Annotated in this window: 49 protein-coding genes and 1 tRNA gene (1 of these 50 only partly in view); 24 read left to right on the top strand and 26 right to left on the bottom strand. The window is 32.4% G+C overall.

What is annotated here, in order from left to right; all coding sequences use genetic code 11:
• Positions 1-71 precede the first annotated feature (71 nt).
• On the top strand, positions 72-1076 hold the full coding sequence (fbp, locus tag IM744_RS12835) for a class 1 fructose-bisphosphatase (protein WP_194508550.1): 1005 nt from the start codon (positions 72-74) through the stop codon (positions 1074-1076).
• Between the two features lie 100 nt (positions 1077-1176).
• On the opposite strand, the gene IM744_RS12830 is transcribed toward fbp, so the two are convergent.
• On the bottom strand, positions 1177-1608 hold the full coding sequence (locus IM744_RS12830) for a TerB family tellurite resistance protein (RefSeq protein WP_194508549.1): 432 nt from the start codon (positions 1606-1608) through the stop codon (positions 1177-1179).
• A gap of 97 nt (positions 1609-1705) precedes the next feature.
• Between IM744_RS12830 and mfd the strand changes: the two genes are divergently transcribed.
• The 5 genes from mfd (at position 1706) to IM744_RS12805 (ending at position 12104) form a co-directional block, all read left to right on the top strand.
• A complete protein-coding gene (mfd, locus tag IM744_RS12825) occupies positions 1706-5035 on the top strand; it encodes a transcription-repair coupling factor (protein ID WP_194508548.1) in 3330 nt (1109 codons plus the stop codon).
• On the top strand, positions 5032-5898 hold the full coding sequence (locus IM744_RS12820; protein WP_194508547.1) for a DMT family transporter: 867 nt from the start codon (positions 5032-5034) through the stop codon (positions 5896-5898). The genes mfd and IM744_RS12820 overlap by 4 nt, the downstream gene beginning before the upstream one ends.
• Before the next feature lie 118 nt (positions 5899-6016).
• Positions 6017-7327 carry a TlpA family protein disulfide reductase gene (locus tag IM744_RS12815; protein WP_194508546.1) on the top strand — a complete coding sequence of 437 codons (1311 nt, stop codon included), beginning with the start codon at positions 6017-6019 and terminating at the stop codon, positions 7325-7327.
• 432 nt (positions 7328-7759) lie between these two features.
• Positions 7760-10732 (top strand): SusC/RagA family TonB-linked outer membrane protein, encoded by a 2973-nt coding sequence (locus IM744_RS12810; RefSeq protein ID WP_194508545.1) that lies wholly within the window; start codon positions 7760-7762, stop codon positions 10730-10732.
• A gap of 19 nt (positions 10733-10751) precedes the next feature.
• Entirely contained in the window at positions 10752-12104 is a 1353-nt protein-coding gene (locus IM744_RS12805; RefSeq protein ID WP_194508544.1) for a RagB/SusD family nutrient uptake outer membrane protein, read from the top strand.
• 100 nt (positions 12105-12204) lie between these two features.
• Here IM744_RS12805 and IM744_RS12800 read toward each other — a convergent pair whose 3' ends face one another.
• From IM744_RS12800 to IM744_RS12785, 4 genes are read right to left on the bottom strand one after another with little or no spacing between them, the layout of a single operon-like run.
• The gene (locus tag IM744_RS12800; RefSeq protein WP_194508543.1) at positions 12205-15726 is read right to left on the bottom strand and encodes an efflux RND transporter permease subunit; all 3522 of its coding nucleotides are present in this window, start codon (positions 15724-15726) and stop codon (positions 12205-12207) included.
• The gene (locus IM744_RS12795; RefSeq protein ID WP_194508542.1) at positions 15719-16909 is read right to left on the bottom strand and encodes an efflux RND transporter periplasmic adaptor subunit; all 1191 of its coding nucleotides are present in this window, start codon (positions 16907-16909) and stop codon (positions 15719-15721) included. Before IM744_RS12795 ends, IM744_RS12800 begins: the two co-directional genes overlap by 8 nt.
• Before the next feature lie 12 nt (positions 16910-16921).
• Positions 16922-18265, bottom strand: a complete 1344-nt coding sequence (locus tag IM744_RS12790) for a TolC family protein (protein ID WP_194508541.1) — start codon at positions 18263-18265, stop codon at positions 16922-16924.
• Between the two features lie 4 nt (positions 18266-18269).
• The gene (locus IM744_RS12785; RefSeq protein WP_194508540.1) at positions 18270-18872 is read right to left on the bottom strand and encodes a TetR/AcrR family transcriptional regulator; all 603 of its coding nucleotides are present in this window, start codon (positions 18870-18872) and stop codon (positions 18270-18272) included.
• A gap of 124 nt (positions 18873-18996) precedes the next feature.
• Between IM744_RS12785 and IM744_RS12780 the strand changes: the two genes are divergently transcribed.
• A complete protein-coding gene (locus tag IM744_RS12780) occupies positions 18997-19971 on the top strand; it encodes a polyprenyl synthetase family protein (RefSeq protein WP_194508539.1) in 975 nt (324 codons plus the stop codon).
• Positions 19971-20321 carry a hypothetical protein gene (locus tag IM744_RS12775; RefSeq protein ID WP_194508538.1) on the top strand — a complete coding sequence of 117 codons (351 nt, stop codon included), beginning with the start codon at positions 19971-19973 and terminating at the stop codon, positions 20319-20321. Before IM744_RS12780 ends, IM744_RS12775 begins: the two co-directional genes overlap by 1 nt.
• A gap of 10 nt (positions 20322-20331) precedes the next feature.
• Here IM744_RS12775 and IM744_RS12770 read toward each other — a convergent pair whose 3' ends face one another.
• Positions 20332-20985, bottom strand: a complete 654-nt coding sequence (locus IM744_RS12770; protein WP_194508537.1) for a hypothetical protein — start codon at positions 20983-20985, stop codon at positions 20332-20334.
• 23 nt (positions 20986-21008) lie between these two features.
• The gene (locus IM744_RS12765; RefSeq protein WP_194508536.1) at positions 21009-21542 is read right to left on the bottom strand and encodes an alpha-ketoglutarate decarboxylase; all 534 of its coding nucleotides are present in this window, start codon (positions 21540-21542) and stop codon (positions 21009-21011) included.
• 115 nt (positions 21543-21657) lie between these two features.
• Between IM744_RS12765 and IM744_RS12760 the strand changes: the two genes are divergently transcribed.
• Both IM744_RS12760 and odhB read left to right on the top strand, forming a co-directional pair.
• Complete coding sequence (locus IM744_RS12760) at positions 21658-24414, top strand: 2-oxoglutarate dehydrogenase E1 component (RefSeq protein WP_194508535.1); 2757 nt, start codon at positions 21658-21660, stop codon at positions 24412-24414.
• 59 nt (positions 24415-24473) lie between these two features.
• Positions 24474-25691, top strand: a complete 1218-nt coding sequence (gene odhB / locus IM744_RS12755) for a 2-oxoglutarate dehydrogenase complex dihydrolipoyllysine-residue succinyltransferase (protein ID WP_194508534.1) — start codon at positions 24474-24476, stop codon at positions 25689-25691.
• A gap of 948 nt (positions 25692-26639) precedes the next feature.
• Here the strand turns inward: odhB and IM744_RS12750 are convergent.
• Both IM744_RS12750 and IM744_RS12745 read right to left on the bottom strand, forming a co-directional pair.
• Complete coding sequence (locus tag IM744_RS12750; RefSeq protein WP_194508533.1) at positions 26640-27275, bottom strand: response regulator; 636 nt, start codon at positions 27273-27275, stop codon at positions 26640-26642.
• A 64-nt stretch (positions 27276-27339) separates the two neighbouring features.
• Positions 27340-27780, bottom strand: a complete 441-nt coding sequence (locus IM744_RS12745) for a retropepsin-like aspartic protease (RefSeq protein ID WP_194508532.1) — start codon at positions 27778-27780, stop codon at positions 27340-27342.
• Between the two features lie 51 nt (positions 27781-27831).
• Between IM744_RS12745 and IM744_RS12740 the strand changes: the two genes are divergently transcribed.
• From IM744_RS12740 to IM744_RS12705, 8 genes are all read left to right on the top strand, one after another.
• Positions 27832-28599, top strand: a complete 768-nt coding sequence (locus IM744_RS12740) for a TatD family hydrolase (RefSeq protein WP_194508788.1) — start codon at positions 27832-27834, stop codon at positions 28597-28599.
• A 3-nt stretch (positions 28600-28602) separates the two neighbouring features.
• Positions 28603-29634: an asparaginase gene (locus IM744_RS12735; protein WP_194508531.1), complete on the top strand. Its 1032-nt coding sequence runs from the start codon at positions 28603-28605 to the stop codon at positions 29632-29634.
• A 58-nt stretch (positions 29635-29692) separates the two neighbouring features.
• Positions 29693-29777: transfer RNA gene (locus IM744_RS12730), tRNA-Ser, on the top strand.
• Between the two features lie 778 nt (positions 29778-30555).
• A complete protein-coding gene (locus IM744_RS12725) occupies positions 30556-31317 on the top strand; it encodes a MotA/TolQ/ExbB proton channel family protein (RefSeq protein ID WP_194508530.1) in 762 nt (253 codons plus the stop codon).
• A 27-nt stretch (positions 31318-31344) separates the two neighbouring features.
• Positions 31345-31788 (top strand): hypothetical protein, encoded by a 444-nt coding sequence (locus tag IM744_RS12720; RefSeq protein WP_194508529.1) that lies wholly within the window; start codon positions 31345-31347, stop codon positions 31786-31788.
• Between the two features lie 9 nt (positions 31789-31797).
• On the top strand, positions 31798-32421 hold the full coding sequence (locus IM744_RS12715; protein ID WP_194508528.1) for an ExbD/TolR family protein: 624 nt from the start codon (positions 31798-31800) through the stop codon (positions 32419-32421).
• A gap of 16 nt (positions 32422-32437) precedes the next feature.
• The gene (locus IM744_RS12710) at positions 32438-32914 is read left to right on the top strand and encodes an ExbD/TolR family protein (protein WP_194508527.1); all 477 of its coding nucleotides are present in this window, start codon (positions 32438-32440) and stop codon (positions 32912-32914) included.
• 100 nt (positions 32915-33014) lie between these two features.
• Positions 33015-33737 (top strand): porin family protein, encoded by a 723-nt coding sequence (locus tag IM744_RS12705; RefSeq protein WP_194508526.1) that lies wholly within the window; start codon positions 33015-33017, stop codon positions 33735-33737.
• A 4-nt stretch (positions 33738-33741) separates the two neighbouring features.
• On the opposite strand, the gene IM744_RS12700 is transcribed toward IM744_RS12705, so the two are convergent.
• From IM744_RS12700 to IM744_RS12645, 12 genes are all read right to left on the bottom strand, one after another.
• Positions 33742-34347: a hypothetical protein gene (locus tag IM744_RS12700; RefSeq protein WP_194508525.1), complete on the bottom strand. Its 606-nt coding sequence runs from the start codon at positions 34345-34347 to the stop codon at positions 33742-33744.
• Positions 34347-35807 carry an RNA polymerase factor sigma-54 gene (gene rpoN, locus IM744_RS12695; RefSeq protein WP_194508524.1) on the bottom strand — a complete coding sequence of 487 codons (1461 nt, stop codon included), beginning with the start codon at positions 35805-35807 and terminating at the stop codon, positions 34347-34349. Before rpoN ends, IM744_RS12700 begins: the two co-directional genes overlap by 1 nt.
• A 281-nt stretch (positions 35808-36088) precedes the next feature.
• A complete protein-coding gene (gene asnS / locus IM744_RS12690; RefSeq protein ID WP_194508523.1) occupies positions 36089-37519 on the bottom strand; it encodes an asparagine--tRNA ligase in 1431 nt (476 codons plus the stop codon).
• Between the two features lie 30 nt (positions 37520-37549).
• Positions 37550-39958 carry an efflux RND transporter permease subunit gene (locus tag IM744_RS12685; protein WP_194508522.1) on the bottom strand — a complete coding sequence of 803 codons (2409 nt, stop codon included), beginning with the start codon at positions 39956-39958 and terminating at the stop codon, positions 37550-37552.
• Between the two features lie 73 nt (positions 39959-40031).
• Positions 40032-41309 (bottom strand): hypothetical protein, encoded by a 1278-nt coding sequence (locus IM744_RS12680; protein WP_194508521.1) that lies wholly within the window; start codon positions 41307-41309, stop codon positions 40032-40034.
• 62 nt (positions 41310-41371) lie between these two features.
• Entirely contained in the window at positions 41372-41929 is a 558-nt protein-coding gene (frr, locus tag IM744_RS12675) for a ribosome recycling factor (RefSeq protein WP_194508520.1), read from the bottom strand.
• Positions 41930-41979: 50 nt separating this feature from the next.
• Positions 41980-42687 carry a UMP kinase gene (gene pyrH, locus IM744_RS12670; protein ID WP_194508519.1) on the bottom strand — a complete coding sequence of 236 codons (708 nt, stop codon included), beginning with the start codon at positions 42685-42687 and terminating at the stop codon, positions 41980-41982.
• Between the two features lie 180 nt (positions 42688-42867).
• The gene (tsf, locus tag IM744_RS12665) at positions 42868-43836 is read right to left on the bottom strand and encodes a translation elongation factor Ts (RefSeq protein ID WP_194508518.1); all 969 of its coding nucleotides are present in this window, start codon (positions 43834-43836) and stop codon (positions 42868-42870) included.
• A gap of 95 nt (positions 43837-43931) precedes the next feature.
• Entirely contained in the window at positions 43932-44780 is an 849-nt protein-coding gene (gene rpsB, locus IM744_RS12660) for a 30S ribosomal protein S2 (RefSeq protein ID WP_194508517.1), read from the bottom strand.
• 237 nt (positions 44781-45017) lie between these two features.
• Positions 45018-45404 carry a 30S ribosomal protein S9 gene (gene rpsI / locus IM744_RS12655; protein ID WP_028871676.1) on the bottom strand — a complete coding sequence of 129 codons (387 nt, stop codon included), beginning with the start codon at positions 45402-45404 and terminating at the stop codon, positions 45018-45020.
• Complete coding sequence (rplM, locus tag IM744_RS12650; RefSeq protein WP_194508516.1) at positions 45404-45859, bottom strand: 50S ribosomal protein L13; 456 nt, start codon at positions 45857-45859, stop codon at positions 45404-45406. Before rplM ends, rpsI begins: the two co-directional genes overlap by 1 nt.
• A 203-nt stretch (positions 45860-46062) precedes the next feature.
• On the bottom strand, positions 46063-46215 hold the full coding sequence (locus IM744_RS12645) for a hypothetical protein (RefSeq protein WP_194508515.1): 153 nt from the start codon (positions 46213-46215) through the stop codon (positions 46063-46065).
• A gap of 154 nt (positions 46216-46369) precedes the next feature.
• On the opposite strand from IM744_RS12645, the gene IM744_RS12640 reads away from it, so the two are divergent.
• Together IM744_RS12640 and IM744_RS12635 are read left to right on the top strand one after the other, a co-directional pair.
• Positions 46370-48001 carry an ABC-F family ATP-binding cassette domain-containing protein gene (locus IM744_RS12640; protein ID WP_194508514.1) on the top strand — a complete coding sequence of 544 codons (1632 nt, stop codon included), beginning with the start codon at positions 46370-46372 and terminating at the stop codon, positions 47999-48001.
• A 595-nt stretch (positions 48002-48596) separates the two neighbouring features.
• Positions 48597-50549 carry a YgiQ family radical SAM protein gene (locus IM744_RS12635; RefSeq protein WP_194508513.1) on the top strand — a complete coding sequence of 651 codons (1953 nt, stop codon included), beginning with the start codon at positions 48597-48599 and terminating at the stop codon, positions 50547-50549.
• Between the two features lie 2 nt (positions 50550-50551).
• Here IM744_RS12635 and IM744_RS12630 read toward each other — a convergent pair whose 3' ends face one another.
• A complete protein-coding gene (locus tag IM744_RS12630) occupies positions 50552-51514 on the bottom strand; it encodes a Fic family protein (protein WP_194508512.1) in 963 nt (320 codons plus the stop codon).
• Here IM744_RS12630 and IM744_RS20795 point away from each other — a divergent pair.
• Complete coding sequence (locus IM744_RS20795; RefSeq protein ID WP_262892963.1) at positions 51513-51644, top strand: hypothetical protein; 132 nt, start codon at positions 51513-51515, stop codon at positions 51642-51644. The two genes, IM744_RS12630 and IM744_RS20795, sit on opposite strands and share 2 nt — an antisense overlap.
• Before the next feature lie 47 nt (positions 51645-51691).
• Here the strand turns inward: IM744_RS20795 and IM744_RS12625 are convergent, their stop codons facing one another.
• The 4 genes from IM744_RS12625 to IM744_RS12610 all read right to left on the bottom strand — a co-directional run bounded on the left by IM744_RS12625 (position 51692) and on the right by IM744_RS12610 (position 55812).
• Positions 51692-53608, bottom strand: coding sequence for an adenylate/guanylate cyclase domain-containing protein (locus tag IM744_RS12625; RefSeq protein ID WP_194508511.1), 1917 nt, complete (start codon positions 53606-53608; stop codon positions 51692-51694).
• A gap of 27 nt (positions 53609-53635) precedes the next feature.
• Complete coding sequence (locus tag IM744_RS12620) at positions 53636-54130, bottom strand: hypothetical protein (RefSeq protein ID WP_194508510.1); 495 nt, start codon at positions 54128-54130, stop codon at positions 53636-53638.
• 210 nt (positions 54131-54340) lie between these two features.
• Positions 54341-54922 (bottom strand): HD domain-containing protein, encoded by a 582-nt coding sequence (locus IM744_RS12615; protein WP_194508509.1) that lies wholly within the window; start codon positions 54920-54922, stop codon positions 54341-54343.
• Positions 54922-55812, bottom strand: a complete 891-nt coding sequence (locus IM744_RS12610; RefSeq protein WP_194508508.1) for a YitT family protein — start codon at positions 55810-55812, stop codon at positions 54922-54924. Before IM744_RS12610 ends, IM744_RS12615 begins: the two co-directional genes overlap by 1 nt.
• Positions 55813-56020: 208 nt before the next feature.
• Between IM744_RS12610 and IM744_RS12605 the strand changes: the two genes are divergently transcribed.
• The 3 genes from IM744_RS12605 to IM744_RS12595 form a co-directional block, all read left to right on the top strand.
• Positions 56021-56272, top strand: a complete 252-nt coding sequence (locus tag IM744_RS12605; protein ID WP_194508507.1) for a hypothetical protein — start codon at positions 56021-56023, stop codon at positions 56270-56272.
• Between the two features lie 113 nt (positions 56273-56385).
• Positions 56386-57624 (top strand): DNA (cytosine-5-)-methyltransferase, encoded by a 1239-nt coding sequence (gene dcm / locus IM744_RS12600; RefSeq protein ID WP_194508506.1) that lies wholly within the window; start codon positions 56386-56388, stop codon positions 57622-57624.
• Positions 57625-57647: 23 nt separating this feature from the next.
• On the top strand, positions 57648-57671 hold the 5' portion of the coding sequence (locus IM744_RS12595) for a TdeIII family type II restriction endonuclease (protein WP_194508505.1). It continues 789 nt past the right edge of the window; 24 of the gene's 813 nt are visible here — the first part of the coding sequence; the start codon lies at positions 57648-57650; its stop codon lies off the right edge, out of view.

Genomic DNA, 57671 nt, shown 5'->3' with positions numbered 1-57671 from the left:
GATACAATAATCACTCGAAAACGTTGTAGTTGAACAAAAAAATAAGATATTTGCAAAAACAACAACACTACATGTCTCGAAAAAATCAAACATTAGGAGAATTTATAATTGAAAATCAATCGTCTTTTAAATATACTTCTGGAGAATTATCCCGACTTATAAATTCAATTCGTTTGGCTGCAAAAGTAGTTAATCATGAAGTCAATAAAGCAGGTCTTGTTGATATTATTGGTGCTGCAGGTGATACAAATATTCAAGGTGAAGATCAGCAAAAACTAGATGTTTACGCTAACGATAAGTTTATCCAAACGATGACCAAGCGTAATATTGTCTGCGGAATTGCGAGTGAAGAAGAAGATGACTTTATTGCTATTAATAGCCAAGATGAGAATAATCAAAATAAATATGTGGTGTTGATTGATCCTTTAGATGGTTCGTCAAATATTGATGTGAATGTTTCTGTTGGGACCATTTTTTCTATTTACAGACGCGTTACTCCAGTAGGTACTCCTGTAACTATTGATGATTTTCTTCAAAAAGGAAATCAGCAAGTTGCAGCAGGTTATGTCGTTTATGGTACATCAACTATGATTGTTTACACTACAGGAGATGGTGTCAATGGTTTTACCTTAAATCCAGCAATTGGAACCTTTTATTTATCACATCCAGATATGCGTTTTCCTGAAGACGGTAAGATCTATTCAGTCAATGAAGGTAATTATATCCACTTTCCGCAAGGGATAAAAAACTATATCAAATATTGCCAGCAAGAAGAAGGTGATCGTCCATACACGAGTCGTTATATTGGGTCTTTAGTTTCAGATGTTCATAGAAACATGATTAAAGGAGGTATTTATTTATATCCAAAAAGTTCTACGAATTCTAACGGAAAATTACGTCTCCTTTACGAATGTAATCCAATGGCATTTATAGCAGAGCAAGCTCATGGTAAGGCAAGTGATGGTTTTACAAGAATTATGGATATCAAACCAACTGAACTTCATCAACGTGTTCCTTTTATCTGCGGAAGTAAAAATATGGTAGAAAAAGCTGAGGAGTTTATGCGTAATGCTTAAAACATAAAATTAAAATTCATTTCATAAAAAAAAGCCACTTCAAAAGTGGCTTTTTTATTATGTTCTTATTCTGAAAACTTTCAGAATGTAAAATGAATTATTACCTATTCATCGTTTTAATCTCTTCAGTAAATGTGTCTAAATCCACACCATTACTTACCAAAGTTAAGGCTTTATCAACAACGTATTTTACGTTTTCTGAAGAAAACCCTAAACCTACAGCGATTTTACGCAATACGATCTCTTCATGATCTCCTTTAATATGATCTACATAAACCATACGTGATAAATCATACAAACGCTCCAAACGGTTATCATAAGATGTTGGTGGATTGATAGGGTGTGATTTGTAATCTTTTAAAATAGTAGTATAATCATTTTCACCTATATCTAAACGTCTAGCCAAACGGTCTAAAAACGCTTTTTCTTCTTCTGTAATGATACCATCATCCATAGCAACTCTAACAATTGCTGCAAAGTGGTCTTCATTTCTTTTTTTAAATCCGCTATCAAATAAATCTGAAAATGACATATATTTTTTTTTAAAGTGGCACAAAGATAGTTTTATTAATACATTTTAACAATAGTAACTAAAACAAAAAATTTATCTTTGTGTAAAATAAAATGTCTTGAGTAAATCCACTCTCTCGCTAACGTATGCACAGTCTTTGCAAATGCAAAATCTGCGCACTGCCATTGCCAATTCTCAAAATAAAGTACACCTTAAAGGTCTTGTTGGGTCATCATTATCGCTTGTTTTAAGTGAATGTTTTAAATCTGCAGAGCTTCCATTTCTACTCATTTTTAATGATAAAGAAGAAGCAGCTTTTTACCTCAATGATTTAGAAGCATTACTTAGTGATAAAGATGTGCTTTTTTATCCAGGAAGTTATCGTAGACCTTATCAAATTGAACAAACCGATAATGCAAATGTACTCCTAAGAGCTGAGGTTTTAAACCGAATCAATTCACGCAAAAAACCTGCGGTAATTGTTACTTATCCAGATGCGCTTTTTGAAAAAGTAGTCACGCGTAGAGAGTTGGAAAAGAACACCTTGAAGATTGCAGTTGGAGATGAATTATCTTTAGATTTTGTGAACGAAGTTTTGTTTGAATACAAATTTAAACGTGTAGATTTTGTGACCGAACCTGGAGAGTTTTCGGTTCGTGGAGGAATCGTAGATGTGTTTTCATTCTCACACGACGAGCCTTATCGTATCGAGTTTTTTGGTGATGATGTAGATAGTATTAGAACTTTTGATGTCGAAACGCAACTCTCAACAGAACAGATTAAAAAGATAGGCATCATTCCAAATGTTGCCAATAAATTTTTAGATGAAAACAGACAGAGTTTTCTAAAATACATTGCCCAAAAGACAGTAGTTTTTTCAAAAAACACTGATCTTCTATTTTCTAGAATTGATGATTTCTTCGGAAAAGCAGAAGACGCATTTAAAAATCTGTCTTCGGAAATTAAACACGCTTCACCAGAAGAACTCTTTTGTAATTCTGAAGAATTGAAACGTCAATTACTGGAGTTTAGTTTAGTTGAGTTTGGTACAATGAGTCTATTTTCCGAAGAAAAAATAGAATTTAATACGACACCTCAACCGTCTTTCAATAAACAGTTCAATTTATTAATTGAAGACCTAAACTTGCATCACGATAGAGGATATACCAATTATATTGCTTGTGTAAGTGAGCAGCAAGCCAAACGTTTTCATGATATTTTTGATGATGTAGAACAAAATGTGCATTACAAAACTATTGTGCTCTCATTATACCAAGGATTTGTAGATCACGATCAAAAAATAACATGTTATACAGATCATCAAATTTTTGAACGTTACCATAAATTCCAACTTAAAAATGGCTATGCTAAAAAACAAGCGATTACTTTAAAGGAATTAACAAAACTTGATATAGGTGATTACGTTACACATATAGATCATGGAATTGGAAAGTTTGGCGGACTCCAAAAAATTGATGTAGAAGGTAAAAAACAAGAGGCTATAAAATTAGTTTATGGAGAGCGTGATGTGCTGTATTTAAGTATTCACTCACTTCATAAAATCACCAAATTTAATGGTAAGGATGGGAAACCTCCTAAAATATATAAATTAGGAAGTAAAGCTTGGAAAACCCTTAAACAGAAAACAAAATCGAGAGTAAAGGAGATTGCTTTCAATTTGATACAAGTATATGCAAAACGTAAATTAGAAAAAGGTTATCAGTATAAGCCAGATAGTTATCTACAGCATGAGCTAGAAGCATCTTTTATTTATGAAGATACTCCAGATCAAATCACTTCTACTGCAGATATCAAAGCAGATATGGAAAGTGAAAGACCAATGGATCGTCTCGTTTGTGGTGATGTAGGTTTTGGTAAAACAGAAGTTGCGGTTAGAGCTGCGTTTAAAGCTGTTGATAATGGGAAACAGGTTGCTATTTTAGTGCCAACCACTATTTTAGCATATCAACATCATAAAACATTTACTGAACGTCTTAAAGATTTCCCTGTAACCGTTGATTATTTAAACCGTTTTAGAACTGCAAAAGAAAAACGAGAAACTCTTGAAAAATTAGAGAAAGGTCACGTTGATATTATTATTGGAACGCATCAATTGGTCAATAAAAATGTAAAGTTTAATGATCTTGGGTTGCTCATTGTTGATGAAGAACAAAAATTTGGAGTTGCGGTAAAAGAGAAATTGAAAACATTAAAAGATAATGTAGATGTATTGACTTTGACTGCTACGCCAATTCCTAGAACCTTGCAGTTTAGCTTGATGGCAGCACGAGATTTATCTGTTATTAATACAGCACCTCCAAATCGTTATCCTATTGAAAGTCATGTGATTCGTTTTGGAGAAGAAACTATTAGAGATGCGGTGACTTATGAGATTCAACGTGGTGGACAAGTGTTTTTTATCCATAACCGTATTGAGAATATCAAAGAAGTTGCTGGTATGATTCAGCGTTTAGTGCCTGATGCTAAAATTGGGATTGGTCACGGACAATTAGATGGTAAAAAATTAGAATCACTAATGCTCGCTTTTATGAATGGTGAGTTTGATGTTTTGGTAAGTACAACCATTGTAGAAAGTGGATTAGATGTACCAAATGCAAATACAATTTTCATTAATAATGCCAATAACTTTGGATTAAGTGATTTACATCAAATGCGAGGAAGAGTAGGTCGAAGTAATAAAAAAGCATTCTGTTATTTTATTACGCCAGAGTATTCTGCGATGACCAATGATGCTAGAAAACGTATCACAGCATTAGAGCAATTTACTGAGTTGGGTAGTGGTTTTAATATTGCCATGAAAGATCTTGAAATTCGAGGTGCTGGAGATTTATTAGGTGGTGAACAAAGCGGATTTATAAATGATATTGGGTTTGATACCTATCAAAAAATTCTCAATGAAGCTATAGAAGAGCTCAAAGACAACGAGTTTAAGGATCTTTATCCAGACGACGGAAAAGAAAAAGAATACGTTAAAGATATCACGATTGATACTGATTTTGAATTACTCTTTCCAGATGATTATGTTAATAATATTACCGAACGTTTAAATTTATACACCAAACTAAACACATTTAAAAACGAAGAAGAACTTCAAAAATTTGAATCTGAAATTATAGATCGCTTTGGCGAATTACCAATTCAAGTGGTGGATTTATTGAATAGTGTACGTATAAAATGGATTGCAACTAAAATAGGACTAGAGAAAATCATTATGAAAAAAGGTCGTTTTGTAGGTTATTTTATAAACGATCAAAAGAGTGCATTTTATCAGAGTGCTTATTTTACAAAGGTGCTCCAATATGTGCAAACACATCCTCGTGAATGTAAAATGAAAGAGAAGCAAACCAGAAACGGATTACGTTTACTATTAACTTTTGAACAAATCAAATCGGTAAAACAAGCATTGAGTAAATTAGAAGACATATGAAAGATGCGCATTTAAAGCATGTTTTATGGTTGACAATAGCTACACTGTTTATTAGTACTTCTGGAGCTTTAGGTAAATACATAGATATGCCAATTCCAGTTATTATTTGGTGGAGATCTGCCTTTGCTGCTGTGTTGCTATTTATATATTGTAGGTTTAAAAAAGTATCATTGAAAATCGATACAGGACGTGATAAATTTACATTCTTTTTATCTGCACTTTTTTTTGGAGCGCATTGGATTAGCTATTTCTATGCGTTAAAGTTATCTAATGTGGCAATTGGTATGTTATCTCTTTTTACATATCCAGTAATCACAGCTGTTTTAGAACCGTTATTTTCTAAGATAAAATTTGATCCCGTTCACATCTTTCTTGGAGTTTTAGTATTAATAGGGATTTATTTTTTAGCTCCAGATTTTGATATTGAAAGTACCCAAGTTAAAGGTTTATTGTTTGGATTGCTTTCAGCAGTTTGTTATGCTATTAGAATATTGATGTTAAAACAGCATGTTTCGATATATAATGGTAGTATGCTTATGTTTTATCAAGTTTTAATTTTGACAATCGTGCTTTTGCCAGCACTACCAACTCTGGGTACATCTGAGATTGCAACTCAATTTCCGTATATAATTATTTTAGCGTTGGTAACTACAGCAATTGGTCATACAATGTTTGTTAATAGTCTTAAATATTTTAAAGTAAGCACTGCAGGTATTATAGCAAGTACACAACCTGTTTTTGGAATTATTATCGCATTTTTATTTCTAAATGAAATTCCTACATGGAATACTTTTATTGGAGGTACGCTAATTATTTCTACAGTAGTTATTGAAAGTATAAGATCAAAACGTAAATTGGAATGATAAAATCATGATATTTGGCTTGATTTTTGAAATTAAGTTTATGCAAGGTTTTTTTAAGACATTGTGTAAATAATTAGAACTAACCCTGTTTCCTTCAAGGAAATAAATTAAAATTTTGATGAGAAAATTATTATTACTTATTGCTTTAATACCTTCATGTATTTTTGCTCAACATAGCATAGACGGAGTATTTACACCTTTAGAAGACTACTCTTATGCATTTTTATATCATGCAACTCCAACAGCTACAAATTATATGGATCGAGCACAATTGGGAGAAGATGGTAGTTTTACCATTCCGTTTGATTCTACATCAACGCCTGGAATTTATAAAATTGTGTATGCGCTTCCTGCAGAAGACAACAACTTCGATTTTATTTATAATGGTAAAGAGTCCGTTGCTTTTACATTCAATCTAGAAAATGGTTTAGAATTCACGAGCAGCAATGAGAACAAGCTATGGGCTTCTTATATCAAAAGTATGGACATGGTTAATAGGACCATTAGTAATTTTTATGCTCAAGAAAGTGTGGATAAGAAGGCTTATTCAGATATTATAAAAACGTTAAGTGATACTCAAAAAGCTTATGAAGATTCTTCAAAAGGTACTTTAGCTTCAGTATTTATAAAAGCAAATACACCGTATATCCCAACTGGTTTTGAAGATTTAACAACCTACTCAAATAATTTGAAGCGCACGTATTTAGAGCATGTGGATTTTGGGAATCCGTTGTTGCAAAGTTCAGATTTTTTGGTGGAACGTGTTTTGGCTTATATCTTCGGAATGTCTGCAAACACAAGTAATGATGTCTATAAAAAAGATGTTGATGACTTGATGACAAGAATTGGACAGGGAAATATAGAAATAAAAACTATTTTATTTGAAATGATTTGGAGACGTTTTAAGAATATAGAAAACCCAGAACTTGCTAATTACGTTACAGATAAATACCTTTTAAAATTAACTGAACTTACAAATTATGAGGCGTTAAAAGAGCAATTACTTGTTTACAAAAACAATGCAATAGGAAATAAAGCATCAAACTTTGATTTATCATACACAAAAGATGGAAAAACAGTTGCTACAACCTTAAATGATTTAGATCTAACAAATCAATATTTAGTGATTTTTTGGAGTAGTACTTGCAGACATTGTTTGGATGAATTACCAAAAGTAAAAGAGATGCTCGCAGATAAAAAAGATTTAACTGTCATTGCAATTGGATTAGAAGATGATGCAGAAAATTGGCAAAAAATGATTGCAGACTATCAAGATTTTATTCATGTTTTAGGCCTAGAAAAATGGGATAACCCAATCTCTGATGCTTATGGAGTGGAATCTACACCTTCGTTTTTCTTATTGGATAAAGACAAGAATATCATTTCTAAACCTTATGATGCAGAAGCTTTAAAGGCGATTTTGAAGTAAGATCTGTGCTTTTCTTTGAATTAGCACATTTCCGAAGAAAAGAATATAAAATTGAAAACCCAGACTAATACGTCTGGGTTTTTCTATGATTGGTTATTAGTGAGTTCTTCTTCTTGTTTTTTCTATATATAGTTGAGTAATACTATTTTAATTTTTTTAAACTCATTATTTTTAATTCTTTCCACTTTACCAGATAGTGCGACTTTTGTATTATTAGTGGCTCTAATTTTGTCATAGTAATGTCCTTTATAAATTTTATTGATTTAAGATTTATAACCTGATATGGGTCTTATGGCGAAAATATAAAGTATTTAAAATATTAACATTTTCTTTACGGTAAAGTTAGTTTGGTGTATTTTTCTTATGAATTTAACAGAGATTTATGAAATTTTATCGTTTCTTTAACATGGCTAATTTTAAATATCATAAACTATGAACTACACTTTATCATTAAGAGTGCTGTTGTTCTCAATTATTTTCTTCCCTTTGTTGACTTTTGGTCAACAGGTTAAAGGGACGGTAATTGATGGAGCATCTAATCAACCTTTACCAGGTGCTAATGTTATCATAAAGGGAACATCTACTGGTGCGAATACAGATTTTGATGGAAATTTTACTATTAATGTAGAAAATTTTCCTGCGACACTAGTTATTTCTTCTTTAGGTTTTGAAACCCAAGAAGTTGTTTTAACAGAAGTTAGAGACGTAAATGTAACATTAAAAGAATCTGCTACCAGCTTAGATGAGGTCGTTATTTCTGGTCTTGCATCTACCGTGAAAAGGACAAATGCAGCAAATAGTGTTGCTAGTGTGTCTGCAGCAGATTTGGCTGGTGTAACACCTCCTCAAACACTTGATGGTGCTTTAGCGGGTAAATTTACTGGAGCTTTAATTAGTTCTAATTCTGGTGCGCCAGGTGGAGGAGTATCAGTTAAACTTAGGGGTATTACTTCTATTAATGGTAATTCTCAACCATTGTATATTATTGATGGCGTTTATATTGATAATAGTAGTGTCTCTTCTGGAGGTTTAAATTCTGTATCTGGTGCAGCTAGTGGTGGTAACCCATCTTCACAAGATAATGCTACTAATAGAATTGCAGATATTAACCCAGACGATATTGAGAATATAGAAATTTTGAAAGGCGCTTCTGCTTCTGCAATATACGGATCTCGTGGTGCAGCAGGTGTGATTATTATTACAACTAAAAAAGGTAAATCTGGTAAAACAGTATTAAGTTTCTCTCAATCTTTTGGTTTTAACCAAGCCATTAATTTACAAGGACAACGAAATTGGACTGCTGAATTAGCAGAAAGCCAATATGGTGAAGGCGCATTATATACTGCAGCTTTAAACAATGGTACTTTACGCGATTATGAAAAAGAAGTGTATGGAGAAAAAGGTTTTATTAGTAACACTAATGTAAGCATGTCTGGTGGCTCTGATAAAACAACGTTTTATGTTGGTTTGTCTAGAAACGAAGAAGAAGGGATTGTTAAAAGAACAGGTTATGATAAGACATCTATACGATTAAATGCAGATCATAGATTTACTGATAACATTAAATTAGCAATTACTACAAACTATATTAATTCATCTGCCGATAGAGGGTTTTTTAACAACGATAATACAGGCACAACACTTGGTGTTGCTCTAACCAATACTCGTCCTTGGGATTACTTATTGCCAGATGCTAATGGTAATTATCCAGATCATCCAAATAACTCATCAAATCCATTACAAACTAGAGATTTAATGACAAACAATGAGGCCACAAAAAGATTTATAACTGGTGGGACTTTAGATGTTAACTTATATAGAGGTGAAAATTCTGATTTGAAATTTGTAGCAAAAGCTGGTGCTGATCACTATACCTTAACAGGTACAGTGATTTTTCCAAAAGAACTCCAGTTTATGAGACCAGATCAAGGTGGAGTAAATGGTATAACTGCAGTTTCAAATACAACGAATACAAATGCAAACTACTCTGCGTTTTTAGTACACAACTATCAAACAGCAAATGATTTGAATTTCACAACCCAAGCAGGTGTTACAAACGAGCAGTTTTCACAAAATGTTGTTAGAGTTATTTCATCAGATTTAATTGCTTCAGAAACCAATGTTGATCAATCAGCAAATCAGACTGTAAATCAATATAGATTAAAACAAGAAGATTTTGGTTTCTATGTACAAGAATCGATAAACTATCAAGATAAACTTATTGGTACATTAGGTGTTAGAGGAGATAAGTCTACAAATAATGGAGATATTAATGAGCTGTTTTATTATCCAAAAGCATCTCTAGCAGCCAATTTACACAACTTTGGTTTTTGGGGAGATGATAGTAAAATTAATAGGTTCAAACCACGTATAGCATATGGAGAAGCTGGTACCTTTGCAGCGTTTGGTTCATTATACACTCTTTATGGTAGTTCTTCAAATGATGGTAATGTAGGTATAACTGCTCCGATTATTAGAGGGAATTCTTCGATAACGCCAGAAAGACAAGGTGAATTAGAACTTGGATTTGACGCTGGCTTTTTCGATAACATAGTATCTTTAGAGTTTACATACTATAAAAAAACAGTTGAAGATTTGTTATTACAATCCAATATAGAACCATCTACTGGTTTTAGTACTGAATGGGTTAACGCTGGTACTTTAGAAAATAGAGGTATAGAGATAGGAATTAATGTAGCTGCTTTTGAGTCTGATGATTTTCAATGGAACTCAGGTGTTAGTTGGTATAAGAACACCTCTGAAATGACAGAATTGAATGTGCCAACATTTAATTTAGGAGGTTTCGGAAATAGTTTAGGTCAATTTCAAATTGAAGAAGGTAAAAGTGTTACCCAGATTGTTGGTACAACTGGACCTGATACTCCTGTATCTGTTTTAGGTGATGCAGAACCAGATTTTCAAATGTCTTTTAATAACAGATTTGTTTATAAAGACTTTACATTATCATTCTTATGGCATTGGAAAAAAGGTGGTGATAACATTAACCTAACAAAACTATTATCAGATTTCGGTGGTACTAGTGCAGATTATGATGATTTTACAGTTGATCCAGAAGGATTGATTAATAATGGAACATATCGTATAGAAAATGGAATATTTGCACAGAATGCAAGACCTTTTGTTGAAGATGCATCTTATTTAAGATTAAGAGAAGTAGGATTGTATTATATCGTCCCTAGTAAATCTGTAGAAAAATGGTTTAAAGGAGCTGTTGCTAATATTAAAGTTGGATTTTCCGGAAACAACTTAGTGAATATTTTTGATTATAACAGTTATGATCCTGAGGTATCTAACTTTGGAGGTAATGGTTTATCTACTGGTGTGGAAGTAACACCTTTTCCATCTTCTAAAAGATATATGTTCCATTTATCAGCTCAATTTTAAAAAATAAAAATCTATAAAAATGAAAATATCAAGAAAATTTTATATCATAATTTTGACCATAAGTATTGTGATGTTTACATCATGTGAGCTTGAAGGTGGTGAAAGTTTGAATGGTGCAAGTACTACGTCTATATCAGATGATTTGTCCAGAGGAGAATTACCACAAGCTATATCTGGTGTGCTTTCAGACATGAGAGGAAGGTTAAATACCCAAATTGATGTACAAAGTATATTAGGTAGAGAATATTATTATTTTACAAGCTCAGATCCTAGATTCGAAGGTGATGTAGTTACAGGTAATTTAGATAATAACACATTTTATACAACAGCACCTTGGGGTTCTAGATATGCTGCAATTAAGGATGTTAATTTGGCTCTTACAGGCTTAGAAAATACAACATCAGATTTTTCTGAGGAAGAAATTGCTTCTGCTAGAGGTCTTTTAAACACATTAAAAGCACATGAATTATTGATGGTTGCAAATAACCAATATACTAATGGTATTAGAGTAGACACATCAGACCCAGATAACTTAGGACCATTTGTAGGTTATGATGAAGCGTTAACAACAATAATAGATTTACTATCTAGTGCTTCAATAGACATTGCTTTTGCTGGAGACTTAGAGTTGCCTGATTTATTCCCATTGTCATCTGGGTTTGATGATTTGAGAAAGACTGAACCAGTGACAGACGAGCTTTTGCCTATTACTGCAGCTGATCTCCTAGAGTTTAACAAGGCCTTAGCTGCTCGTGTAGAGTTGTATAGAGGGAATTATTCAAATGTGCTAACATTATTGAATGATTCATTCATGGATTTGACCGGTAATTTAGGAAAAGGAGTGTATCATACTTTTTCTCTTTCAGGATCTGATTTTGCAAATCCATTATTTTTAGCTTTAAATCAAGAATCTAATGTAAGAGTTGCTCATTCAAGTTTTATTGATGATGCCTTACCATTAGACTCGAGAGTTGGTAAGGTTGTGTTAAGAGAGAGTCCTGTAGAGGCTTCTGGGTTAGTAGGAGAATATGATGTTTGGATTTATCAATCTAACGTTGATAATCTACCTATTATAAGAAATGAAGAATTAGTGCTTCTTTATGCCGAAGCAAATATATTAATTAATCCAGCAGAATCAGTAGTTGCTATAAACATAGTTAGAAATGCTGCAAACCTGGATAATTATACTGGCGCTTTAACTCCAGCTGCATTAGAGAATGAGATTCTTTTTCAAAGACGTTATTCTTTATTTGGTGAAGGGCACCGTTGGGTCGATATGAGACGATTTGGTAGATTAAATGAATTGCCAAATGATAGAGCAGGTGATTCTGTTCCAGAAGCAGTCCCAGTTCCAGCAAATGAGAATCAATAGTAGTTAGTCTTACTTTTTTATAAATGAAAAGCCTCAACAATTATTGAGGCTTTTCTGCTATTAATTACACCTTTTATATCAAAAAGGTCTTTATTGTAATTTAAGATTCTACGGTAGGTTCTGTATGTATTTGATCTTCTATTATTTCTTTATCATTACTAAATTTAGAACGCATCCACATTTTAAGTTGCATGGATAGATAGAATAAAATAGGAACTACTATCAAAGTTAAAAAAGTTGCGATTAGCAAACCATAAATAACTGTCCAAGCCAATGGTCCCCAAAACACGACATTGTCTCCACCCATATAAATATTAGGATCAAAATCTGCAAAGAGTGTAAAGAAATTAATGTTAAGACCAATTGCTAATGGGATTAACCCTAAAATAGTAGTAATTGCAGTTAATAAAACAGGTCTTAAACGTGCTTTTCCAGCTGTAACGATACTTTCAAAAAGATCTTCATTGCTTAAATACTCATCTTTATCTAAATCTAATTCATTCTTCTTTCTATCAATTAACAATTGTGCATAATCTAGTAAAACCACACCGTTATTAACAACAATTCCTGCAAGGGAAATGATTCCAACCATCGTCATCATAATAACAAATGCACTACCAGAAATAACGATACCTCCAAAAACACCAATGAAACTCAAGAAAATAGCAATCATGATGATTGTTGGTTTAGATATCGAGTTAAACTGAAATATTAAGATGAAGAAAATCAATCCAAGTCCAGTAAAAAATGCACCCATTAAAAATGCCATTTGCTTATTTTGCTCTTCTATTTGACCTGTATAATCAATTTTTATATCTTCGGAAAGTCCTTTGTAACTCTTCATCTCATTTTGAATTTGAGCTACAATCGCGCCAGCATCTGTAAAACCAGGAGCCATTGCAGAATATACAGTAACGACACGTTTGGTGTCTTTATGTTTTATTGCACTAAACCCAGAATTGTTTTTCTGTTTTGCAACTGTAGATAATGGGATTTCTTTGATTTGGCCTGTATTATCTCTAAACGTAATATTTTGATTAAATAAGGCACTAGTATTGTATCTATTCTCCTCATTAAAACGAATATAAATATCAAAATCATCACCATCTTCTTTGTAAATACCAGCTTTAGCTCCAAAGATTGAATTACGCAGTTGTTGACCTACTTGCGATGCACTCACTCCTAATTCTCCAGCTTTTTCACGATCTACTTGAACTTGCATTGTTGGTTTATCTTTGTTGACATCAATTTTAAGTTCATCAATTCCTGGAACATTTTTAGAATTTATGAATTCACGCATTTGCTCTGCAGTAGCAATGAGTTCGTTGTAGTCACTACCTTCAATTTCAATATTAATTGGAGCACCAGCAGGTGGTCCATTCACATCTTTTTCTACGGAAATTAATACGCCTGGATAAATACCAACTAAAGCTTCTTGAACTTTTTGACGTAATAACTCACTATCTTCTCCACGTCTATATTTGTATTCTCGCATAGATGCGGTGATTTTAGCTTTGTGAGGCATTTCGGCAGCAGATCCAGCGTCTGTTTGTGGATTTCCAGCACCTTCACCAACTTGAGATACAGCACTTTCAACTAAGAAGTTTCTGTCACCATCCATGTATTTTTCTTGATTGATAACCTTATATACACGTTTTTCAATTTGAGCGGTAATCGCATTGGTTTTTTCAATGGCTGTACCTTGAGGATATTCTATATAGACAATGATTTGATTTGGTTTATTATCTGGGAAAAACTCAACTTTAGTACGTTGGGTTCCTAAAGAAATTCCGAAGGCAACAAAAGCAGCAATCAATAATAAAAAAGTACCAACACTCAAAATATATGGACGTTTCTTAGAAAGTGCACCTCTCAATTGACGTTCATACCAGTTTTCTAATGATACCAATGTATTTCTTTGAAAGCTATTTGCCCAATTTCTAATAAAAAAGCGGTAAGCCCAAAGCATGATTGCAGTGAAAATCATAACAGTTCCCAATCCTCGATACTCACCACCAAATAAAAGAATTAATACACCTATACCAGCCACAATAATTGTAGTCCTAATAATTTGGTTTATGGGCATATCTTTATCCTCAATAGTCATAAATCGTGACACCAAAACAGAGTTAAAGAAAATAGCAACGACTAGAGAAGAACCTAAAACAATCGCTAAGGTAATAGGTAAAATTTTCATGAATTCACCCATAATACCTGGCCATAATGCTAAAGGTACAAATGCTGCAACCGTTGTTGCTGTAGATATAATTATAGGAAATGCAATTTCTCCAATTCCCATTTTAGCTGCTTCAATCCTGCTCATGCCTTCATCTTCCATGAGTCTGTAGACGTTTTCAACAACTACAATACCATTATCAACTAACATTCCCAGACCCATGATAAGTCCGAAAAGTACCATGGTATTTAAACTGTAACCAATTAAGCTTAAAATCATGAGTGACATAAACATAGACATTGGGATAGCAAAACCTACAAAGAGCGCATTTTTAAACCCTAAAAAGAACATTAATACGGTAACAACTAATATAACTCCAAAAATAATGTTGTTAACCAAGTCATCTACTTGACCAATAGTTACTGGTGATTGATCATTGGTTATTGAAACTTCTAAATCCTGCGGAAATTCATTTGCAATAGCATCTTCAACAATAACTTGTATTTGTTCTGCAGCAGCCACCATGTTTTTCCCTGCACGTTTTTTAACATCAAGCATAACAACGGGTTTTCCAGATTTTCTAGCAAAGGTCGTTTTGTCTTTTTCAGAAAATGAAACAGTTGCTAAATCCTTGAGGTATATTGGATTTCCATTTTCGGCTTTGACAACAAAATTTTCAAGTTCTGAAGGTTTATCAATTTCACCTAAAATTCTAATAGTACGACGTTGACCACTGGCTTTGAGATTTCCTGCAGACATGGTCATATTTCCTCCATTTATAGCATTTATAATATCTGTAAATGTGACTTTTGCAGCCATCATTTTATAAATATCAACAGCAACTTCTACTTCTTTTTCTTGTGCTCCACGGATATCTGCTTTCTTAATTTCTTGTAAATCTTCAATTTCATCTTGAAGAAACTCAGCATATTCTTTTAATTTCTCAATTGGATAATCTCCAGAAATATTGATGTTAAGGATTGGCATTTCTTCAGAAAGACTCAATTCAAAAACATCTGGTACTACTTTAGCACCATTAAAAGTTGGCCAGTCTTCACCAGAAGTTTCACTGTCTATTTCATCTTTTACCTTTTGCTTGGCTTGATCAACGCTTAAATGTTCATCAAACTCTACAACAAGCATAGAATAATCTTCTTGTGATGTTGATGTGATTTCTACAACATTACTTACTGTTTTAAGTTTGTCTTCTAGTGCATCTGTAACTAGTTTTTCTATGTCTTCTGCTGTGTTTCCTGGGAAAACAGTACTTACATAAATTTTAGTTTCATTAACCTCAGGGAAATTCTCTCTTGGCATACTAAAAAATGCCGAAATACCTAAGTAGAAAAATACAGCAATTAGCACATACATTGTGGTTTTGTTATTAATTGCCCACGATGATAAACCGAATTCCTTATCTACACTCTTTTTGTTTTTATTAGTCATTACCTTCGGTTTCTTTATATTTAATAACCTCTACAGACTGTCCATCTCTTACGCTTCTAGCACCTTCTTTTATGATTTCAGCACCATTTTCAATTCCACTAAGAACTTCTATATTGTCACCTTGAGTTTTACCAGTTTCAATGATAACTCGTTTTGCAACACCAATTCCATTTTCATCTTTATCAGTTACAACATAAATATATTGTGAGCCTTCTGCATTTTCTGAGATCACACTTTGAGGAATTAAAAGTGCATTTTCGTTTGTATAGTCATTAATTTTTAGTCTAGCAGTTAGGTTAGGCTTAATGCTTTTATCTTCATTAGGAATTTCAATTTCTGCTTTGAACGTTCGGTTTGCAGGGTTGATAACATCTCCAGCTTGACGAATTTTTGCCTCCAATGTTTTTCCTAATACTGCTAGTTCTACTGTTACTTTTTTTCCTTTAGTAACGTTGGCAACATAACGCTCAGGAACTTCAGTTTCAATGTACATGTTGTCTAAATTTACAATACGAAATAGTTGTGTTTGTCCAGCTCCAACAACACTTCCTTGTTCTGTAATGACATCATCAATAGTTCCTGTGAAAGGAGCTTTAACCAATGTTTTGCCAATTTGTTGGTTTAATTGATTGACTGCTTCTTGTTGAGATTCATAACTAGATTTTGCTTGTAGAAATTGAATTTCACTACCAATCTTTTGTTCCCAAAGTCTTTTTTGACGTTCAAAAGTGGTTTTAGCTAAATTTGCTTGAATTTTCAATTGAGCAATTTGCTGGCTCAATCCTCCATCATCAATTTTAGCTAATAATTGTCCTTTGCTAACTTTTTGACCTTCTTTAACATAAACGTTGGTTAAAATACCGTTGTATTCTGGAGTAATAGTTAATAGATCTTTTGTAGTTACATTACCTTGCAATTCTAAAACGTGATTAAACACCTCAGATTTTGCATTAAAAGTTGTAATTAATGGGACATGTTTTGTTGTATCTAAAGCTTTGATTTTTTCATCAAGTAACTTAATTTGATCATTTAAGGCTTGTGATTCATTAACGAGTTCGCCTCTTTTTTGTCTAATAGTTTCGAGATTTCCTTTTTCTATAACACTTTCTACGGAATTTTTTTTATCTCCAGAACAAGAGACTACTAGTAAGGTTGTAATTAGAATAGAATATATATGTTTCATTGATTATAGTGTTTAATTGTTGATTGGTGAGTTTAATACAGTTTCTAATTCTGCTTTTGAATTGATTACATCAAGCATGGCTTGAAGCAATTCTTGTTGTGCAGTGTATAATTGAGTTTGTGCTTGTCTAAGTTCAAAACTAGAAGCGATACCTTCAAAATATTTAGTTTGGTTTTTGCTTTCAATTCTTTCTGCCAATGCTAAGTTTTTTCTTTTGTTTTCATAGTCTTCAAGAGTAAATTGATAATCACTTTTTGCAGAGGCTATTTGAAGTTTAATTCTTTGTTCGATTTCTATTAAATCTGTTTTTGATTTTTCTAAATTTATTGCAGCCCTTTGAGTAGCTGCGCTTCTCATCCCAGAGCTGAAAATAGGTATGTTAAGACTTACTCCAACTAATGAAGAGCCAAACCAATCTTGAGTATTGTTTGTAAATGTGAACTCATTGCTATAAGCAGAGTATCCTCCATTTATATAAGCACTTAAATTTGGTAAAGCCTTACTTTTTTCAAGCTTCATCATTAACGCTTTTGCTTCTGTATCATTCTCTGCAATTAAATAATCAATAGTATTTTGAGGATTGCCTTCTGTTTCTAAAAGTTTTAATGACATATTCTTTTCGGCTAATGTTTCTAAATTATCTGTTAGAGTTAATTGATTATAAATATCTAAACCTAACGTCATATTTAGCATTTGATAGGCTAGAGTTTTTAATCTTTCGGTATTATTTAGCATACTTTGAACGCTAGATAATGTAATTTGGAGTTGCTCAACACTTTCTTCTTCACCTAAACCATTTTCATAGATTTTCGTGGTTTCAAAAAGATTTTTTTCAAGTACTGCTATATTTCTTTCAAATATGGTGATGCTTTCTTCTGCCAGTAGCACATTTCCGTAGGCATCAATAACAGCTTTTCTGACTTCAAGATCTGTTTTGATTTTTGCGTTTTTAGATATTTCTAAAAATACTTTAGCAGATTGTAACCCTACTAAGTAAGAGCCATCAAATATTTTTTGATTTAGAGTAGCGAAGGCTGTCACGCTTTGTTTAGTACTAAAAATAACTTCTTGAAATTCTCCAGGATTGCCTCCAAAAAACTCTGCAGGAATTACAGAGACTTGTTGTTTCAAGAAATTTTGATAGTCAACACTAGCGCTAATTTGAGGTAAACCAGAAGCTGTCGTTTCCCACTTTTGTTTTATTGCAGCGTCAATATCACGACCTGCATTTATTGATTGTCTATTATTCTCTAAAGCATAGTCTATAGCTTCTTGTAAGCTTAGACTTGTTGGCTGCTCTTGTGAAAAACCAAAACTATAACATAAGAGTAATAGTATTAATGAAATTTGTCGCATTTTTTTATGATTGATTTTTAATAAAATTGTTGAGTATCGTCATTCCTTTGTCAGATACAATTGCACGTAAATGATATTCTAAATAGCTCTCCATGAGATATTCCATTTGATATTTATCTGGCGGAAAAAACATATTGTCTTTAATTCCAGTCATACCTGTGAAATACATTCGTGAAATAAAATCTACGTCAATTGTATTTCTAAAAACACCTGTTTCTACACCATGATCTAAACTTTCTTGAACAGATTGGTGCATTTTTTCAAACTGTTTGAATTTTAAGGCACTATGTATTTGAGGGTAATACTTTTGTAATTGATGTTGCGGAGAAGATTTTTCATTCTTTAAATGATGCATTACAAACATTTTAATAGAATAGAGTTCTTCAATTGGATTAGGAGCAGTATCACAAATGTTATCAATACCACAACAAATAGTATCAAATAAATTAAATGCAACTGCCTCAACTAATTTTGTTTTATTAGGGAAATGAACGTAGATAGTTTTTTTAGAGATACCCATTTCATGAGCTATATCATCCATTGTAACGCTTTTAAACCCTAAGGTTAAAAACAATTCTGCTGATTTATGTATAATTTTATCTTTCATAATATTTGGCAAAAATACAACAAGGAAACTTTGAAAACAAAAAAAGTTTCTAAAGTTTAATATTTTTTTTAACATAGCGTTAAAGTGTTGAGGTAGGTTTATTCATTTACATTATTTTTGCACAATGCAAGACATTTCATCTTATCAAGATGCATTTATAGACTATTTAAATGCCTACATAGCGCCAAAAGAACCAACAAATCTTTACGAGCCAATTAATTACATTTTGCAACTTGGTGGTAAGCGGTTAAGGCCAGTTTTAACACTTATGACTGCAGAGATTTTTGATTGTGATTATAAAAAAGCACTAGACGCAGCACTTAGTGTTGAGGTGTTTCATAACTTTTCATTGGTTCATGATGATATTATGGATGATGCTCCTTTGAGACGAGGTCAAACTACAGTTCATGAAAAATGGGATCTTAATACAGGTATTTTATCTGGAGATGCTATGCTTATTATGGCATATCAATTATTTGAAAATTATGAGCCTAAGCAGTTTTTGGAATTAGCAAAATTGTTTAGTAAAACAGCTTTGGAGGTTTGTGAAGGTCAACAGTATGATGTTGATTTTGAAACTCGTGATGATGTGACGATTGCTGAGTATTTAAAAATGATAGAATATAAAACAGCGGTTTTAGTTGGTGCAGCTATGAAAATGGGAGCTATAGTAGCTAATGCGTCACAAGATTGTCAAGATTCTATTTATAACTTCGGAAGATATTTAGGCATAGCTTTTCAATTACAGGATGATTTTTTAGATGCTTTTGGAGATCCAAAAACGTTTGGTAAACAAGTTGGAGGTGATATTATTGAAAACAAAAAAACATATTTATATTTAAAAGCATTAGAGTTTTCTAATGAAGAAGATAAATTGCAGTTAGAACATTTATATGGTGTGAGTCCTTCAGATCCTAGTGATAAAATTGAAGCTGTGAAACAGTTATTTGTATCTAGTGGTTCTGCGGAAGCAACAAAAAAAGAAATTGAGAATTATACGAAAAAAGCATTTTCAGTTTTAGAATCGCTTAAAATTTCCGAAGTGAATAAAAACGCACTCAAAGCTTTTGGGAACGATTTAATGAATAGAAATACCTAATGCAATTACCAGCAAATTTTGATGAGTTAATCTCAAAAACGACAGAGTTAGAACTCTATTCTAAGCTAGTCAAGCAAGTTAATAAAGACTTTTTGCTGGCGAATATTGATTTGGATTTTGATGAAGATATCTTGCCTTCAAGTTTAAAATATTTACTTCATGAAGTGGTTTTTAAACTGATACAAGAGAAATTTGCTGAATATTTAAACTTACTTTATATCGTAGATGTTTCCGAAGTAAAAATAAGAAAATTGGATGGAAGCGATACTTTAAAACTCTCTGAGCAAGTCACATTTTTGATTCTTCAACGTGAATGGCAAAAGGTTTGGTATAGGAATGAGTATTCTTAGAAGTCACAAACTATTTTTTTCTAAAAGCTGCGATTTCTTTGTCTTCTGTTGGAGTAAAATAAAATTTAATAAATTCGTTTGTAATTTCTTTTATAGGAAAAGAGATATTTCTATTTCCATAATGAAAGATTGAAACAAAAAGTGTTGAATCAATTTTTTCAATTCTCATTTCTTCTCTAAATTCTTTGTTTTGTTTGTTAGTGTTTTCATAGTTTAGTAACTCTTGGTTAAATTTAAACTCGCCTTTCATTTTTTTATTTTCAGAATAGAGATAGGTGAATTTCTCCATTTCAGATATTTTTAATGATGTATATGTTGGTAGAAGACGATGGAATTTTAATATAAATACTGATTCTTTATCATTAGAGATTCCGTAAGAAGATAATTCTATTTCGTTGCTATTATTAAAATGTATATCTGCATATTTTTTATCATTTAATAAATAAAGTTTGTTGTCAATTAATTTAAGTTCTAACTTTTTCTCCATTGAAAAATCAATGAATAAAATCGCATTTTCACCAGTTATTTCTAATAAGTGAAATCCTGGATAGCTTTTATTGTCTTCAATATTAATATCTTTTAAAAGCCATTTCCCATTTAAATCTTGTGCGTTTAAATAATTTAAACTCATATATGTTAGTATTGCGAATAAGGTATATTTCATTTTAGTAGTTTGTTCTAATTAGATTAAAAATAAACCCTAAAAAAAGGAGCCCAAGGATCTGCATAAATACTCTTATCTCTATCATAAAGAACATCATATCTTATTCCAATAGCAATATTATTTACTCTGTAGCCAGCACCTAAAAACAAAGCAGGATACCAATAGTTGTCATCTTTAAATAGATTATTATCAAATTTTCTATTCACATTGAGCAGCTCAAACTCTCCAGATAATTGAATTTCATCAATAGGATTAAATAAACTAATAATACTACCTCCAAAAATAGTTGAGTTGTATGAGTTTTTTGAACTATTGTAGGTTCCGTTAAGTCCTAACCCTAAAGAGAATTGATCATTAAAGTCATAAATAGCGCTTGGTGCTAAAGTTCCACTAAAAAAGCCATCTCCAAAACTTAAGCCAATACCTCCTCCATATCTTACATGTTTCCAGAAATCACTTTTTTGTTTTTGATCTTGTGAAAATGATTGAAAATAAATTATAAAAAAAATGATAAATAAAAATGTGAAATTAAGATTTGAGAGCTTGGAAATTTTCATAATTCTAAATTTGAGTTAAAAATGGTTTATAAATATACCAAAATCGCATCTATTTTTAGTAAAAGTTGTATTTTTGATTAAACTTTGTTGAAGCGAAAACGACATCAACCATTTTATGGATAAATATTCTTTTTTAAACGCAGCACATACAGCATACTTTGCTGATTTATACGACCAATACTTAAAAAACCCGGATTCTGTTGAGCCAAGTTGGAGAGCCTTTTTTCAAGGTTACGATTTTGGAAACGAAAGCTATGGCATGGAAGGCGACAATGTAGAAAGTGTTTCTACACAAGTCCCTGAGCAAGTTCTAAAGGAATTTCAAGTTGTAAAACTTATTGACGGTTATAGAAATCGCGGTCATTTATTTACCAAAACGAATCCTGTTAGAGATCGTAGACAATATGAACCAACATTAGAATTGGTGAATTTTGGCTTATCTGAGTCAGATTTAGATACGACATTTAATGCTGGTGAAATTTTAGGTACTGGTAAACAATCATTACGAGAAATCATTAGACATTTAGAGAGTATTTATTGTGACTCTATTGGTGTTGAGTACATGTATATTAGAAAACCTGAAGAAATTCAATGGATTCAAAACAAACTCAATATTAATGATAATCAGCCTAAATTTTCTTCCGAAGAAAAAAAGCATATTCTAAAAAAATTAAACGAAGCAGTTTCTTTTGAGAGCTTTCTTCATACTAAATACGTAGGTCAAAAACGTTTCTCATTAGAAGGGAATGAGTCTTTGATTCCTGCTTTAGATTCTTTAATTGAAAATGCTGCACAGCATGGTGTTAAAGAATTTGTCATGGGAATGGCCCATCGTGGTCGTTTGAGTACGCTTACTAATATCTTCGGAAAAAGTGCCGAAGACATATTTAGTGAGTTTGATGGAAAAGATTACGAGCAAGAAGTTTTTGATGGTGATGTTAAATACCATTTAGGGTGGACATGTAATCGCAAAACTGAAGGTGGACACGAAATCAATCTTAACATTGCACCAAATCCGTCACACTTAGAAACGGTTGGAGCAGTTGTAGAAGGAATTGTTAGAGCAAAACAAGATGATAAATATCCAGATAACCCTTCACAGGTTTTACCAATAATTGTTCATGGTGATGCTGCGATTGCAGGCCAAGGACTCGTTTACGAAGTCATACAAATGGCACAATTGGATGGATACAAAACAAATGGTACAATTCATATTGTAGTGAATAATCAAATTGGTTTTACTACTAATTATTTAGATGCTAGATCGAGTACCTATTGTACAGATGTTGGTAAAGTGACTTTGTCGCCAGTACTTCATGTTAATGCAGATGATGCAGAAGCTGTAGTGCATGCAATGTCATTTGCACTTCATTTTAGAATGAAATTTAAACGAGATGTATTCTTAGATTTATTGGGCTATAGAAAATATGGTCATAATGAAGGTGATGAACCTCGTTTTACACAACCAAAATTATATAAAGCAATTGCTAAGCATAAAAACCCTAGAGATCTTTATGCTGAAAAGTTAATAGCTGAAGGTGTTATTAATGATACTTATGTTTCAGAATTAGAAAAGCAATACAAAGATAAATTAGAAGAAAATCTTGAAGATTCTCGTAAAATAGACAAAACTGTAATCACGCCTTTTATGGCAGATGAATGGGAGAACTATAATACGGTAATTGAAGATAAAATGCTTCAATCTATTGACACAACGTTTCCAAAAGATGGTTTAGCTAAGATCACAAAAGTGATTTCAAACTTACCAAAAGATAAGAAGTTTATTCGTAAAATTGAACGTTTAGTGCAGTCGCGTCAAAAAATGTTTGATGAAGATAAACTGGATTGGGCAATGGCAGAGCATTTGGCTTATGGTACATTGTTAGAAGAAGGTTATGATGTTAGAATGTCTGGTCAGGATGTAGAACGTGGTACATTTTCACACAGACATGCAGTTGTCAAGGTTGAAGATAGTGAAGAAGAAATATTATTGCTTAATGAGATTAGTGATAAGCAAGGAAGATTTTTTATCTATAATTCATTGCTTTCAGAATATGGTGTTGTAGGTTTTGACTATGGGTATGCTATGGCAAGCCCTAATACACTAGTTATTTGGGAGGCACAATTTGGAGACTTTAGTAATGGAGCACAAATTATGTTAGATCAGTACATTTCGGCAGCAGAAGATAAATGGAAACTTCAAAACGGATTGGTCATGTTATTACCTCACGGTTATGAAGGTCAAGGTGCAGAGCACTCATCTGCTAGAATGGAACGTTACTTACAGTTGTGTGCAAAAGATAATATGTTTGTGATGGATTGTACAACACCTGCAAACATGTATCACTTACTGCGTAAGCAAATGAAAGCGCAATTTAGAAAACCTTTAATCGTCTTTACACCAAAGAGTTTATTGCGTCACCCATTAGTAGTGTCATCTGTAGATGAATTTGCTAACGGAAGCTTCCAAATGGTCATTGATGACCAAACAGCAAAAGCAGATAAGGTAAAAACTTTAGTATTTGTTACAGGTAAATTTTATTATGATTTACTTGAACAACGTGAAGAACTCAAAAGAGATAATGTAGCATTGGTAAGAGTAGAACAACTATTCCCATTACCAGAAAAACAAATAAAAGACGCCATTGCTAAGTATAAAAATGCAGATGACATTGTTTGGGCACAAGAAGAACCAAGAAACATGGGAGCTTATAGTCACATGTTAATGCATATGGAGGAAGCTAGAACATTTAGAGCAGCAACGCGTAGACCTTATGGTGCACCAGCAGCAGGAAGTAGTGTGCGTTCTAAGAAACGTCACCAAGAAGTGATTGATTTTGTTTTTGATAAATCAAAAAACAATCAACGCTAGATTATATAGATTATAAAAATAGAAACAGATACAAACGCTTAAAATAAAATTACAGAACGATGATTTTAGAAATGAAAGTTCCTTCACCAGGAGAATCAATCACAGAGGTAGAAATTGCAGAATGGTTAGTTGCAGATGGAGATTATGTTGAAAAAGATCAAGCCATTGCAGAAGTTGATAGTGATAAAGCTACATTAGAATTACCTGCTGAAGCAAGCGGAACAATCACACTCAAAGCAGAAGAAGGTGATGCTGTTGCGGTTGGAGCTGTTGTGTGTTTAATTGATACAAGCGCAGCAAAACCAGAAGGTGGAGATTCTGCGCCAGCGAAAGAAGAGAAAAAAGAGGAAGCTCCTAAAAAAGAAGCTCCAAAAACTACAACACCAGAGGCTAAAACTTATGCTACAGGTACAGCAAGTCCTGCAGCTAAGAAAATTTTAAATGAAAAAGGAATGGCTGCCTCATCAATTTCTGGAACAGGAAAAGATGGTCGTGTAACTAAAGATGACGCTGTAAATGCAGTGCCTTCTATGGGAACTCCAACAGGAGGGAATCGTGGAAGCTCTCACAGTAAAATGTCAATGTTACGTCGTAAAGTTGCAGAGCGTTTAGTAGAAGCTAAAAACACAACAGCAATGTTAACGACATTTAACGAAGTTGATATGTCGCCAATTTTTGCATTACGTAAAGAATATAAAGAAGACTTTAAAGCAAAACATGGTGTAAGTCTTGGGTTTATGAGTTTCTTTTCTTTAGCAGTTGTAAGAGCACTAAAAATGTATCCTGCTGTGAACTCAATGATTGACGGTAAAGAAATGTTAACCTATGATTTTGTAGATATTTCTATTGCAGTATCAGGACCAAAAGGATTAATGGTGCCAGTAATTAGAAATGCCGAAAATTTAACTTTTAGAGGTGTTGAGTCTGAAGTAAAACGTTTAGCGCTTAGAGCTAGAGATGGTGATATCACAGTTGATGAAATGACAGGTGGTACGTTTACTATTACAAATGGTGGTGTTTTTGGAAGTATGTTATCAACGCCTATTATCAATCCTCCACAAAGTGGAATCTTAGGAATGCACAATATTGTAGAGCGTCCAGTAGCAATTGATGGTCATGTAGAAATTAGACCAATTATGTACGTCGCTTTATCTTACGATCATAGAATTATTGATGGTAAAGAATCTGTTGGTTTCTTAGTAGCTGTTAAAGAGGCTTTAGAAAATCCAATTGAGTTATTAATGGATAACGATGTGAAGAGAGCATTAGAAATGTAAAATTTTCTTTTCTTCGGAAATATAAAAACTAGCGCAATTCATCTTTTGGATTGCGCTTTTTACATTTGTTAGTATTCCTTTACTTGCGCTCATTTAAGAGATCTTATTATTTAAGCAAACAAAAAAGCGCAACCTATAAATAGTGTTGCGCTTTTTCTCCCTAATAAAAAATAACTAATAACTAACTAAAAAAAGTTTACAAGAATATTAATTGATATTATTAAAATGGCGCTAAAGATTAAACCTACAATAAATAATTTGTTTGTTAGGCTTTGTTTGTTTTTCATCGTTTCCATTTTTGTATGTTTTAAATTATATGTTTCTCTTTTAATAAAACTCTGGGATTATGAAGAGTCCCAGAGCCTTATATTCCCTAATTAATAGAGTTACATTAAAAAAATCCCTCTAATCTTAATAACTCTGATACAAAATTCGCCTATTTAATAACACCAAACAATACGTAGTTCTACGTATATTTTGGTTTTGAAGTGTTAAAGTTTTGTTTTTAAATAACAAAAAAGCTCTAAAACATAAAAGTCTTAGAGCTTTTGTCCTTTAATTAAAAAGGCAATTGATTAATAGCAATGCAAACTTCGGTGTTATTTTAATACGAAACAATACGTAGTACTACGTATATTTTGACTTAAAAGTGTTAAAATTTTGATATTGGTATCAAAAAAAACTCTAAATCAAGATGATTTAGAGTTTTTTATAAATTAAATTCTCCCTAAGAATTAATAACACAACAAATATCTGTATTTAAATAATTGAAGTCAATAGGTATATTTACCTGTTTTTCATAAAAAAAACCTGAATTGATAAACAATTCAAGGTTTAATGACATAATTCCTGCCTACAATAATTAATAGCAGGAACGAATGTCTATCATGATTAATAGAGAATCAATACGTGGTTCTGGATGTGTTTTGAGCTTTAACTATTAAAGACCTATTTGTATTTACGTAAAAAATCTTCATACTCTTTAGCATATAGAATAATGCTATTGGCTTTAGATTCTAATTTGAGTTTTGTTCGTATGTTGCTTTTGTGCTTTTCTACGGTTCTATCAGAGATGGATAAATCACTAGCAATCTCTTTAGCTGTTTTATTATCAGCAATACGTTTAAGAACTTTAATTTCGGTATCTGTCAATTTTTTTAATGCCTCAGGTATTTTCTTTATTTCTATGTACTCTATAAGTTCTGGACTAAAATAGTGGTATTCTCTCAAAACACACGAAATACAATATTCTAATTCTGCTATGGCAAACTCTTTTAGTATGTAACCGTAAATTCCTAATGATTTTGCTTTGTTATAAATCTCTTCACTCTTCTCAAAAGTTATAATAATAATTTTGGTGTCCAGATTAGCTTCTTTACATTTTTCTGCCACTTGTAAACCTGTAAGCATTGGCATTTGTATATCCAGAATAGCTATATCTGGCTGGTGTGCACTGATAAGCGTAAATGCTTCTTTGCCATTTTTTGCACTGGCAATGACATTGAATTCTTTTTCTATTAAGAAGTCTTTAAGACCTTTTAATATAAGAGGATGATCATCTGCTATAACGATTGATGTTGACATTTTGCTATTAAGTATGAAGGATTAATTTTAAAGATAAGAGATTTTATAGTAAAATGACATTTTCCTATAATTTTAAATACAAGTATTTTTTTTCATAATCTATAACAGCTTTAGATTTTTTTAGAATATCTGCACCTATAATGCCATCAACAGGTTGAGCGTTATGTGCAATTAAAGCTGTATTTACATGAGATAAATTAAATAAGACTAAAACTACTTTGTCTTTTTTCCATTTTCCAATTTTGAGTGTATTCTTTTTTGAAACTTGAGTCAGCATATCTGTTGCACCTGCACCTGCTGCTTTAATTTTAGAGTCTTTAGCATTGAGTTTAAACGTTTCAATAGCTTCAAAACCAACACAAGAAGTTGATGCACCAGTATCTAAAATGAAAAGTCCTTTAACACCATTTATAGTGGCTTTAATTTCAAAATGATTGGTCTTAGTGAGTTTCAATTTGATTTTTGTGTAGCCTTTATTTAATAGGTACTCTTGTAAAGTTTCCATTACTCTATGTTTTCTGCAAATATAATCCTATAAATGAATTATTTTTGCATCATGATTATTACAGATACCCATACACATTTATATAGCGACGCTTTTGATGATGACAGAGATGAAATGATAGAACGTGCTATTTCACAAAACGTTTCTAGATTTTTTATTCCTGCAATAGATTCTACTTACACCGAATCTATGCTAAAATTAGAAACAGATTATCCAGAACATGTGTATTTAATGATGGGTTTACACCCTACATCAGTAAAGGAGAATTATAAAGAAGAATTACAGCACGTAGAAGAGATGCTTGCAAAACGATCTTTTTATGCTGTAGGTGAAATAGGTATTGATTTATATTGGGACACTACAACGTTGGAGATTCAAAAGGAAGCTTTTAAACATCAAATTAAATTAGCAAAGCAATACGGGTTGCCTATCGTCATCCATTGTAGAGAAGCTTTTGATGAGATTTTTGAGGTGCTTGATGAGGTTATGGATGATAAACTCTTCGGGATTTTTCACTGCTTCACAGGAACATTAGAACAAGCTCATAAAGCCATTTCTTTCAATATGAAATTAGGCATTGGTGGTGTAGTGACTTTTAAAAACGGAAAAATAGATCAGTTTCTGAATGAGATTGATTTAAAACATATTGTATTAGAAACAGATTCTCCTTATTTAGCACCAAAACCGTACAGAGGAAAACGTAACGAAAGTAGTTATATCATTAAAGTGGTTGAGAAATTAGCTGAAATTTATAATGTTTCCGAAGAAAAAATTGCCGAAATTACCACTCAGAATTCTAAAGATATCTTCGGAATATAACTTATGTCAACAAATCAACCTAACATATTATTAGTTTACACAGGCGGAACAATTGGGATGATTAAACATCCAGAAACAGGTGCGTTAAAGTCTTTTGACTTCAGTAATCTTTTAAAAAAAATCCCTGAGCTTAAATTATTAGATTGTAATATTGAGACCATATCTTTTAAGGAGCCAATTGATAGTAGTAATATGAATCCTAAGTATTGGGTTCAAATTGCAGAAATAATTGAAAGTAATTACGATGATTTTGATGGCTTTGTTGTGTTGCATGGTAGTGATACGATGAGTTATTCGGCTTCGGCACTGAGTTTTATGTTTGAGCATTTGGCAAAACCAATCATATTTACAGGTTCACAATTGCCTATTGGAGATTTGAGAACAGATGCCAAAGAGAATTTAATTACGTCAATTCAAATGGCTTCTTTACAAAAAGGAGGTAAGCCAGTAATTAGAGAGGTAGGATTATATTTTGAATATAAGTTGTACCGCGGAAATAGAACAGTAAAAATAAATGCCGAACATTTTGAAGCCTTTGAGTCCTTGAATTACCCACATTTGGCAGAATCTGGTGTTCATCTTAAAGTTGGTTACAATGAATTGTTTAAGCCTAATACACGAAAAAAATTAGTTGTACACAAGAGTTTTGAAAATAACATCTTACTAATTAAACTGTTTCCCGGAATTAGCGAGTCGGTTTTAAAATCTCTATTTGAGATCGTACATATAAAAGGGATTGTTTTAGAAACCTATGGTGCAGGTAATACAACAACAGAGGCTTGGTTTATTGAAATGCTAAAAGCGACGATAAAACGAGGTGTGCCTATTGTTAATGTTACGCAATGCTATGGAGGAAGTGTGTCAATGGGACAATATGAGACCAGTACTCAATTAAAATCTATAGGAGTTATTTCTGGTAAGGACATTACTACAGAAGCTGCATTAGCTAAGTTGATGTTCATGTTAGGAGAAAAAGTATCTATTAAAACATTCAAAACTATATTTGAAACCTCATTACGTGGAGAAATGTCGTAGAAGTTTGCATTAAAGTTTTTTTAGTTTAATATGAGTTGTATGTTTGCAAACTCAAAATAGAGAGGTGGCCGAGTGGCTTAAGGCGCACGCTTGGAAAGCGTGTATACTTCACGGTATCGAGGGTTCGAATCCCTTCCTCTCTGCAAAAGGAAACCTGCAATGTTAGTTGCAGGTTTTATATTTTAAAATAGAGGCCAAGCCAAAGGCTTGAAGCCTCTATTTTAAAATATAAAACCAAACATCTTTTTAGATGTTTAGGTTTCTATGCTTGCTCAAGATTACAATTTGGGGATGGACGAAGTCAATCCCGTTTAGGCTTGAAGCCTCTATTTTAAAATATAAAACCAAACATCTTTTTAGATGTTTAGGTTTCTATGCTTGCTCAAGATTACTTAATTGGGATGCACGCAGTGAATCCACTAAAAGACTTCAGTTATAAATAAAACAACAAAAACGTTAAATCTATGTTGGATATAATGCTTTGTGAAAATAGTTTTACAAGGCCAGAATAAGTGTATTGGAATTTTAAATATTAATAAAAGTCTACTATCCTTAATAAAAACAACAAATAATAGAAGTCAGTTGATATATTTAACATCATTGTATTATTAACATAGATCTTGAATTTTAATGATAGTTATTAATGACCAAATGATATGAAAATGAATCATTTGAGGTTTTTAAAATTTCCGAAGAAAACGTGGGTCTTTAGCTATATATCATAGAAATGTATAAACAATCCATAAGTTTTTCATTTTATAGTTAAATAATCCAAAACATTTTATTTAAATTCGTCTTATCTAATAATTACTAATTGGCGAAAACGACGTTACGCTGATGACTCAATTAGTATTTTTATTTTTTAATTACATTTTTTTTTTATCTTTAACACTTTAACTAATAAAATTAAGAACAATCACGATGAAAAGACTTTTTTCAATCTTAGCCATAGTAGGTATCATGGCTTTCGGTACTGTCAATGCAAATGCATACACAGTTGAAACTGCAACAACAGCAGTTGCCACAACATTTCAAGAACCAGCAGAAGCTGATAAATCTTTTACAGAGGTAGTAAAAGAGCGTTTTATTGAAGGTGGTCCATTTTTTATGGGAATTGTATTATTATGTTTAATTCTAGGTTTAGCTATTGCTATTGAAAGAATTATTTATTTAAATCTTGCAACGACAAATTCTAAGAAATTAACTAAAGATGTAGAGGATGCTCTTAATTCTGGTGGAATTGAAGCTGCAAAGGAAGTTTGTAGAAATACAAAAGGACCTGTTGCATCAATCTTTTACCAAGGTTTAGATAGAGCAGACGAGGATATTGATGCTGCTGAGAAAGCTGTTGTAGCTTATGGTGGTGTTCAAATGGGACAACTAGAAAAAAATGTGTCTTGGATATCTTTATTCATTGCCTTAGCGCCAATGCTTGGTTTCATGGGTACTGTATTAGGTATGATTGATGCTTTCGATAAAATTGAAGCTGCAGGTGATATGAATCCTTCTTTAGTAGCAGGTGGTATTAAAGTAGCCTTATTAACGACTGTATTTGGTCTTATTGTAGCTATTATATTACAAATATTTTATAATTACATTATCTCTAAAATTGACAGTATTGTTAATGATATGGAAGATTCATCGATTTCACTTATCGATTTATTAGTAAGACATAAAAAGTAATAACCTAATTGTTAAATCAAACATAACATGAATATTCAAAAAATAATCAAAATTGTTGCTTTAGTAATAGGTTTAATTGCAGTAGTCTTCCTAGTAAACATTATGATGTTAGGAGATGAAGCAATTAAAGCTGATGCAGATAATCAAGCTGTGTTATCATGGTTTGCTAATCTTGCTTACGTAGTTTTAGCAATTGCAGCAATAACTGCAGTTGTATTTAGTTTGGTTAATTTATTTAGCCATCCTGAAAAACTTAAAAAAGCATTAATGTCTTTAGGTGTTTTTGCACTTGTATTAGCAGTAGCATGGTTTGCGTCATCTGGAGTAGAAACAGAATTAACTGATGGTAAAATGTTATCTGCAAACGGTTCTCAAATGATTGAAGCAGGGATTAAGGCATTTTATATTTTAATTTTGTTAGCAGCAGGCTTAATGTTGTTCTTCGGAGTTAAAAAGATGTTAAGTAAATAATAATAAATTATGGCAAAACGTGCAGCACCAGAAGTTAATGCAGGATCTATGGCAGATATTGCATTCTTACTTCTCATATTTTTCTTAGTAACTACAACGATCCCTAAAGATTCTGGGATTAATCGTAAGCTACCTCCAATGGAACCGCCTAACGATGATGAAGTAGTTATTAAGCAAAAGAATATTTTTACTGTTTTAATAAATGGTAAAGATCAATTATTAGTTGAAGATGAGTTAATGGAACTCAAAGACTTGCGTAAGGCTGCTATTGAATTTTTAGATAATGGTGGTGGAACGGATGCCCAAGGTAATAGATGTGATTACTGTAAAGGTAAAAGAGATGCAAGTTCATCAGATCATCCTGATAAAGCTATTATTTCTCTAAAGAATGAAAGAGAAACGTCTTATGCTGCATACATATCTGTGCAAAACGAATTAGTTGCTGCTTATAATGATTTACGTAACATAAGAGCTTTAGAAATTGGAGCTAGAAAAGGCTTTAGCGATATGGATTTTGTGTTAATGGAAAAGAATTATAAGGATGCAAAATTCAACGGAAATAAGGAAAAACTTAAGGCGGTTATAGACCAAATTAGGGCAGAATATCCTGAGAAGCTTTCTGAAGTACAATAAATAAAAACACTATAATATGTCTAAATTTAAAAGTAAAAAAGACAATGCTTTACCAGCTGTAAATACAGCATCATTGCCAGATATTGTTTTTATGCTATTGTTTTTCTTTATGGTAGTAACTGTAATGAGAGAAGATACGCTATTAATAGAAAACAGGTTACCATTAGCAGATCAAGTTGAAAAGCTGGAGAAAAAATATCCTATTAGTTATATCTATGCTGGAAAGCCTGCCAAAGGATATGAAAACCTTGGTACTGAAGCTAGATTACAGCTTAATGATAAGTTTGCTGATATAGAAGATATCCAAGCGTTTATTAATTCAGAAAGAGCTGCTATAGCAAGAGAAGAATTAGTAGATTTTTTAACTGTATCTCTAAAAGTTGATAAAGAAGCTAATATGGGTATTGTTGGAGACATCAAAAAAGAGCTCAGAAAAGCTAATGCATTAAAAATTAATTATTCTGTAGGTACTGGTAGTGCTTTAGATAATTAGTAGTTAGCATTTAAAATTATATAAAAAAGCATCCAATTTGGATGCTTTTTTTATGCCATCTATTGAAATATTTTAAACTGTATTAAGTTATATTTGTATTATGAAACAACTTATTTATCTATTTTTTTTATTATCAATAGTTGCTGTCTCTGCTCAAGAAAGTGAAAACCCACTATCTAATGAAATTCAAATAGATAGTATTAAGGTTGTCGATAAGAAATATAGAGAAGATCAATTTTATGTTTCTGTGACTTATAATTTGTTAGGTAATAAACCAGATGGTGTCTCCCAAAGTGGTTTTTCTAGCGGATTTCATTTTGGCTTTATAAGAGATATGCCTCTTAATAAGAAACGTAACGTTGCCTTAGGATTAGGTTTAGGATTTTCGACAAATTCATTTAATCAAACCTTGTTTATTTCTGAAAATAATGGTTCGTACGATTATACAGTTTTAGATGATGTTTCTTTTACAAAGAACAAATTTACCACATATCTTGTAGAATTTCCAATAGAGTTTAGATGGCGAACCTCTACCGAAAAAGAATTTGATTTTTGGAGAATATACTCTGGAATTAAATTGGGTTATGTTTTATATAATTCTTCAAAGTTTAAAGGAAGCCCAAATGATATTTCATTGAGTAATATTAATGATTTCAATAAACTGCAATATGGTTTTACATTGAGTGCAGGTTATTCAAATGTAAATTTTCATTTTTATTATGCACTTAATGATATTTTTGATAGTAATGCAAAAGTCAATAGTACTGGAAATCATGTCGCTATGAACGCGATTAAAATAGGATTGATTTTTTATATATTATAAAGAATTATATCCAGTAGTTCAATAAAATAAGTTGAGGTAATAGACCAATTAAAAATCCAGCTGTCAATTCAATAGAGGTATGAGCTTTCATATGTAATCGAGATGTGGCAATTGCTCCCAAAATAATGCACATTAAAGCAATGGTTCCGTTAATGTTTATCTTAAAATGAATTGCGATAGCTATAGCAAACATAAAAAAACCTGCAGATGCTATCATGTGGATACTTGCTTTAAACTTCGCTAGAGCTAAGGCAAAACAAGTTACAGTAGAAATTAGAATGCCAATAAAAAAGAAATGTAGTTCTGGAATTTCATTTTGAGGCAATACACGTACTAATATGAGAATAATAATGATACTATTAATAAGTAACGGGATTCTTCGCTCTTTAACCGTTTCTAGATGAAACGTCTCCACTTTATTAATTGTTCTTAATAAGTAAAATAATAGAATAGGTAATACAATGGTGAGAACTGTAATAGAAAACACTTTGGCTTTCATTAAAGATTCTGGAACAAAACGTGGTGTTTTAGAAAAATAAAATACAACGCCAAGTAATGGCATTAGTAATGGGTGAAAAATGTATGATATGCTTCTGAGGAGTTGGTTCATTAGATCTTCTTCCTCAATCGAGCTACAGGAATATCCAACTGCTCACGATATTTAGCAACAGTTCTCCTAGCAATAGGATAGCCTTTTTCCTTTAAGATTTTAGCTAGTTTTTCGTCGGTAAGTGGTTTTTTCTTGTTTTCTTCTTCAATAACAGTCTCTAGTATTTTTTTGATTTCACGAGTAGAGACTTCTTCTCCTTGATCATTAGTCATAGACTCACTAAAGAATTCCTTGATGAGTTTTGTACCATAAGGTGTATCAACATATTTACTATTTGCAACACGAGATACTGTAGAGACATCCATTTGAATTTCATCTGCAATATCTTTTAAAATCATTGGTCTAAGATTGCGCTCATCTCCAGTTAGGAAATACTCTTTTTGATAGTGCATGATAGAACTCATCGTCACAAAAAGTGTCTGTTGACGCTGTCTAATCGCTTCTATAAACCATTTTGCGGCATCTAACTTTTGTTTGATGAACATCACAGCATCCTTTTGAGATTTGCTCTTGTCTTTTGCCTCTTTATAGCCTTTCATCATGTTACTATATTCACGAGATACGTGAAGTTCTGGTGCATTTCTTCCGTTTAGAGTAAGATCTAGTTCTCCATCTACAATTTTAATTGCAAAATCAGGAACCACATGTTCCACCATTTTATTATTACCAGCGTAAGAACCTCCTGGTTTAGGATTTAAACGCTCAATCTCCTCTATGGCATCTTTAAGTTGATCTTCAGTAATATCAAACTTTTGAAGTAATTTTTTATAATGCTTCTTCGTAAATTGATCAAATGCTTTGTCAATAATATCACAAGCTAATTCTACATCTGGATACTTCTCTTTTCTATGGAGTTGAATACTCAAACACTCTTGTAAATTCCTAGCACCAACACCAGCTGGATCTAATTGGTGTACTTTATGTAAGACTTTTTCAATTTTTTCTTCCGTAGTAAAAATATTTTGGGTGAACGCTAAGTCATCCATAATATCACTCAAAGCACGACGTATATAACCGCTTTCATCAACACTACCAACTAGAAATTCTGCAATCTCACGTTCTTCGTCATTAAGTCTAAACGTATTTAATTGATTTGTTAAATGTTGTGTAAATGATGTTCCTGCAGCATAAGGCATTACCTTTTCTTCATCATCACTACTATAATTACTCACTTGAGTTCTATAATCTGGTACGTCATCATCACTTAAATACTCATCAATATTGATGTCTTCAGTATTTATTTCTTCATTATCGTTGTAGTCATCTTCAGAATTATCAAACTCATCCATATTATCCTGATCTTTCTCTTCTTTGCCAGTATCTAATGCAGGATTTTCTTCTAATTCTTGTTTAATACGTTGCTCAAATGCTTGTGTAGGCAACTGGATCAACTTCATAAGCTGAATTTGTTGCGGTGACAACTTTTGCGATAATTTAAACTGTAGGTATTGTTTGAGCATGCTTTGTGATTCGTTTAAAGTAAAGTTAAAAAAACTATTGATATATGCTTATAAAAGTAGTTCCTTTTAAGAATAATTTTGAAGGTGATTTTTTCTTCGGAAATGTGATGACTCAAAATACGGTTAACTAAAATAAATTTTTAAGCTCTTGAAACTAATAGCTTTGAACTAAAAAATCCTGCAAAGTTTCTAAAACTTTGCAGGATTTAATATTAATTCATTTTTTATTGATCGCAGTTTCTAGCACAAAGCTATGAGATGCCTGCTTTTACAGTTATATGTTAAAACTCCGCATTTTGAGGAGTTCTAGGATAAGGGATGACGTCTCTAATATTACCCATTCCTGTTGCGAACATTACTAAACGTTCAAAACCAAGTCCAAAACCAGAGTGTACAGCAGTACCATATTTACGTAAATCTAAATACCACCATAATTCTTCTTCTGAGATATCTAAAGCTTTCATTTTTTCTTTTAAGACATCCAAACGTTCTTCACGTTGTGAACCTCCAACCATTTCTCCAATACCTGGAAACAAAATATCCATGGCACGAACGGTTTTTCCATCTTCATTTAAACGCATATAAAATGCCTTAATATTTGCTGGATAATCAAATAAGATCACTGGACATTTAAAGTGCTTTTCTACTAAGAAACGTTCATGTTCACTTTGTAAATCTGCTCCCCATTCTTCAATAATATAATTGAATTTCTTTTTCTTATTAGGTTTAGAATTCTTTAAAATATCAATAGCTTCGGTATAACTAACACGTTTAAAGTTGTTATCTACAACGAATTTTATTTTTTCAATCAAACTCATTTCTGAGCGTTGTGCTTGAGGCTTCGTTTTTTCTTCATCTAATAAACGCTTGTCTAAAAACTCTAGGTCTTCACGGTTATGTTCTAAAATGTAGCTTAATACAGATTTCATGAAATCTTCGGCCAAATCCATGTTACCAGCTAAATCCATAAACGCAACTTCAGGTTCAATCATCCAGAATTCTGATAAGTGACGTGATGTATTAGAATTTTCAGCTCTAAAGGTTGGTCCAAAAGTGTAAACCTTTCCTAATGACATCGCAAACGTTTCTGCTTCTAACTGACCAGAGACCGTTAAATTCGTCTCTTTTCCGAAGAAATCTTTTTTAAAGTCAACATTTCCGTCGTCATCCAAAGGAGGGTTTTTAGCATCTAAAGAGCTTACTCTAAACATTTCACCAGCACCTTCAGCATCACTTCCTGTGATGATTGGTGTGTGCATGTAGTAAAAACCGTTGTCATTAAAATACTTATGAACTGCAAATGATAAAGATGAACGTAAACGCATTACAGCACTAAAAGTATTAGTACGTGTACGTAAATGTGCATTTTCTCTCAAGAATTCAAACGTATGTTTTTTAGGCTGAATTGGGTACTCCTCAGGATCAGAATCTCCAAGAATATCAATAGAAGTAACTTTGATTTCTACCTTTTGACCTTTCCCTTGGCTTTCTACCAATTCTCCTTTAACATGAACTGCAGCACCAGTTGTGATGCGTTTTAAAATCGCTTCATCTGTGTTTTCAAAATCAACAACACATTGTATATTATTTATAGTAGAACCATCATTTAAAGCGATGAAACGATTAGATCTAAATCCTCTTACCCAACCGTTAATTTCTATGGGTTGAAACGTGATGTCTTGTGTCAATAATTGTGAAACTGTATAGCTCATTATTTTGAAATTTTATGCAAATATAAATGTTTATGAATTTATGTTTTCTTCGGAATCATCATCATCCACAGGAATAATATTTATGGAGGGTTCACGCATCACTTCCTTGTTAGCAATGCTACGCTCTAATGATAATAATAACGATGGTAACAATAGTAAATTAGACAACATAGCAAATACTAAGGTTATCGAAACTAAAGCTCCTAAAGCTACTGTGCCTCCAAAACTTGAGGTTGTGAATACTATGAATCCAAAGAATAATACGATAGACGTGTAAAACATACTTACACCTGTTTCTCGCAATGCTGCGAAGACAGATTTACGTATTTTCCAGTGATTGGATTGTAACTCTTGTCGGTATTTTGCCAAAAAGTGTATGGTATCATCTACCGAAATCCCAAAGGCAATACTAAAAACTAATATCGTAGATGGTTTTATTGGTACTCCTAAATAACCCATTAAACCTGCAGTAATAACTAAAGGCAATAGGTTTGGAATGAGCGAAACGATAATCATTTTAAACGATCTAAACATATAAGCCATGAAAAGCGAGATTAAGATAATCGCTAGTGAGAGTGATATTGCAAGGTTTTTGACTAAGTATTTTGTTCCCTTTTGAAACACTAATGCTTTACCAGTCATCGTCACATTATAACGATCTGCAGGTTGAAAGACCTTATTTATTTTATTCTGAAGATCCTCTTCAATACGTTCCATTTTGTCTGTACCAATATCCTTCATGAATGTTGTAATACGAGCGTATTGACCAGTGCTATCTACAAAGTTTTGAAGTAAGTTAACATCAGACGTTGAGTTCTTAGCATATGATAATATGAAACTATTTTCTTGACTTGTTGGTAATTGATAATATTTAGGATTCCCGTTGTAATAGGCTTGCTTACTGTATTTTACAAGACTTACTACAGAAATTGGACGAGACAACTCAGGGATTTCATCAATAAGATCTTCGAGCTCTTCCATTTTTTTGAGTGTACTCAATTTCATCACACCTTTTTTACGTTTGGTGTCTACCATGATTTCCAAAGGCATAATCCCATCAAACTCTTCTTCAAAAAATCGAATATCTTTAAAAAAGGCTTCTTCTTGTGGCATGTCTTCAATAAGACTTCCAGAAATTTTTATTTGATAGATCCCAATAATACTTCCAATAATGAGAATTAATGACGTCGCATAAATCGCTATTTTTTGTTCACGTACCATGCGTTCAATCCAATTAACAAAACCACCAATCCAACGTTTATTTAGATGTTCTAAGTGTCTTTCTTGTGGGTAAGGTAAAAAGGTGTAAATGATAGGAATTACTAATAGACATAAAATGAAAATAGCAAGAATACTTAATGAGGCCACAATACCAAACTCTTTTAAAAGCTGACTTTCGGTTAAAATAAAAGTGGCAAAACCAGAAGCTGTGGTCACATTGGTCATCAATGTCGCATTCCCAACTTTGGTAATAACACGTTGTAATGATTTTACTTTATTGCCATGAAGTTTTACTTCACGTTGATATTTGTTGATTAAGAAAATGCAATTTGGTATTCCAATGACGATGATTAGTGGTGGGATTAATGCTGTAAGAACAGTAATCTCATAATTAAGTAATCCTATAATCCCAAACGTCCACATCACTCCAACGCAAACTACAATGAGCGAGATAAATGTTGCTCTAAATGACCTAAAGAATAAAAAGAATATAAATGAGGTAACAGCAAGTGCTAAACCAATAAATAGACCAATTTCATCAACAATATTTTGGGCGTTTAATGTTCTAATGTATGGCATCCCAGAAACTCTAACATCTAAATTATTAGCAGTTTCAAAATCCTTGATTTTGACATCAAGGACATTCATGATAAAATCTTTTCTAGCAGAAGTGTTTACAATGTCTTTTTTGAGATAGATAGCAGTTCTAATCGTTCTCGTTTCTGTATTAAACAAGAAATTATCATAAAACGGATATTGTTTAAATAACTCGTCTTGTAATTTGTCGATTTGCTCAATAGAAGTTATAGAATCCTTAATAAAAGGAACAAGATCAAATTTTTCGGCTTCCTTATTTTTAACAAGTTTTTGAAGATCATTAAGTGATATTACTGTTTCCACTTCATCAAAAGCTTTGAAATCTTCAGAGAGTTGGTTCCAAGCGTTTAATTTGTCTACCGTAAACAATGTAGAGTCTTTTACACCAAAAACAATGAGATTCCCTTCTTCACCAAAAATATTCAGGAACTCATTATAAGTCAAATTGACCTCATGGTCATCAGGTAATAAATTGGCTTCAGTATATGAAAAACGCATGTTTTTCCACTGTGTACTAAAAAAGATAGTCGTCAAGATAATGACTACTAAAATGCCAATTTTGTTGCGCAATATTAATCGCGCAATAATCTCCCAGAAATTTTTACTAAACAGTTTAAACATGTGTGGTTTAAAAGAAGCGCAAATTTAGAAAAAACCTAGGGATAAGCTATAAAATTAACGAGATATTATTATATCATAAACTCACATTAAAAGTGAACTTTGCAGCAATGTTATCTGCAAACAAAGGTAAATGATAACCACCATAACGATATGCGAAACTTAAGCCAAAACCAAATAACAGTTTATTGATTTCAAAACCAGCTTCAGAGTAACCTTTTGAAAGTGTATCAAATTCTATGTCTTGATGACGCTCAATGTCGTGCATATTACCAAGTGCCATTCTAGAAATCAGTACTAATTGTGGTCTGTAGCGCTCAGTAATTTTAAAAGGTTTTATAAAATGTTTAAGCTGGAGTGTTGTAAATCTATCTGAGAAAAACTCATTAAAATACATGGTTTCAAAGCTATTAATTCCTGCTACAGAGAATCGTTGTAATATAGTTTCTTTTGTTATGTTGTTTGGATATGCATGATAGAGATGAGTCAATGGCGTTTTTCCCGTTGCCAATCCAGTTTTTACAGTGGCTTCTGTATAAGAGTGAGTATTATGTATAAACCTATGAATTATTCTAAAATCTGTTTTAAAGAAATTAAAATCACCCTTGATCTCATTCTTAAAACTTTGGGATACTTGGAGCGTAAATTTTGGATATTCTTCTTTTACTTCGGAAACACCTTTTTCATTTAATTTATTGACATTAAAAGGACTCCATTGTAATGCTAATTTTGCACTCGTGATGTCAAAAGTTCGATATGATGTACCATCAACATTGAAAAGATAGTTATATGTAGGCTCTATTTTACTTGTACCAAATTCTAATTCAGACAATAGATTTTTTGAAAATTTGTGTTCAATAGAAATCGCTTTGGTAATATGCTTATGAAATAAATTAATGTTCAATAAACGTGGTTCAAAAAAAGAGAAAAAACGTTTGTCTGTTAGAAACGTAGAGCTTCCTGTTTCTTGTAAATCATCTGTGTAAGAAAGGTTTATCCATGTTTCTGTAGATTCATTGACTCTAAATCCACCACCAATTTTGTATTTGAATCTATGATCTTTAAATCCATAAACAACATAACTGTTAATTCTATATTTTTCTGAAAATTGATCATTAGTCACACCACCAAGTCCTGTTCTTAATCCTTCATATTGGTTATATTTAACCAGATATTTCAAATCAATATTTAAAAACTTAGTAGGGAAAAAGCCATTACCTAATTGTTTAATGAATTCTTTCTTACTTAATGAATCATTCTTAACACGAGTCGAATCGTTTTCTGTTTTAGGTGTTTGAGAATAGAGTACACAAGTACATAGCGTAATTATAATTAAGCAAATAGCCTTGTGCATGTAATTTAAAATAAATTAGGATTAATTAAAAAAAGCGACATTAAGTTAGTCGCTTTTTGAATTTATACGGTCATGATTTCTTTTTCCTTGACTTCATAAATAGCGTCTATTTTTTTAACGTATTTGTCAGTCATATGTTGCACATCAATTTCTGCATTTTTTTGTTGATCTTCAGAAGCATCATCAAGACTCTTAATTTCATGATTTGCATCTTTACGAGCATTTCGTATACCAATTTTAGCATCTTCAGCTTCAGCTTTAGCTTGTTTTGATAGATCACGTCTACGTTCTTCAGTTAAAGCAGGAACATTGATAATAATAGTTTCACCATTATTCATTGGATTGAAACCTAGATTAGCATAAGCTATTCCACGCTCAATTTCTTGTAACATGTTCTTTTCCCATGGTTGTACTGTAATTGTACGACCATCTGGAGTATTAACATTTGCGACTTGAGATAAAGGTGTTTGAGAACCGTAGTAGTCTACCATTACACTTCCCAACATGGCAGGACTTGCTTTACCAGCTCTAATATTTGTGAGCTGTTTTTCTAGATGCTTAAGAGCATCGTCCATTCCTTCTTTTGTTGAATCTAATATAAATTTTATGTCTTCGTTCATTTTTAAATAACTTTAATTACTAATATACTTACCAAAAAATAAGCCAAATATTATATATTAACCTTAGTACCTATATTTTCTCCAGAAACTACTTTCATTAAATTTCCTTTTTTATTCATGTCAAATACAATAATTGGTAACTTGTTTTCTTGACTCAATGTAAATGCTGTTGTATCCATAACTTTAAGTCCTTTTTTCAGAACATCATCAAATGTAATGTGATCAAACTTTACTGCATTTACGTCTTTTTCAGGATCTGCAGTATAAATACCGTCAACACGTGTTCCTTTTAGAATCACATCAGCTTCAATTTCTATTGCTCTTAATACCGCTGCAGAATCTGTAGTGAAATATGGATTACCAGTTCCACCACCAAAAATGACTACACGTCCTTTTCTAAGATGACTCATTGCTTTTCTTCTTATAAATGGTTCTGCTACCTCATTTATTTTAATAGCAGTTTGCAAACGGGTTTTCATGCCAGCATCTTCTAGAGCGTTTTGCAATGCCAAACCATTAATAACAGTTGCTAGCATTCCCATATGGTCACCTTGAACACGATCCATTCCTGCCATTGCTCCAGCAACACCTCTAAAGATATTTCCACCTCCAATTACGATCGCGACTTCAACACCTAAATCGGTGATTTCTTTGATGTCTTTGGCGTATTCAGATAAACGTTCTGGGTCAATACCATATTGACGAGAACCCATTAGAGCTTCACCAGATAATTTGAGTAGAATTCTTTTATATTTCATAGTTAAGCAGTCATTTTTTTAGAGATTCCCATTTAAGCAGGAATTAATGTTTAGCAAATATAAACATTTACTTTTTTTAGTAAAGTAGAAATATTGAAATAAAAAAAACCACTATGTCTTATAATAAGAGTAGTGGTTTTTTATATGTTCCCAAATATTTGGGACTATTTCAAAATGAGTTTATTGACCTACTGAAGTACGTTTAAATCCAGTAACAGAAACATCACCATAAGATTCTACATACTGAGCAACAGTTTGCTTTTCATCTTTGATAAACTTTTGATCCAATAAACATTGTTCTTGATCTAAAGTTGTGTTATCAGAAATGAAACGCTCTAATTTACCAGGTAAAATTCTGTCCCATATTTGTTCTGGCTTACCTTCAGCTTTTAATTCTGCTTTTGCAGCATCTTCAGCTTCAGCAATAACTTCTGGTGTTAATTGTGCCATAGAGATATAGCTAGGTACATTTTTCAATGTTTTACCTAAACGTCCTAATTCAATATTATCTTTTTCGATAACTGCAATTCTAGCTTCAGTTTCTGAAGCAATAAAAGCAGGATCAAAGTCTTTATAAGATAAAGTTGAAGCTCCCATTGAAGCAACTTGCATTGCCACATCTTTAACTAAAGTTTCAACATTGTCAACTTTTGCAGATAAACCTACTAAAGCAGCAATCTTGTTAATATGAACATATTGTCCAACGTAAGGAGCATCTAATCTTTCAAAAGCAGTGATGTCTAATTTCTCACCAATAACTCCTGTTTGTTCAACTAGTTTTTCGGCAACTGTCATTCCACCAAAATCTGCAGCTAAAAATGCTTCTTTTGTAGTATGATTTAATGCGATATCAGCTAAATCGCTAGCTAATGCTACGAAAGTATCATTTTTTCCAACGAAATCTGTTTCACATCCTAATACAATAGCAACACCAGAGGTGTTGTCTGCATTTATTTTTGCTACTGCAGCACCTTCAGATGAATCTCTGTCGGCTCTTTTTTCTGCAACTTTTTGACCTTTTTTACGAAGTACATCGATTGCTTTGTCAAAATCTCCTTCTGCTTCAACTAAGGCTTTTTTGCAGTCCATCATTCCTGCACCTGTAGCTTGTCTTAATTTATTTACGTCTGCTGCTGTTACTTTTACCATAACTTCAATATTGTTTTAAAATTTAAAAAGTCGTTTAATTTGATATTTCCGAAGAAAACAATTAAACGACTTATTTATATTGTGTAATTGTTAATTTATTCTTCTTCGTTAGATGCAACTGGTGCTGCTTCAGCTTTTTTCTCAACCTTAGTTTCCGCTTTCGCTTCAGTTTTTGGTTCAGCTTTCTTTTCAGCTTTTACTTCTTTTTTAGCTGCTGGTGATTTCTCACTTTTAGCGTCTTTTTCAGCTTTGTCAGATTTTCTTTCAGCTAAACCTTCTGCAACTGCAGATTCTACTGCTGCCATAATGCACTCAATAGATTTAGAAGCATCATCATTTGCTGGAATTAAGAAATCTACTTCACGAGGATCAGAGTTTGTATCTACCATTGCGAAGATTGGAATTTTTAATTTCTGCGCTTCTTTAATAGCGATGTGCTCACGTTTGATATCTACAACAAATAATGCTCCAGGTAAACGTGTCATATCAGAGATAGAACCTAAATTCTTTTCTAATTTAGCTCTTTGACGATCTACTTGTAAACGTTCTTTTTTAGAAAGAGAGTTGAATGTTCCATCTTTCTTCATACGATCAATCATAGCCATTTTCTTAACAGCTTTTCTAATTGTAATGAAGTTAGTTAACATTCCACCAGGCCATCTTTCTGTAATGTAAGGCATGTTTACATTTCCTGCTTTCTCAGCAACGATGTCTTTAGCTTGTTTTTTTGTAGCAACAAATAAGATTTTCTTTCCAGAAGCTGCAATCTTGCGAAGTGCTTCTCCAGTTTCTTGAATTTTTGCTTGAGTTTTGTAAAGGTTGATAATATGGATACCATTACGTTCCATATAAATGTAAGGAGCCATGTTTGGATCCCATTTTCTTGTTAGGTGACCAAAGTGTACACCTGCGTCAAGTAATTCTTTTACTTCTACTGATTTCATTTTGTAATTGTTTACGTTCTGTTAAATTAGCAATGATTGAGTGGTTGCTTTTGCTCGCCTTAATCATTTAGATGCTAAACTTTACCTGAACTCGTTTCAGGATTTTTTAATGTTTGCTGAAATGCAAAAACTCGCCTTTCAGTCTTTTTAATAAAAGCTGTTCTGATAATAAACCAGAACAGCTTTGAGATTTTTTTATATTCCGAAGAAACTTCAGAATAATAAAAAGGAATAGGATTAACGTTTCGAGAATTGGAACTTTTTCCTTGCTTTCTTTTGACCGAACTTCTTACGTTCAACCATACGAGGGTCTCTAGTTAATAATCCTTCTGGCTTTAATATTAGTCTGTGTTCTGCATCAATCTCACACATTGCGCGAGATAATGCTAAACGGATCGCTTCGGCTTGGCCTGTAATACCACCTCCAAAAACGTTTACTGTAATATCAAAGTTGCCATCGTTGTTAGTCATGACTAAAGGTTGGTTTACTTTATACTGCAATGTTGCAGTAGTAAAATAATCCGCCATGTCTTTTTTGTTTACCGTGATCTTGCCTTTTCCTTCAGCAAGGTACACACGAGCAACAGCCGTCTTTCTACGACCGATTTTGTGAATTACTTCCATTAGTTAACTTTGTTTAAGTCAATTGCTTTTGGTTTTTGAGCTTCATGAGTATGAGCTGAACCAACAACAACATTTAAATTACGGAATAAAGCTGCACCTAATTTGTTTTTAGGGAGCATTCCTTTTACTGATTTTTCCACGATTCTTGCTGGATCTTTTCCAAACAATTCAGTCGCAGTCAAACTTCTTTGACCACCTGGATAACCTGTGTGACGAATGTACGTTTTGTCATTCCACTTGTTACCTGATAAGTTGATTTTTTCTGCATTGATAACAATTACGTTATCTCCACAATCAACATGTGGTGTGAAGTTTGTTTTGTGTTTACCTCTTAAAAGTATTGCTACTTTAGAACATAAACGACCTAGCGTTTGATCTGCAGCGTCAACTAAAACCCACTCTTTATTAACAGTAGCTTTGTTGGCTGAAATCGTTTTGTAGCTTATTGTGTCCACACTTATTAATATTAGTTGCCTGTGCACGACAGGCGGTTAAACTTTCTCTCTCGAAAAGAGTTTGCAAATTTACGATTATATATTTGATTACCAAATAGTGTGATGACATATTTTAACCTAATGTTTTGTTGAAAACAAAGTGCTAATAATAATTGCTCTGTTACTTATTTTGAAAATGGTCATTTTTAATATTTGTAAAGGCTTTATGATTTTAATTTTTTTCTTTCTTTTTTCTCAGATTTTTGTTGTGTAAGAGCGTAGGCTAAAACTACCATTTCAATGCCTAGAATTATAATTTTTGCTTTTTTACTTTTAGTGAGTGCGCTTGTGAGTCCTAATACTTTTGTGATTATCATGATTGTTGTGTTTTAAGATTATGAATACATAATACTTTTTTCCGAAGAAAAAGTTTAACTCCAACCGTTTAATAATTAACTTGAAAAATAATGTCGCTACTCTTGAAGTTATAAGCTATGACTTTTATTAGTTTTGCATCCTTAATAATAGGTTATGATTTCAGTAGATAATTTAGCGGTAGAATTTAGTGGTCACACATTGTTTAGTGATGTGTCTTTTACGATTAATGCAGATGATAAAATTGCCTTAATGGGTAAGAATGGTGCAGGAAAATCCACAATGATGAAAATTATTGCAGGTGTTCAAAATGCAACTCGCGGAAATGTGAGAACTCCAAAAGATGCTATTATAGCGTATTTACCACAACATTTATTAACTGAAGATAATACAACAGTCTTTGATGAAGCCTCTAAAGCTTTTAGTCACGTTTTTGAAATGCGTGATGAGATGGAAGGGTTGAACAAACAGCTTGAAACCAGAACGGATTATGAGAGCGATGAATACATGAAGATTATTGAGCGTGTTTCTGATTTAGGAGAGAGTTACTACGCTTTGGAAGATGTAAACTATGATGCCGAAGTTGAAAAAGCACTGAAAGGTTTAGGATTTAAGCAAGAGGATTTTACAAGACAAACTAATGAGTTTTCTGGTGGTTATCGTATGCGAATTGAACTTGCTAAGATTTTACTTCAAAAACCAGATTTGATTTTATTAGATGAGCCTACAAACCATATTGATATAGAATCTGTGATTTGGTTAGAAGACTTTTTGGTTAATAAAGCTAATGCAGTTGTAGTGATTTCTCACGATAGAGCTTTTATTGATAATATTACGAATCGTACTATTGAAGTGACCATGGGACGCATTTATGATTATAAAGCTAAGTATACTCATTACTTACAATTGCGAGAAGATAGACGTGTGCATCAAATCAAAGCTTACCAAGAACAGCAAAAATTTATTGCCGATAATCAGACGTTTATTGATCGATTTAAAGGTACTTATTCTAAGACGAATCAAGTGACTTCCAGAGAACGTATGCTAGAAAAGTTAAAGATAATAGAAGTTGATGATGTTGATACGTCTGCTTTGAAATTACGTTTTCCGTCAACGCAACGTTCAGGAGATTATCCTGTGACTGTAAAGGATGTTTCTAAATCTTATGGAGATCATGTTGTATTTAAAGATGCTAATATGTCTATTTCTAGAGGTGAAAAAGTGTGTTTTGTTGGTAGGAATGGAGAAGGGAAATCAACGATGATCAAGGCTATTTTAGGTGAAATTGATGTGGAAGGTACTTGTGCATTAGGTCATAATGTAAAGGTTGGATATTTTGCTCAAAACCAAGCAGCTTTGTTAGATGAAGATTTAACTATTTTTCAAACGGTTGATGATGTCGCTAAAGGTGATGTGAGAACACAAATTAAAAATATCTTAGGTCGCTTTATGTTTAAAGGTGATGAGATTGATAAAAAAGTGGGTTTATTATCTGGTGGAGAAAAAACCAGATTAGCTATGGTAAAATTATTGCTTGAGCCTGTAAACTTGCTTATTCTTGATGAGCCAACGAATCACCTTGATTTAAAATCTAAGGATGTGCTAAAAGAGGCACTTCAGGATTTTGATGGCACACTTGTTTTAGTATCTCACGATAGGGATTTTTTACAAGGACTTTCTAAAAAGGTATTTGAGTTTAAGGAGCAACGTGTGATTGAGCATTTTGAAACTATTGATGATTTCTTAATTAGGAATCGTGTTGAGAGTTTGAAAGGGTTGGATTTGTAAATCTGTCATTTTAACTTTAGCAGAGATCATATAAGAATATTTTTTTCTTTATGTTCATTTTGCCTTGATGCAAAACGAACCAAAAAATCAAGACCAAGCCAAGGAATTTTTAAGTTTTGCAAACTGAAAACCGATTTAAAAACTCCGCGTCGAACTAAGTTCTCCTGTTTTCGGAGCTTTTCTTCATCTATTCTTCGCCTTGGCGTTCAATTCTCTGAATTGATTTGGGACTCGACCTTTTACTATGTTTTGTTTTATCCCAATGATAATTTTCATTTTTGCTTACTGCTTACTGCTTACTGCTTACTGCTTACTGCTTACTGCTTACTGCTTACTGCTTACTGCTTACTGCTTACTGCTTACTGCTTACTGCTTACTGCTTACTGCTTACTGCTTACTGCATACTGCTTACTGCGTTAGCGATTACTCATGCATACTATTGAGAAAGAAATCGTGATTACTTCGTAGTTGTAGTGAAAAGCCCACAGCGAGGAACGAGTGAGGACTTGCAACGGAAAGCGCGACCCTTGTGGTAACGCCCAAAAATTTAACACTTTAATAAAAGGACGCTCATTTTTGACTACTTTTGCAATCTATGCAAGAGTTAAAACTTTCAGATTGGTTACCTACCACAAACAAAGAGGTGAAGATACGCGGTTGGCAAGAGCTGGATGTGATTCTATTTAGTGGAGACGCTTATGTAGATCATCCAACGTTTGGTCCTGCGGTTATTGGACGTTTGTTGGAAAGTATGGGCTTGAAAGTGGCTATTGTTCCACAACCTAGTGTGACAGATAATCTTCAGGATTTTGTAAAAATAGGAAAACCAAGATTGTTTTTTGGTGTGACTGGTGGTTGTATGGACCCTATGATTAGCAACTATAATGCTAATAAGAAACGTCGAGATAAAGATGCGTATACTCCAAATGGAGATATTGGGTTTAGACCAGATTATGCATCTACTGTATATTCAAATATTTTAAAAGAAAAATGGCCAGATACTCCTGTTTTAATTGGTGGAATTGAAGGCTCTTTGCGTCGTGTTACACATTATGATTATTGGAGTGACAAGCTCATGCCAACTATTTTAGAAACGTCTAAAGCAGATATGTTGGTCTACGGAATGGGAGAACAGCCCTTGCGAGAAATCGTACGTCTCTTAGAAAAAGGAGTTCCTTTTAATAGTATTAATACTGTTTTGCAAACTGCTGTACTTTTAAAGGAAGAAGAAAAAATCCCTAAGAACGCTAATTGGGAAGATGTTGAAATCGCTTCTCACGAAGTGTGTTTGAGTGATAAGAAAAAATATGCTTCTAATTTTAAGGTGATTGAGCAGGAGTCTAATAAATTGGCTGCTCGACGAATTTTCCAAAAAGTAGGAGATAAGACGTTGATGATAAATCCGCCTTATCCAACAATGACAGAAGCTGAAATTGATGCGTCTTTCGATTATCCTTACACACGATTACCACATCCAAAATATAATAAGCGTGGACCAATACCTGCGTTTGAGATGATAAAGTTTTCTATTAATATTCATAGAGGCTGTTTTGGTGGTTGTAGCTTTTGTACGATTTCTGCACATCAAGGGAAATTTATTGCGTCTCGTAGTCAGGAGTCTATTTTAAAAGAAGTCGATACGGTTGCGAATATGCCAGATTTTAAAGGCTACTTATCTGATATTGGTGGTCCGAGTGCCAACATGTATCAAATGAAAGGTAAAGTGCAATCTATCTGCGATAAGTGTGTTGCGCCAAGTTGTATTTCGCCAGTCATCTGTAGTAATTTAGATACGTCTCATAAACCTTTAACCGAATTATATCAAGCGGTTGATAAGCATCCAAAGGTTAAGAAGTCATTTATAGGTTCTGGGATTCGTCATGATATGTTGGTGCCAGAGTTTAATAAAAATGCTGACCCTAAAGAATTGGATGATTATACTGAAGAAGTGATGACTAAGCACGTTTCTGGACGACTTAAAGTAGCTCCAGAACATACGAGTGATCCTGTTTTAAAATTAATGCGGAAACCGTCGTTTAAGTATTTTCATAAGTTTAAAGAACGTTTTGATAAAATAAATATTAAGAAGGGTTTAAACTTACAGTTGATCCCTTACTTTATTTCGAATCATCCAGCTTGTGAAGTTGAAGATATGGCAAATTTAGCTGCCGAAACTAAAGATATGGGTTTCCAATTGGAGCAAGTACAAGGTTTTACACCAACACCAATGACAGTAGCCACAGTCATCTATTATAGTGGTTATCATCCATACACGCTTAAAAAAGTAAATACGCCTATTACTCGAAAAGAAAAAGATGAGCAACATCGTTTTTTCTTTTGGTATAAAGAAGAAAATAAAGCGTGGATAAAAAAGACCTTAAATAAATTAGGTCGCGAAGATTTACTAAAAGTACTCCTACCTGAAAAAGACGAAAAATGGCGTAAAAATAAACCTAGTGGTGACGCTAAAAATACGTTTAATGATGCTGTGCCTTTTAATCAGAGAAAGGATAAGGCTAAGTTTAGGAGTAAGAAGAAGAGGAGGTAGTTTTACTTTTTATAAAGTAAATACAATGTTTTGTTTTTTTCTCCTGTTTTTTGAAACAGATTCATTTCAATTCCTTTTTTTAAATCACGACTTGCTGTTGCAGATGATATATCTTTAAAAATAGTCATGTAATCTTTTCTAGAAAACTCGGATTTACTTAAACTTACAAAATATTGTAATCTATCTACTGAGGTAAAAGTTCTGTTATTAAAATTAAGTAACTCGTCTATTGATGTATTAATAATGCCTAACATGTACTCAATAAATTTAGTTGAGTTACCCAGTTTATCACATTCTCCTAAAACTTTATAATAACTCTGTTGATCTTTACTAATTGAGGTTTCAAAAGGAATGTAGGAGAAGACTGAATATTGTTCCATTAATATAAGCGTCTGCCATAAACGACCCATTCTGCCATTACCATCTAAAAAGGGATGAATAAACTCTAGCTCATAATGAAAGACACAGCTTTTTATAAGTTCAATATCTTCATCATGTTTTAAATATTCAAAGAGATTCTTAATTAAGAAAGGCACATTTTTAAAAGGAGGTGCAATATGTTCAACTTTGTTATTTTTTGCAATTCCAACAGTCTCAGTTCTATAGTTTCCAGGCTTTGTTACTAAGCCATTCATCAAAACGGTATGTGCTTTTAAAAAAGACGCTTCACTGTTAGGTTTAAATTTGTCTAAGCTATCGTAAACAGAAATAGCATTTAACACTTCGAGCACATCTTTTTTAGGACCAACCACTTTCTTGTTTTCAAGTAAAGCAGTTATTTGAGATTCTGATAAGGTGTTACCTTCTATTTTTAATGATGAGTGTATGGTTTTAATCTTATTCTGCTTTCTTAAAGTAGTTGATGGTTTGTTGATATAGTTAGAATTAATGGCACCAATTTTTTCTGAAATTGAACTTATCAATTTTAGAATTTTAGAGGTAATCTCATATGGTGGTTTTTGCATGATAGTATCATTTGATAGTATCAAAGGTAGTGTAATCTCTTATGAAATAGAAAATAATGAGACTAAGAACACATTTAATGATGCAGTGTCTTTTAATCAGAGAAAGGATAAAGATAAGTTTGGTACTTAACTTGTGTCGTACTTATACTAACTTCATCTTCATTTATAATTATTGTTTTAAACCACTTCTTTTTGTCCATTCATAAAAGCATAAAAGGTTTTTTCTTTTATGCTTTTTACAAAATACATTTTCAAAACACCTTTGTTTTTCACATCAATTTCACCTCTATATTCACACTCAAAAGCATCTTTGATTAATTGATAGGTGTTTTCTGCAATATTAATTTTTCCTGGTATAGAGTTGGATTCCATTCTTGAAGCCACATTAACGGTATCTCCCCAAATATCATAAGCAAACTTTTTTGTTCCTACAACTCCAGCTACAACAGGACCTGTATTGATACCAACACGAATATCAAAATGTGCTATATCTAAATCTTTTAAGTTTTTAGAGTCTTTTACAAATTGTACAATTTCAAATGCTGCAAGTGTCATTTTAATTGCATGATCTTTGGTGGGAAATGGTAATCCTCCTGCACACATGTACGAATCTCCTGCAGTTTTTATTTTTTCGAGTTTATATTTTTCGATAATAGTATCAAATTTTGAAAAATAATAATCCACACTTTTTACCAATTTCTCTGGTGTTAGATTTTCGGAGTAGGTTGTGAAGTTTTTAAAGTCGGTAAATAAAACGGTTACAGAATCAAATCGTTTTGCTTCCACTTTGCCATTTAGTTTCAGCTCTTGTGCTGTTTCTTCAGGTAAAATATTGAGCAACAGATTATCTGACCTGAGCTTTTCTTCTTCAATTATTAATTTTGTTTTACTTATGTATTTATTACGTCTAAATAATCCAAAGGCAAGCATTACAATTAAAAATAAGGCGATAATAGTAGCTATCACGATATTCTGTTTGTTTTTATTTTGTTGGTTTAATAAAGCAACTTGAATGTTTTGCGTTTTTTGTTGTTGCGTTAATAAGTCTACTTCTGTTTGTTTTTTTGAAACTTCAAACTCAGTACGTACATCTGCCATTTTTTGAACTTTTTCAATATTAGCAATACTATCTTTAAAGGTGGAATGCTCTTTAAAATGACTTAACGATTTTTGATAATCACCATTTAGTTCGTATAACTTTGAAAGTTGCAAATTCGCATCACTTATTTGCTCTTTTAAGCTGTATTTTGTCGCTAAATCCAAGCTTCTTTTGGAATATGCTATTGCTGCTTTTCTATTGTTTTTTGATGCATAAATATCTGACATATACGTAAGATAAACGGAAATAGGATAATACAATTCCAGGTTTTCCATGATACGTATGGCCTCATTTATATTCGCTTCTGCTAAGTCGTCTTTTCCCTTCTCTGCGTAGACCATTCCCATGTTTCCTAGAACAAAAGCATTCCCTTCTAAAGAGTTGATTTTTCTAAATATGAGACCAGATTCCATAAAACATTCCATGGCTAAATCATATTCTTTTTTATTAAAATACTCGTCACCTAGATTGGAAAGACCATTTGCATAATTTTCAAGATCGTTTTCTTTTTTTAATAGATCCATTCCTGTTTTGTAATATTTCACTGCGTTTTCATGATTACTTGTTATGGAGTAAACATCTGCAATAGAAATATTAACCAATCCTAAGTCACGTTGGTTTTTATTTTTTGAAGCTATTTTTGCTGCTTCAAAATAACTTTCTAATGCTTGTGTGAAATCACTTTTTAATCGAAGCGAAGCCCCTTTATGCATGTAGCCTTGAAAGAGCAATTTGCTTGAATCCAGTAATTTGGCATTTTTAATTAACTCTAAACTATAATGTAATTTTTTTTGTGGATCTGGATGGTTTTGTGCCAATTCATTTAATAGTGTCAGCTTTTCACTTTTAGAATAATTATTATTTACATACCTATGTTCTAAAAGAAGGGATTCTGATTTTTCCTGACTAAAGCAAATAGCAGATATACAAAGACAACCTATAAGAACACAGGTCTTTATTGTTGTTGCCAAAGGAAATGGTGAATTGAATTTCATTTTATTGAAAAATAATTTGAAATAGTATTAAAGCTTAACGGTTATTTTTGGATCAATACGATAGTTTCCACGTTTTCTACTATCATTATAAACTGTAATTTTAATGGCGTATTTCTCGACTCGTCCATTGGTTCCAGAATCGACTTTACCAATAACAAATTCGGGAGTTTGGCCATTTCCCTTTAAAATATTTCTACCAAAAACATTATCGCCACCATGATAATTTATGGATCTCACGTCAACAATATCTGTTTCAGGATTACTAGTAGACACACCTTTCCAAACGATTAAATCTCCTGGCTTGACTTCAATATTAAAATCTTCAATATTTCCTGTTGATCTGGTTATTTGTCCGTTTGGTGATTCCGAAGTAAAATAACAAACCTCTAATTCATTGTGATTTGAAATTTTGTCGGTATCTACATGGATTGTGACGTAGTATGTGTCTTGGGCAAACATTGTTGACATATTAAAAAATAGCGCAAGGAGAAGTACTTGAAATAATCGGTTAGACGTTTTCATTAGTTGATAAGTTAGAATTGATTAATAATAACGACATTCAAATTAATAGCAAAATTTGAAAATCGCATAGCGTTCACACGTAAGTAGAATATGTTTTAGTGTGATTTGAAGCGACTGTTAAAGGCTAATAAATATAGTGAATAATTATTTGTAAATGAATAAGGTAGAGTTAGTTGTCTTAAAATATATTTATATGTGCTGTTGCAGTCGTTAAATTTTAGATTCTAAAAGCGCTAAATTTTTATTTTTTCTGAAGGTTTTGTAACGTTTACAATAGGACGTATGATATGTATGATTTTTAATAAATTTAATTTGAATATTAATCCATTCGTCTTCACTTAAATCTGGATTAAAATGCAGTAACTCTTTATATAAAGCAATACTGTTTTTTAGGTATTTAGAAGTTGCTAAATACTCTAAATCTGCATCTGCTAAAATTTGTTCTAATAGGTTTTTTGGGCTTTGCGGAATCTTTGTTGCCATAATCATACCGCAAATGGTATCAATTTCCTCTTTAGAGTAGCCATAATTTTTCAACTGCTTTTTTGCAATTTCACAACCTGTTTTTTCATGTTCCAGATGCGATTTTGTAAAACCAATATCATGATATAAAGCTGCTATTTTTAGTAAGGCTCTATCTTTGCTTTTCACCTTTTCTTTATTCGCAATATGCATTGCTTTTTCATATACATATAAGGTATGTTCTGTATTATGATAGGTAAAATGTTTCGGTAGATTTTCGTTTAAAAAATGTACAACATCTTTACATATTATATCAACACTCTTTTTCATCAATGACTAGATTTTCTGCTAATAACACCTCCATCTACTTCTTTTATGTTTTGTATAAACATAAATGCTTTTGGGTCTGCTTTGGCAATTGCTTTTCTCACTTTATGTACTTCTAATCGTGTCACAACAGTTACAAGAACATCACAATCATGTTTTATATCATAGCTTCCTGGTAGGTTTCCACGTTCGCCTTTATAGATTGTTATTGGCTTATTAAATTGATTAACTATCAATTCTTTAATGAGTTGGTCGTTAGGTGAGATGATCGTTAACGAAATTAATTTTTCAAACCCATCAACCACATAATCAGAAATCTTTAAAGCTGTAAAAAAAGTAATAATCGAATACATTGCTTTTTCCAAACCTAAGAAGAATGCAATAATTAAGAAGATGGTTGTGTTTATTGCCATAATAATTTCGGTTGTAGATAAACCAAATCTTGTATTTGTGTATGCTGCAATGACCTCTAATCCATCAATTACACCTCCACCTCTAATTACAAAGCCAATACCAAGACCAACAAAAACACCTCCAAAAACAGCGACTAGAAAATGGTCTTTGGTTACTGTAGGTACTGGTAAGAAACTTAATAAGAGACCAAGAAAGATTAAGGATACAAAGGTGTGTGCAGCAAAATTCTTTCCAAATTTTCTATAGCCAATATATACAAAAGGTAAATTGAGAAGTATTAATGGAATAGAAACATCTATATGGTAAAACTCATGAATAAGAATGGAAATACCTAAAAGGCCTCCATCTAAAAAAAGATTAGGAATCATAAATCCTTTAATGGCAATAACAGTGCAGGAGACACCAATAATTTTTAGAAGTAGTGATTTAAAGGAAAAAACAGAACTTAAGTCTAACGTGTTTAAATTGCTTTTACTCATTGGTGGAAGGTGGATTAATAGCGTTATCATCTATACCTATCTAATTTAAGCAATTATTTTTATATCTGTTTGATTATGAGTATTTAAGTTGGGTGTTGAGATTTGAAATGAATTATGGCAAAGTAAATTGTTAATTTGTTTTTTGATACTTATTGTATGTTGACTGACGTTGATTAAGAGACTATTTTTGATTAAAATTAGATAAGTTATGATACAAATTAGAAAAGGTCAAGTAGTGAGATTTCACACACCAAATCATGATGAAGATCCAGAACAACTTTACGTGGTTTTGGAATTTTTTGAAGATGGAGAACGATCAAGAGCTTTAATTACACCCGCAAATTCAGACCTTTTTATTCCGGGTACACTCAAGGTTTATTCTAAAGATTTAGAGGTTGATGAAGGCCAAACTTTTGAATTAGAGTATTATCTTGAACATGGAAAACATGATTTATTTTAGGTTTAATTAACCTATTATTGTTCTAGTAAATTTTCTAAAAATTAATTAATCATTTCATCAATAATTAAAAAAATCTTCTTTAAGTTTGTAACCAATGTTTAATGTTGTGTAACATGGTTATAAAAGATTATTATTCGCTTTCTGAAGCTGCTGAAATTTTAGGTAAAAGTAAGGAAACTTTACGAAGATGGGATAGAGATGGAAAACTTGAAGCTTTGAGAGAACCTATAAGTGAATATCGTGTCTATAAAAAAGAAGACATTAATAATCTGATTAAGCCACTATTTGACAATCTTGAAGAAGAAGTAGATAATTCTGAAAAACCAATTAAAGAATTTCAGGTTTTAGAATTATTTGCTGGAGCAGGAGGATTAGCAATCGGACTTGAAAAAGCAGGAATTAAATGTGCTGCTTTAAATGAAATAGATAAATGGGCTTGCCAAACACTTCGAGAAAATAGACCGAATTGGAATGTTTTAGAAGGCGATATAAAATCTTTTAATTTTGAAGAATTTAATGGTGAAGTTGATATAGTTACAGGTGGTTTTCCATGTCAAGCTTTTAGTTATGCAGGAAAAAAGTTAGGATTAGAAGACGCAAGAGGAACCTTGTTTTATGAATTTGCTCGTGCAGTAAAAGAAGTAAACCCTCCAATTTGTATTGGCGAAAACGTTAAAGGTTTACGCTCTCATGAAAAAGGTGAAACATTAAAAGGAATGTTGTCAATTCTTGATGAAATTGGTTACAATGTTGTTCCTGTTCAAGTTTTAAAAGCAATTAATTACAAAGTACCACAAAAACGTGAGCGCATAATTTTGGTTGGTATTAGAAAAGATATTGATATTAAATATGAATATCCTAAACCATATCAGACTATCTATAATTTGTCTGACGCTTTAAAGAAAGGAAAACTGTACAATTCTAATGTTCCAAAATCTGAAGGCTCAAAATATCCAGAACATAAAAAAGTGGTTTTAGATTTAGTGCCACCAAAAGGTTATTGGAGAGATTTACCTTTAGAATTACAAAAAGAGTATATGGGTAAAAGTTTTTATTTGGGTGGCGGAAAAACAGGAATGGCTAGACGAATTGGTTGGGACGAACCGAGTTTGACTTTGACTTGCAGTCCTGCTCAAAAACAAACAGAAAGATGTCATCCAGAGGAAACAAGACCTTTTACTGTTCGTGAGTACGCTCGAATTCAAACCTTTCCTGATGAATGGAAGTTTATGGGCTCTGTTTCTCAGCAATATAAACAAATAGGAAATGCTGTGCCTTGTAATTTGGGTAGGGAAATTGGATATTCTATAGTTAAGTTTTTAAATGATTACTATACTCAAGTAAATAATTAATACATTTAGGCATATCTATAATTATGCCAGCACCTACTAGAGAACAA

This window comes from Psychroserpens luteus (assembly GCF_015319355.1).
GTDB lineage: Bacteria > Bacteroidota > Bacteroidia > Flavobacteriales > Flavobacteriaceae > Psychroserpens > Psychroserpens luteus.
This window is presented reverse-complemented; position numbering and strand designations above follow the sequence as displayed.

Bases quoted from the DNA above. Each gene is read 5' to 3' on its own strand.
- fbp (WP_194508550.1), top strand. From the start codon at position 72: ATGTCTCGAAAAAATCAAACATTAGGAGAATTTATAATTGAAAATCAA.
- IM744_RS12830 (WP_194508549.1), bottom strand. From the start codon at position 1,608: ATGTCATTTTCAGATTTATTTGATAGCGGATTTAAAAAAAGAAATGAA.
- IM744_RS12820 (WP_194508547.1), top strand. From the start codon at position 5,032: ATGAAAGATGCGCATTTAAAGCATGTTTTATGGTTGACAATAGCTACA.
- IM744_RS12815 (WP_194508546.1), top strand. From the start codon at position 6,017: ATGAGAAAATTATTATTACTTATTGCTTTAATACCTTCATGTATTTTT.
- IM744_RS12810 (WP_194508545.1), top strand. From the start codon at position 7,760: ATGAACTACACTTTATCATTAAGAGTGCTGTTGTTCTCAATTATTTTC.
- IM744_RS12805 (WP_194508544.1), top strand. From the start codon at position 10,752: ATGAAAATATCAAGAAAATTTTATATCATAATTTTGACCATAAGTATT.
- IM744_RS12800 (WP_194508543.1), bottom strand. From the start codon at position 15,726: ATGACTAATAAAAACAAAAAGAGTGTAGATAAGGAATTCGGTTTATCA.
- IM744_RS12795 (WP_194508542.1), bottom strand. From the start codon at position 16,909: ATGAAACATATATATTCTATTCTAATTACAACCTTACTAGTAGTCTCT.
- IM744_RS12790 (WP_194508541.1), bottom strand. From the start codon at position 18,265: ATGCGACAAATTTCATTAATACTATTACTCTTATGTTATAGTTTTGGT.
- IM744_RS12785 (WP_194508540.1), bottom strand. From the start codon at position 18,872: ATGAAAGATAAAATTATACATAAATCAGCAGAATTGTTTTTAACCTTA.
- IM744_RS12780 (WP_194508539.1), top strand. From the start codon at position 18,997: ATGCAAGACATTTCATCTTATCAAGATGCATTTATAGACTATTTAAAT.
- IM744_RS12775 (WP_194508538.1), top strand. From the start codon at position 19,971: ATGCAATTACCAGCAAATTTTGATGAGTTAATCTCAAAAACGACAGAG.
- IM744_RS12770 (WP_194508537.1), bottom strand. From the start codon at position 20,985: ATGAAATATACCTTATTCGCAATACTAACATATATGAGTTTAAATTAT.
- IM744_RS12765 (WP_194508536.1), bottom strand. From the start codon at position 21,542: ATGAAAATTTCCAAGCTCTCAAATCTTAATTTCACATTTTTATTTATC.
- IM744_RS12760 (WP_194508535.1), top strand. From the start codon at position 21,658: ATGGATAAATATTCTTTTTTAAACGCAGCACATACAGCATACTTTGCT.
- odhB (WP_194508534.1), top strand. From the start codon at position 24,474: ATGATTTTAGAAATGAAAGTTCCTTCACCAGGAGAATCAATCACAGAG.
- IM744_RS12750 (WP_194508533.1), bottom strand. From the start codon at position 27,275: ATGTCAACATCAATCGTTATAGCAGATGATCATCCTCTTATATTAAAA.
- IM744_RS12745 (WP_194508532.1), bottom strand. From the start codon at position 27,780: ATGGAAACTTTACAAGAGTACCTATTAAATAAAGGCTACACAAAAATC.
- IM744_RS12740 (WP_194508788.1), top strand. From the start codon at position 27,832: ATGATTATTACAGATACCCATACACATTTATATAGCGACGCTTTTGAT.
- IM744_RS12735 (WP_194508531.1), top strand. From the start codon at position 28,603: ATGTCAACAAATCAACCTAACATATTATTAGTTTACACAGGCGGAACA.
- IM744_RS12725 (WP_194508530.1), top strand. From the start codon at position 30,556: ATGAAAAGACTTTTTTCAATCTTAGCCATAGTAGGTATCATGGCTTTC.
- IM744_RS12720 (WP_194508529.1), top strand. From the start codon at position 31,345: ATGAATATTCAAAAAATAATCAAAATTGTTGCTTTAGTAATAGGTTTA.
- IM744_RS12715 (WP_194508528.1), top strand. From the start codon at position 31,798: ATGGCAAAACGTGCAGCACCAGAAGTTAATGCAGGATCTATGGCAGAT.
- IM744_RS12710 (WP_194508527.1), top strand. From the start codon at position 32,438: ATGTCTAAATTTAAAAGTAAAAAAGACAATGCTTTACCAGCTGTAAAT.
- IM744_RS12705 (WP_194508526.1), top strand. From the start codon at position 33,015: ATGAAACAACTTATTTATCTATTTTTTTTATTATCAATAGTTGCTGTC.
- IM744_RS12700 (WP_194508525.1), bottom strand. From the start codon at position 34,347: ATGAACCAACTCCTCAGAAGCATATCATACATTTTTCACCCATTACTA.
- rpoN (WP_194508524.1), bottom strand. From the start codon at position 35,807: ATGCTCAAACAATACCTACAGTTTAAATTATCGCAAAAGTTGTCACCG.
- asnS (WP_194508523.1), bottom strand. From the start codon at position 37,519: ATGAGCTATACAGTTTCACAATTATTGACACAAGACATCACGTTTCAA.
- IM744_RS12685 (WP_194508522.1), bottom strand. From the start codon at position 39,958: ATGTTTAAACTGTTTAGTAAAAATTTCTGGGAGATTATTGCGCGATTA.
- IM744_RS12680 (WP_194508521.1), bottom strand. From the start codon at position 41,309: ATGCACAAGGCTATTTGCTTAATTATAATTACGCTATGTACTTGTGTA.
- frr (WP_194508520.1), bottom strand. From the start codon at position 41,929: ATGAACGAAGACATAAAATTTATATTAGATTCAACAAAAGAAGGAATG.
- pyrH (WP_194508519.1), bottom strand. From the start codon at position 42,687: ATGAAATATAAAAGAATTCTACTCAAATTATCTGGTGAAGCTCTAATG.
- tsf (WP_194508518.1), bottom strand. From the start codon at position 43,836: ATGGTAAAAGTAACAGCAGCAGACGTAAATAAATTAAGACAAGCTACA.
- rpsB (WP_194508517.1), bottom strand. From the start codon at position 44,780: ATGAAATCAGTAGAAGTAAAAGAATTACTTGACGCAGGTGTACACTTT.
- rpsI (WP_028871676.1), bottom strand. From the start codon at position 45,404: ATGGAAGTAATTCACAAAATCGGTCGTAGAAAGACGGCTGTTGCTCGT.
- IM744_RS12645 (WP_194508515.1), bottom strand. From the start codon at position 46,215: ATGATAATCACAAAAGTATTAGGACTCACAAGCGCACTCACTAAAAGT.
- IM744_RS12640 (WP_194508514.1), top strand. From the start codon at position 46,370: ATGATTTCAGTAGATAATTTAGCGGTAGAATTTAGTGGTCACACATTG.
- IM744_RS12635 (WP_194508513.1), top strand. From the start codon at position 48,597: ATGCAAGAGTTAAAACTTTCAGATTGGTTACCTACCACAAACAAAGAG.
- IM744_RS20795 (WP_262892963.1), top strand. From the start codon at position 51,513: ATGATAGTATCATTTGATAGTATCAAAGGTAGTGTAATCTCTTATGAA.
- IM744_RS12630 (WP_194508512.1), bottom strand. From the start codon at position 51,514: ATGCAAAAACCACCATATGAGATTACCTCTAAAATTCTAAAATTGATA.
- IM744_RS12625 (WP_194508511.1), bottom strand. From the start codon at position 53,608: ATGAAATTCAATTCACCATTTCCTTTGGCAACAACAATAAAGACCTGT.
- IM744_RS12620 (WP_194508510.1), bottom strand. From the start codon at position 54,130: ATGAAAACGTCTAACCGATTATTTCAAGTACTTCTCCTTGCGCTATTT.
- IM744_RS12615 (WP_194508509.1), bottom strand. From the start codon at position 54,922: ATGAAAAAGAGTGTTGATATAATATGTAAAGATGTTGTACATTTTTTA.
- IM744_RS12610 (WP_194508508.1), bottom strand. From the start codon at position 55,812: ATGAGTAAAAGCAATTTAAACACGTTAGACTTAAGTTCTGTTTTTTCC.
- IM744_RS12605 (WP_194508507.1), top strand. From the start codon at position 56,021: ATGATACAAATTAGAAAAGGTCAAGTAGTGAGATTTCACACACCAAAT.
- dcm (WP_194508506.1), top strand. From the start codon at position 56,386: ATGGTTATAAAAGATTATTATTCGCTTTCTGAAGCTGCTGAAATTTTA.